Source organism: Hymenobacter sp. H14-R3, from assembly GCF_030063445.1.
GTDB lineage: Bacteria > Bacteroidota > Bacteroidia > Cytophagales > Hymenobacteraceae > Hymenobacter.
Genome location: NZ_JASITD010000023.1, coordinates 1 through 56,488 on the forward strand (window position 1 = coordinate 1; position 56,488 = coordinate 56,488).

General features: G+C 58.9%; 51 protein-coding genes and 1 pseudogene (1 of these 52 cut by a window edge). 31 read left to right on the plus strand and 21 right to left on the minus strand.

Features of this window, described 5'->3' with window-relative positions:
• Positions 1–110: 110 nt before the first annotated feature.
• From QMK33_RS17955 to QMK33_RS17965, 3 genes are all read right to left on the minus strand, one after another.
• Positions 111–1,151: a glycosyltransferase family protein gene (locus tag QMK33_RS17955; RefSeq protein WP_283565998.1), complete on the minus strand. Its 1,041-nt coding sequence runs from the start codon at positions 1,149–1,151 to the stop codon at positions 111–113.
• 111 nt (positions 1,152–1,262) lie between these two features.
• Complete coding sequence (locus QMK33_RS17960) at positions 1,263–2,177, minus strand: UDP-2,3-diacylglucosamine diphosphatase (RefSeq protein ID WP_283565999.1); 915 nt, start codon at positions 2,175–2,177, stop codon at positions 1,263–1,265.
• A complete protein-coding gene (locus QMK33_RS17965) occupies positions 2,174–2,419 on the minus strand; it encodes a hypothetical protein (protein WP_283566000.1) in 246 nt (81 codons plus the stop codon). The genes QMK33_RS17960 and QMK33_RS17965 overlap by 4 nt, the downstream gene beginning before the upstream one ends.
• A gap of 174 nt (positions 2,420–2,593) precedes the next feature.
• Here QMK33_RS17965 and QMK33_RS17970 point away from each other — a divergent pair, with 174 nt between their 5' ends.
• Positions 2,594–3,169 (plus strand): hypothetical protein, encoded by a 576-nt coding sequence (locus QMK33_RS17970; protein WP_283566001.1) that lies wholly within the window; start codon positions 2,594–2,596, stop codon positions 3,167–3,169.
• Between the two features lie 302 nt (positions 3,170–3,471).
• Here the strand turns inward: QMK33_RS17970 and QMK33_RS17975 are convergent, their stop codons facing one another.
• On the minus strand, positions 3,472–4,068 hold the full coding sequence (locus QMK33_RS17975; RefSeq protein WP_283566002.1) for a hypothetical protein: 597 nt from the start codon (positions 4,066–4,068) through the stop codon (positions 3,472–3,474).
• Positions 4,069–4,092: 24 nt separating this feature from the next.
• Positions 4,093–4,611, minus strand: coding sequence for an NUDIX domain-containing protein (locus QMK33_RS17980; RefSeq protein WP_283566003.1), 519 nt, complete (start codon positions 4,609–4,611; stop codon positions 4,093–4,095).
• A gap of 211 nt (positions 4,612–4,822) precedes the next feature.
• On the opposite strand from QMK33_RS17980, the gene QMK33_RS17985 reads away from it, so the two are divergent.
• Together QMK33_RS17985 and QMK33_RS17990 are read left to right on the plus strand one after the other, a co-directional pair.
• The gene (locus tag QMK33_RS17985) at positions 4,823–6,274 is read left to right on the plus strand and encodes a DEAD/DEAH box helicase (protein ID WP_283566004.1); all 1,452 of its coding nucleotides are present in this window, start codon (positions 4,823–4,825) and stop codon (positions 6,272–6,274) included.
• A 169-nt stretch (positions 6,275–6,443) separates the two neighbouring features.
• Entirely contained in the window at positions 6,444–6,923 is a 480-nt protein-coding gene (locus QMK33_RS17990; RefSeq protein ID WP_283566005.1) for a hypothetical protein, read from the plus strand.
• Positions 6,924–7,029: 106 nt separating this feature from the next.
• Here the strand turns inward: QMK33_RS17990 and QMK33_RS17995 are convergent, their stop codons facing one another.
• The 4 genes and pseudogenes from QMK33_RS17995 to QMK33_RS18005 form a co-directional block, all read right to left on the minus strand.
• A complete protein-coding gene (locus tag QMK33_RS17995; protein ID WP_283566006.1) occupies positions 7,030–7,206 on the minus strand; it encodes a hypothetical protein in 177 nt (58 codons plus the stop codon).
• 970 nt (positions 7,207–8,176) lie between these two features.
• On the minus strand, positions 8,177–8,425 hold the full coding sequence (locus tag QMK33_RS18000) for a hypothetical protein (RefSeq protein WP_283566007.1): 249 nt from the start codon (positions 8,423–8,425) through the stop codon (positions 8,177–8,179).
• A 462-nt stretch (positions 8,426–8,887) separates the two neighbouring features.
• Positions 8,888–9,055: pseudogene (locus QMK33_RS23655) on the minus strand (helix-turn-helix domain-containing protein); the annotation flags it as partial.
• Between the two features lie 335 nt (positions 9,056–9,390).
• Positions 9,391–11,103: a L,D-transpeptidase family protein gene (locus QMK33_RS18005; protein ID WP_283566008.1), complete on the minus strand. Its 1,713-nt coding sequence runs from the start codon at positions 11,101–11,103 to the stop codon at positions 9,391–9,393.
• Positions 11,104–11,533: 430 nt separating this feature from the next.
• Between QMK33_RS18005 and QMK33_RS18010 the strand changes: the two genes are divergently transcribed.
• Both QMK33_RS18010 and QMK33_RS18015 read left to right on the plus strand, forming a co-directional pair.
• On the plus strand, positions 11,534–13,351 hold the full coding sequence (locus QMK33_RS18010) for a M1 family metallopeptidase (RefSeq protein WP_283566009.1): 1,818 nt from the start codon (positions 11,534–11,536) through the stop codon (positions 13,349–13,351).
• Positions 13,352–13,475: 124 nt separating this feature from the next.
• On the plus strand, positions 13,476–14,384 hold the full coding sequence (locus QMK33_RS18015) for a cyanophycinase (protein ID WP_283566010.1): 909 nt from the start codon (positions 13,476–13,478) through the stop codon (positions 14,382–14,384).
• A 69-nt stretch (positions 14,385–14,453) separates the two neighbouring features.
• Here the strand turns inward: QMK33_RS18015 and QMK33_RS18020 are convergent, their stop codons facing one another.
• Together QMK33_RS18020 and QMK33_RS18025 are read right to left on the minus strand one after the other, a co-directional pair.
• Entirely contained in the window at positions 14,454–15,389 is a 936-nt protein-coding gene (locus QMK33_RS18020) for an alpha/beta hydrolase family protein (protein WP_283566011.1), read from the minus strand.
• Positions 15,390–15,503: 114 nt separating this feature from the next.
• A complete protein-coding gene (locus tag QMK33_RS18025; RefSeq protein ID WP_283566012.1) occupies positions 15,504–16,439 on the minus strand; it encodes an isoaspartyl peptidase/L-asparaginase family protein in 936 nt (311 codons plus the stop codon).
• Between the two features lie 270 nt (positions 16,440–16,709).
• On the opposite strand from QMK33_RS18025, the gene QMK33_RS18030 reads away from it, so the two are divergent.
• Both QMK33_RS18030 and QMK33_RS18035 read left to right on the plus strand, forming a co-directional pair.
• Entirely contained in the window at positions 16,710–17,138 is a 429-nt protein-coding gene (locus QMK33_RS18030) for a DUF3127 domain-containing protein (RefSeq protein ID WP_283566013.1), read from the plus strand.
• Between the two features lie 208 nt (positions 17,139–17,346).
• Positions 17,347–18,027, plus strand: a complete 681-nt coding sequence (locus QMK33_RS18035) for an RNA-binding domain-containing protein (RefSeq protein ID WP_283566014.1) — start codon at positions 17,347–17,349, stop codon at positions 18,025–18,027.
• A gap of 490 nt (positions 18,028–18,517) precedes the next feature.
• Here the strand turns inward: QMK33_RS18035 and QMK33_RS18040 are convergent, their stop codons facing one another.
• A complete protein-coding gene (locus tag QMK33_RS18040; RefSeq protein WP_283566015.1) occupies positions 18,518–20,041 on the minus strand; it encodes an alpha/beta hydrolase-fold protein in 1,524 nt (507 codons plus the stop codon).
• A gap of 164 nt (positions 20,042–20,205) precedes the next feature.
• Here QMK33_RS18040 and QMK33_RS18045 point away from each other — a divergent pair, with 164 nt between their 5' ends.
• The 8 genes from QMK33_RS18045 to QMK33_RS18080 all read left to right on the plus strand — a co-directional run bounded on the left by QMK33_RS18045 (position 20,206) and on the right by QMK33_RS18080 (position 27,353).
• Positions 20,206–20,862: an alpha/beta fold hydrolase gene (locus tag QMK33_RS18045; protein WP_502867078.1), complete on the plus strand. Its 657-nt coding sequence runs from the start codon at positions 20,206–20,208 to the stop codon at positions 20,860–20,862.
• Between the two features lie 84 nt (positions 20,863–20,946).
• Positions 20,947–22,107: an ATP-grasp domain-containing protein gene (locus QMK33_RS18050; protein ID WP_283566017.1), complete on the plus strand. Its 1,161-nt coding sequence runs from the start codon at positions 20,947–20,949 to the stop codon at positions 22,105–22,107.
• Between the two features lie 121 nt (positions 22,108–22,228).
• A complete protein-coding gene (locus QMK33_RS18055; RefSeq protein WP_283566018.1) occupies positions 22,229–23,332 on the plus strand; it encodes a carboxylate-amine ligase in 1,104 nt (367 codons plus the stop codon).
• Positions 23,333–23,420: 88 nt separating this feature from the next.
• Positions 23,421–24,245 carry a type 1 glutamine amidotransferase gene (locus tag QMK33_RS18060; RefSeq protein WP_283566019.1) on the plus strand — a complete coding sequence of 275 codons (825 nt, stop codon included), beginning with the start codon at positions 23,421–23,423 and terminating at the stop codon, positions 24,243–24,245.
• A 78-nt stretch (positions 24,246–24,323) separates the two neighbouring features.
• Positions 24,324–25,514, plus strand: coding sequence for a hypothetical protein (locus QMK33_RS18065; protein ID WP_283566020.1), 1,191 nt, complete (start codon positions 24,324–24,326; stop codon positions 25,512–25,514).
• Between the two features lie 83 nt (positions 25,515–25,597).
• A complete protein-coding gene (locus tag QMK33_RS23660) occupies positions 25,598–26,089 on the plus strand; it encodes a YkvA family protein (RefSeq protein WP_502867077.1) in 492 nt (163 codons plus the stop codon).
• A 69-nt stretch (positions 26,090–26,158) separates the two neighbouring features.
• Positions 26,159–26,458: a YciI family protein gene (locus tag QMK33_RS18075; RefSeq protein ID WP_283566021.1), complete on the plus strand. Its 300-nt coding sequence runs from the start codon at positions 26,159–26,161 to the stop codon at positions 26,456–26,458.
• A 124-nt stretch (positions 26,459–26,582) separates the two neighbouring features.
• Positions 26,583–27,353: a LysM peptidoglycan-binding domain-containing protein gene (locus QMK33_RS18080; protein WP_283566022.1), complete on the plus strand. Its 771-nt coding sequence runs from the start codon at positions 26,583–26,585 to the stop codon at positions 27,351–27,353.
• Between the two features lie 116 nt (positions 27,354–27,469).
• Here the strand turns inward: QMK33_RS18080 and QMK33_RS18085 are convergent, their stop codons facing one another.
• A complete protein-coding gene (locus QMK33_RS18085; protein ID WP_283566023.1) occupies positions 27,470–28,318 on the minus strand; it encodes an SDR family oxidoreductase in 849 nt (282 codons plus the stop codon).
• Positions 28,319–28,481: 163 nt separating this feature from the next.
• Between QMK33_RS18085 and QMK33_RS18090 the strand changes: the two genes are divergently transcribed.
• The 3 genes from QMK33_RS18090 (at position 28,482) to QMK33_RS18100 (ending at position 31,263) form a co-directional block, all read left to right on the plus strand.
• Positions 28,482–29,342, plus strand: a complete 861-nt coding sequence (locus QMK33_RS18090; protein WP_283566024.1) for an NAD(P)-binding domain-containing protein — start codon at positions 28,482–28,484, stop codon at positions 29,340–29,342.
• A 30-nt stretch (positions 29,343–29,372) separates the two neighbouring features.
• The gene (locus QMK33_RS18095) at positions 29,373–30,668 is read left to right on the plus strand and encodes a BaiN/RdsA family NAD(P)/FAD-dependent oxidoreductase (protein ID WP_283566025.1); all 1,296 of its coding nucleotides are present in this window, start codon (positions 29,373–29,375) and stop codon (positions 30,666–30,668) included.
• Positions 30,669–30,810: 142 nt separating this feature from the next.
• Positions 30,811–31,263, plus strand: coding sequence for a PA2169 family four-helix-bundle protein (locus tag QMK33_RS18100; RefSeq protein WP_283566026.1), 453 nt, complete (start codon positions 30,811–30,813; stop codon positions 31,261–31,263).
• 234 nt (positions 31,264–31,497) lie between these two features.
• Here the strand turns inward: QMK33_RS18100 and QMK33_RS18105 are convergent, their stop codons facing one another.
• Both QMK33_RS18105 and QMK33_RS18110 read right to left on the minus strand, forming a co-directional pair.
• The gene (locus QMK33_RS18105) at positions 31,498–33,489 is read right to left on the minus strand and encodes a DEAD/DEAH box helicase (protein WP_283566027.1); all 1,992 of its coding nucleotides are present in this window, start codon (positions 33,487–33,489) and stop codon (positions 31,498–31,500) included.
• A gap of 460 nt (positions 33,490–33,949) precedes the next feature.
• Positions 33,950–34,147 carry a cold-shock protein gene (locus QMK33_RS18110; RefSeq protein ID WP_283566028.1) on the minus strand — a complete coding sequence of 66 codons (198 nt, stop codon included), beginning with the start codon at positions 34,145–34,147 and terminating at the stop codon, positions 33,950–33,952.
• Between the two features lie 155 nt (positions 34,148–34,302).
• Here QMK33_RS18110 and QMK33_RS18115 point away from each other — a divergent pair, with 155 nt between their 5' ends.
• Positions 34,303–34,728, plus strand: coding sequence for an acyl-CoA thioesterase (locus tag QMK33_RS18115; RefSeq protein WP_283566029.1), 426 nt, complete (start codon positions 34,303–34,305; stop codon positions 34,726–34,728).
• Here the strand turns inward: QMK33_RS18115 and QMK33_RS18120 are convergent.
• Together QMK33_RS18120 and QMK33_RS18125 are read right to left on the minus strand one after the other, a co-directional pair.
• Positions 34,725–35,123, minus strand: coding sequence for a hypothetical protein (locus QMK33_RS18120; protein ID WP_283566030.1), 399 nt, complete (start codon positions 35,121–35,123; stop codon positions 34,725–34,727). The two genes, QMK33_RS18115 and QMK33_RS18120, sit on opposite strands and share 4 nt — an antisense overlap.
• A 28-nt stretch (positions 35,124–35,151) precedes the next feature.
• Positions 35,152–35,556: an IS1 family transposase gene (locus tag QMK33_RS18125; RefSeq protein ID WP_283566031.1), complete on the minus strand. Its 405-nt coding sequence runs from the start codon at positions 35,554–35,556 to the stop codon at positions 35,152–35,154.
• 5 nt (positions 35,557–35,561) lie between these two features.
• Between QMK33_RS18125 and QMK33_RS18130 the strand changes: the two genes are divergently transcribed.
• Entirely contained in the window at positions 35,562–35,954 is a 393-nt protein-coding gene (locus QMK33_RS18130) for a hypothetical protein (protein ID WP_283566032.1), read from the plus strand.
• A 195-nt stretch (positions 35,955–36,149) separates the two neighbouring features.
• Here the strand turns inward: QMK33_RS18130 and QMK33_RS18135 are convergent, their stop codons facing one another.
• Entirely contained in the window at positions 36,150–36,575 is a 426-nt protein-coding gene (locus tag QMK33_RS18135; RefSeq protein ID WP_283566033.1) for a hypothetical protein, read from the minus strand.
• Between the two features lie 20 nt (positions 36,576–36,595).
• Between QMK33_RS18135 and QMK33_RS18140 the strand changes: the two genes are divergently transcribed.
• From QMK33_RS18140 to QMK33_RS18160, 5 genes are all read left to right on the plus strand, one after another.
• Positions 36,596–40,159 (plus strand): UvrD-helicase domain-containing protein, encoded by a 3,564-nt coding sequence (locus QMK33_RS18140; protein ID WP_283566034.1) that lies wholly within the window; start codon positions 36,596–36,598, stop codon positions 40,157–40,159.
• 82 nt (positions 40,160–40,241) lie between these two features.
• Positions 40,242–42,008: a DUF885 domain-containing protein gene (locus QMK33_RS18145; protein WP_283566035.1), complete on the plus strand. Its 1,767-nt coding sequence runs from the start codon at positions 40,242–40,244 to the stop codon at positions 42,006–42,008.
• Positions 42,009–42,080: 72 nt separating this feature from the next.
• Positions 42,081–42,434: a thioredoxin family protein gene (locus QMK33_RS18150; RefSeq protein WP_283566036.1), complete on the plus strand. Its 354-nt coding sequence runs from the start codon at positions 42,081–42,083 to the stop codon at positions 42,432–42,434.
• A 160-nt stretch (positions 42,435–42,594) separates the two neighbouring features.
• Positions 42,595–43,578 carry a glycosyltransferase gene (locus QMK33_RS18155; RefSeq protein ID WP_283566037.1) on the plus strand — a complete coding sequence of 328 codons (984 nt, stop codon included), beginning with the start codon at positions 42,595–42,597 and terminating at the stop codon, positions 43,576–43,578.
• Positions 43,579–43,701: 123 nt separating this feature from the next.
• Positions 43,702–44,469 (plus strand): YdcF family protein, encoded by a 768-nt coding sequence (locus tag QMK33_RS18160; protein ID WP_283566038.1) that lies wholly within the window; start codon positions 43,702–43,704, stop codon positions 44,467–44,469.
• Between the two features lie 69 nt (positions 44,470–44,538).
• On the opposite strand, the gene QMK33_RS18165 is transcribed toward QMK33_RS18160, so the two are convergent.
• Positions 44,539–45,936 carry an NAD-dependent succinate-semialdehyde dehydrogenase gene (locus QMK33_RS18165; RefSeq protein ID WP_283566039.1) on the minus strand — a complete coding sequence of 466 codons (1,398 nt, stop codon included), beginning with the start codon at positions 45,934–45,936 and terminating at the stop codon, positions 44,539–44,541.
• A gap of 226 nt (positions 45,937–46,162) precedes the next feature.
• On the opposite strand from QMK33_RS18165, the gene QMK33_RS18170 reads away from it, so the two are divergent.
• From QMK33_RS18170 to QMK33_RS18180, 3 genes are all read left to right on the plus strand, one after another.
• Entirely contained in the window at positions 46,163–46,723 is a 561-nt protein-coding gene (locus QMK33_RS18170) for an RNA polymerase sigma factor (RefSeq protein ID WP_283566040.1), read from the plus strand.
• A 14-nt stretch (positions 46,724–46,737) separates the two neighbouring features.
• Positions 46,738–47,628 (plus strand): anti-sigma factor domain-containing protein, encoded by an 891-nt coding sequence (locus QMK33_RS18175; RefSeq protein WP_283566041.1) that lies wholly within the window; start codon positions 46,738–46,740, stop codon positions 47,626–47,628.
• A gap of 140 nt (positions 47,629–47,768) precedes the next feature.
• Positions 47,769–48,314, plus strand: a complete 546-nt coding sequence (locus QMK33_RS18180) for a heme NO-binding domain-containing protein (protein ID WP_283566042.1) — start codon at positions 47,769–47,771, stop codon at positions 48,312–48,314.
• Between the two features lie 67 nt (positions 48,315–48,381).
• Here QMK33_RS18180 and xseB read toward each other — a convergent pair whose 3' ends face one another.
• Positions 48,382–48,678, minus strand: coding sequence for an exodeoxyribonuclease VII small subunit (gene xseB, locus QMK33_RS18185; RefSeq protein WP_283566043.1), 297 nt, complete (start codon positions 48,676–48,678; stop codon positions 48,382–48,384).
• A 31-nt stretch (positions 48,679–48,709) separates the two neighbouring features.
• Entirely contained in the window at positions 48,710–50,101 is a 1,392-nt protein-coding gene (xseA, locus tag QMK33_RS18190) for an exodeoxyribonuclease VII large subunit (protein WP_283566044.1), read from the minus strand.
• 190 nt (positions 50,102–50,291) lie between these two features.
• On the opposite strand from xseA, the gene QMK33_RS18195 reads away from it, so the two are divergent.
• From QMK33_RS18195 to QMK33_RS18205, 3 genes are all read left to right on the plus strand, one after another.
• Entirely contained in the window at positions 50,292–52,349 is a 2,058-nt protein-coding gene (locus QMK33_RS18195) for a M13 family metallopeptidase (protein WP_283566045.1), read from the plus strand.
• A gap of 245 nt (positions 52,350–52,594) precedes the next feature.
• On the plus strand, positions 52,595–54,655 hold the full coding sequence (locus QMK33_RS18200) for a M13 family metallopeptidase (RefSeq protein ID WP_283566046.1): 2,061 nt from the start codon (positions 52,595–52,597) through the stop codon (positions 54,653–54,655).
• Between the two features lie 876 nt (positions 54,656–55,531).
• Positions 55,532–56,488 carry the 5' portion of a zinc dependent phospholipase C family protein gene (locus QMK33_RS18205; RefSeq protein WP_283566047.1) on the plus strand. Its footprint extends 246 nt past the window's final position, so 957 of the gene's 1,203 nt are visible here — the first part of the coding sequence; it begins with the start codon at positions 55,532–55,534; the stop codon falls past the right edge of the window.

The following is a 56,488-nucleotide window of genomic DNA, read 5'->3' on the forward strand; positions in this document are numbered from 1 at the left end:
GTGGAGCGCGGCAATCTTTCCTTCACGCTGGGGTTAGTAATTTCAATGATGCGAACGACCAGGAAAGATTGCCGCGCTCCACTGCGTTGCGCTCGCAAGGACAACCGGCTTTAATACGAAGCCTGCGCCAAGGCGGGCGGCGTCACGCCCAACTGCTCGGCCAGCAGCTGGTCGAGCACCGCGCCGGTGCGGTCGGGGTAGTCTACGGGCACGGGCTGGCCGCGGTGCAGCCAGTCGTCGAGGTGGGCGAGGTGCTTGTCTTTGAGGCCGCGCACCACGGGCACGCCCATTTTGGCGAGCGCGGCGGCGTTGCACTGCTGCTCATACTGCTGCTTCATGGGCACCACCAGCAGCTTTTTGCCCAGAAACAACGCCTCGGCGGGCGTTTCGAAACCGGCCCCGCACAGCACACCGTGGGCCCGGGCCAGGCTCTGCAAAAAGTCGCCGCCGCTCACTGGCCACACCCGCACGTTGCCGTGGTCGGCGGGCTGCTGGCTGTGCTTAGAAAACACCTCCCACTGCACCTTGCGGCTGAGGTAGCGCAGGCGCTCGACCAGCGTGGCCTCGTCGTAGGCGGGCAGATACACCGTATAATGGCCTTCATCAGAGGGCGTTAGCTCGCGCACCTGCCGCCGGATAACGGGCGTGCTGATACCCGGCGCATACGCCTGAAAATGAAAGCCATACTGCGCCGTACTCGGCGCGTAGTGCCGCAGCACGGCGCGGCCGGTGGGGTCCTCCTGCTTGGGGCGGGGCGCGGCGGGGTGCAGCACGGCGCTCTGGTGGCTCAGGGCCACGCAGGGCCGGTGGCGCAGCCGGCAGGCCCAGGCCGATATCGGCTCAAAATCATTGATTACCAGGTCATAATCATCTACCGGTAAATGGCGGATATCGTGCACAAACCCGGCCGAGTTAAACTGCCGGAAGGTCTTCACGAAGTTGATACCGCCCTTCTTACCGAATAAAAAGCCCATGCCGCCCACCCGGTAGCGCACGTCAAAGGGCAGCGGCAGGTCGGCGGGCGGCCCGCTCACCAAAATATCGAGCTGCCCGCCCAGGGCCGCTACGCGCCGCTGCAACAGCGGCACCACGTCGAGGGCCCGCATCAGGTGGCCATTGCCAGTGCCCTGGATGGCGTATAAGATATTCATTTTATTGATAACCAACTGATTAATAATAAGCTCGCTAGAACGTCATGCTTCACTGCGTTCAGCATGACGTTCTAGCGAGCTCTACGGGTAGTTCTTATACGCCTTAAGAAATCACTTCAATTTAAACTCCAGCAGCAACCCTGCCAGCAGCGCGGCCGGGCCAGCGTCGGCGGCTAGCTCCTCCGCGTCGGGCGCGTCGGGGGTTTCAGCAGGCTCCGCCATGCGGGGGTCAGCGGCGTAGCGGTAAAGGGCCCAGCCGGCGTCAGCGGTATATTCGAGGGCGGTGAGGTTTTCGACCCAATCGCCCGAATTTAAGTACGTTACCTCGCCCTGGGGCGTGGCCAGCGTTTTGATTTCGGGCTGGTGAATGTGGCCGCATGCCACGTAGCGGTAGTCGTTGTCGGCGGCAATGTTGGCGGCCGTCTGCTCGAAGTCACTCACTAAGCTCACGGCGCTTTTGACCCGGTTTTTTATGGCTTTGGACAACGCCACTTTGGGCCGGCCTATTTTCTGTAACCCAAAATTAACCAGCCGGTTAAGCAAAATCAGCAAGTCGTAGCCCTGGCCGCCGAGCTTAGCCAGCCAGCGCGCGTGGCGCATGGTCACGTCAAACACGTCGCCGTGAAACAGCCAGGTGCGGCCGTGCGGCAGGTCGAGCACCAGCTTGTTATCGAGCTGAAAATGACCAAGCTTCAGGCCCGCAAACTTGCGCAGCAGTTCGTCGTGGTTGCCGGTGAGGTAGTAAATTTTGGTGCCCTTGGCGGCCAGGCCGGCCAGGTAGCGCACCACCCGCATGTGCGAGGCCGGCCAGTAGTTCTTCGAAAACTGCCAGATGTCCACAATGTCTCCGTTGAGCACCAGCACGTTGGGCCGGATGCTCTTGAGGTAGCGCAGCAGCTCGGGGGCGTGGCAGCCATAGGTGCCCAGGTGCACATCGCTGATAACGGCCACGGCCAGGCGGCGCTTTTTGCGCGGACGCGGGGTGGTAGCCGGCTGGGCGGGCGGCGCAGGCAGCAGCTGCCTCATGCGGCCGAAGAATAGGGCTGCTGCGGCTGGCAGCGGCGCGGGCCAGCTTTGGGGCGACGGGGCTTGGTGGGCGGCCCATCGCTGGGCCAGCCGGCGGCCGCACTACCCAAGGCGGCCCGTAGGTTGCGCCGCAGCGGCCAGCCCAGGGCCAGCCACCAGCCCAGGGCCAGCAGCCACACCAGCCCCGCGCCGGAAGGCTGCCAGTCCAATAAAAAGCGCTTAGTATCCTGGAGTTTTAGCATACCCAAAGCTCGCCGCCGACTATTACCCAAGGGTTATGCCAACCTTACATTTTTATCAATTTACGGGGCCAGCAGGCCATTTTAGCGAATAAACCGGTGGATATCGGGCCGGCAGGCTTTCTTTGTACTAAGCCTTTTTTCTTTCTTTTCACGATTATTTATCTTCTCTTCATAATGCAATTTTCTACTGTACGCCGGCTTGGTCTGGTACTGGCCTTGCTGAGCGGGGCTGCCGCCGCCCACGCCCAAAGCCCCAACGGCCCGGCCCGCAAGCGCTATATGTTTGCCCAAAAAAACCCGGAGTGCCCGGTGGTGGCCAACCTCACCAAAAACACCGATGAGGACGCCGACGTCACGGGCTCCTACACCCACGTGTGCTACCGCTCGCCCGAAGAAATGCTGCTCGAAATTAACGAGCTGCGCAAAATCCACGACTGGGCCGACTCTACTTACCAGCGCCGCCTGGCCGCGCTGCCGCCCGGCGGGGCGCTCGTGCTCAACATTCGCCGCCAGGGCCCCAAAAACGCCGACCCGTCGCTGCTCACCCTCTCGGCCCGCACCAAAGACGGCAAGGAGGTTTTTGCCGCCACGCCTAAGCCCGGCTTCGGCCGCTTTTTCGGCCGCGATTTATATCAGAATCAGCAGCTTATCCCCTTCATCAAGCTCGACCCGGCCGCCGGCCCGCTCACGCTCGTTATTATAGATACCCGGTTACGCCAGCAATTCGAGTACCAATTAACGCCGCAGTAGTTTACATAAAGTATTATTAATCAATATTTTATCCAAATTACTATGCAAAAAATCTTAGGTAGAGCCTATCCGAGTTGGCGCCGTTAGGCGGGCTGCCTTTTAGCCCCAGTGGGGCGGCATATCAATAACACCAACCAAAGACCCAGTTCCAAGGGGGGCGACACCATACGTTTACGGAGGATTAATGTCGCCCCCCCCTTGGAGCTGGGTCTTTGGTTGGTGTTGGTTTTATCAACATGTCGCCCCGCCTAACACAAAAGCCACTCCTGATTGCGCATGCGCAACGAGGAGTGGCCTTTGTGTTAGGCGGCTTCTCTATTTTCGAGGTGCTTAGTGGCGGCGGCCAGAAACTCCGCCGGGGTTATAAAATCGTTGAAAAATGCTTCCAGCGTTCCCTCCTTGGTGATTTCGCTAAAGAACACCTCATGGTCGGTACCATACACGGCGGGGTTTTCCTGGTCGGTATCGGTCAGGCATACGAAGTAGTGGTCGGGAAAGCCGTAGGAATAGCAGATACACATAAAATCCAGGTCGGCGGCCGCTACCACCTCCCTGATTTCGTCCGGCGTAACCAAACCGTCCAGCTCGCCCTCGTCGGGCGAGCCCGCTTTAAAGGGCGTAAACAGGAAGTTTCTGAAAAATGCCTGTCCATACGGCACTTCGTGGTCAGCAAAGAAGTGCTCCAGCAGCAGCTGGCAGAACGCCGACCGGTCGGCGTGGTAAAGCGGCTGGTGCTGCTCCCAAAACCCGGTTACCCCCGTCAGCTCATTGAGGTAGCTAGCCGGGTATAAGGGGTTTTTGAAGACGATGGCCGCCAGGTCTGCCTGCAACGACGCGCCCGTTACCCCATCTGTAGTACCCCCCAGGCGCTGAAGCTGCGTTATGATTGCCGGTTTCATGGTGAGCTGAAAAGGGTGGCCCGGCTAAAATTTGTGCAGCTGCGCCCACTGCACGGCCAGCATGGTTTTGGCATCTTGCAGCGTCTCCTGCAGCAGCTCGTCGCGCGTGAGGCGCACCATCTCTATCCGCTCGTTTTCCTCAACCAGGCCGCCGCCCGCGCCGGTTTGGCGGCTCACCTCGGCGTAATACACGGCGATAGTTTCGGCGCTGGTGCCGGGCGAGGGCCACATGGTTATAATCGCGGTCAACTCGTCGATTTCGTAGCCCAACTCCTCGTGAATCTCGCGGCGCACGGCGGTTTCGGGGCTTTCGTTTTTGTCAATCATGCCGGCTGCAACTTCGAGCAGTTCGCGCTCGGCGCCCACCCGAAACTGCCGGGTAAGCACGTAGTGCTGTTGCACCGTATCGAAGACCAGCGCCGCCACGGCGTGGCCAGGGGCAAACTGCTCGCGAGGCAGTTCCTGGCCTTCGGGCGTCTTAATGGTAAGCTTGTTGAGCTTGAAATGGCCGTCGTAGACGCGCTCACGGTGAACTATCTGCATGGGTTGGGGATTTAAGCGCTACCTTTGCCGCCGAAGGCAGCCTGGCAATCGGAGCCAGCTGCTGGCCGTAAGTATACGGCCGCCGGCCCGTCGCGTCGTCATTTCTGGCACCAGGCGCGGGCTTTTTTCCCTCCCATTTTCTTGTACTTGCGCAGGCAGCCGATGGCCTCCGCCCCGGCCACCACCCACCGGGCGGGTGGCTCCCCCCTTCATGACCTTTAACGACCTCAACTTGATTGAGCCCATCCTGCGCGCCCTGAGCGAGGAAGGCTATACTACCCCCACCCCCATTCAGCAGCAGGCCATCCCGCAGGTGCTCGAAGGGCACGACCTGCTCGGCGTGGCCCAGACCGGCACCGGCAAAACGGCCGCCTTCTCGGTGCCGATTCTCCAGATTCTGCACCAAACCGCCCAAACCCAGAAAGCTGCCCAGGGCCCCCGTGGCCGCGTGCGCTGCCTCATCCTCACGCCCACCCGCGAGCTGGCCATCCAGATTGGCGAGAGCTTCAAGGCCTACGGCCGCCACTTGCCGCAGCTGCGCTCGACCGTTATTTTCGGGGGCGTAGGCCAAAACCCGCAGGTGCAGGCCTTGCAGCGCGGCGTCGAAATACTGGTGGCCACGCCCGGCCGCCTGCTCGATTTGATGAACCAGGGCTACGTCAACTTGCAGCACGTGGAGGTTTTCGTGCTCGACGAAGCCGACCGCATGCTCGACATGGGCTTCATCCACGACATCAAGCGCATCCTGCCCAAGCTGCCCGCCGGCCGCCAGAGTCTGTTTTTCTCGGCTACCATGCCGAACGTTATCAAGGAGCTGTCGGCTACCATCCTGCGCCCCAACCCGGTGCAGGTGGCCGTAACGCCCGTGTCGAGCACCGCCGACACGGTGACCCAATCGGTGTTCCTGGTTGACAAAAACGACAAGCCCGCCCTGCTGCGCCACGTCCTCAAGGACCCCGCCATCAAGCGCGTGCTCGTGTTTACCCGCACCAAGCACGGCGCCAACAAGGTAACCGAAACCCTGGAGAAAGCTCAGATTACCGCCGAAGCCATTCACGGCAACAAGAGCCAGAACCACCGCCAGCGTGCCCTCAGCAACTTCAAGGCCGGCACCACCCGCGTGCTGGTGGCCACCGACATTGCCGCCCGCGGCATCGACGTCGATGAACTGACCCACGTTATCAACTACGAGGTACCCAACGAGCCCGAAACCTACGTGCACCGCATCGGCCGCACCGGTCGCGCCGGGGCTTTCGGTACTGCGTTTACATTTGTAGAGGAAGAAGAGCGCGCGTATCTGCAAGATATTCAGAAGCTTATCCGCAAGCAGCTCGACGTAGACAAAGAGCACCCGTACTCCACCAACAGCGTGGCCCCGGTGTCGCTGATGGGCAATGAGCGCATCATCCGGCCCAAGGGCCCGGCTGGCCGGCCCGCCCGCGATGGGCGCGGCGGTAGTGGCAGCGGCCAGGGCCGCAGCGGGGCTCCGCGCTCCAGTGGCTCTACCTCGGGTGGCGGCCGCAGCGAGCACCGCGGCGGCGGGCGGCCGCAGTCATCGGGCGGCGGCGAGCGCTCGGCTTCGGGCGGTGGCGCACCGCGCAGCAGCCGGCCCTTCTCGGGCGGGCGCGGCGGCAGTGAGGGCAGCAACCGCCGCTCCAGCTAAGCCAGCTTTTCTGTAGCCTTTGGTTGAATTAATTTCCGGTTGCTTAGCTTCTTACCTGAAGCTGAGCAACCGGTTTTTTTTTGCCTTCGCAGAAACAAAAACCCGGCAGACCGGCTTTTTCAGGTAGCTTTCTCGTCTTACTCTAACGCCGTTTTTCTGGCTCATTAGCATGACTTCCCGCGTTTCCCTCCCCCTCATTCAAGCCCTGCGCGATACCGCCCGTCGCCTCGCCACCGAGGCCCCCTACCAGTGGGGCCACATGGGCAGCTGTAACTGCGGCCACCTGGCCCAAACCGTGACCCGCCTCACCAAGGCCGAGATTCATACCCAAGCCCTGCAGCGCTACGGCGACTGGGAGCGCCAGCTCGTGGACTACTGCCCCACCAGCGGCCTGCCCTTCGACCAGACCATTGACGAAATGCTGGAGCTGGGCTTCTCCCGCGCCGACCTTACCAACCTCGAAAAGCTTGGCGACCCGGCCGTGCGCATCGGCATTCCGTTTGAACGGCGCAACGCAATGCGCCACAACCAGCGCGACGATGTAGTGCTCTACCTCCGCACCTGGGCCGACCTACTTGAGCAGCAGTTGGTGGACGCCCTACCCTTGCCCGCCTTTGCCGAGCCTGCCCTAGTGGCCGCGCACGCCTAGCGCCGACCCTACCAGCCAAAAAGCCCCGGCTACGCAACTTGCGTAGCCGGGGCTTTTTGGCTGGTAGGCCAGGCCCGCCACCAAGGCAGGCCCAACGCTGGCTTAATTAATAGTTGACGTTGCTGCGCTGCGCCTCACGGTAGCCTTCGGCACGGTGTTCCCGCTTATAGGCGGCATCGGCGCTAGGGTCTTTCTCCGCGTCGGGAGCCGTGGAGCAGGCAGCGGTCAGAAACAGGGCCGCGCTGGCGGCCAGCAGCAGAGAGTAGGTGCGCAAGCTTTTCATACCGCGAAGGTAAGGCCGGCAAGCCTAATGCTGAAAGCCGGCGGCGGCATATTTTACCAAGATGGCCCTCCTTTTCCTCGGTTAGCTCGACCGGTAGCAAGCCCCGCGTTTGCCAGCCGCCTCTTCTTTAAGGGTTACCAATTTAAGGCCCCGTCCTTCCTATTTACAATTGGTTAAAGCGCTTTTTCAGCGTTAAGCAACTGAGAGAAACTGACCTGCTTTACTTGTATTATTAGCGGCCACTACCTGGCCACACTAGTATGGTTGGCTGAGAATAATACGGGTAATTTCTACGCTCAATACCACCAGGCTGGCCAGCTGGCACCCGCTGCCAGCCTGGTGAGTGCTTATTGCATTAGCGCCAACATGTTGCATTTTAACGGGTAAGCTCACTGGCAATTCCGTTAGTAAGCAGCCAGGTGCCCATTGCCCACCAACGCCGCTTTGCCTAATTGCATTAAAAAAATATAACACTAGCTTGTAACCAGGCAGAGTAAATTTCTACCAAAGCTTTGATTAATAAATCATAACTTGTTGAGCATTAATTATTTATGAAATAATAAAACTCAGTCTGCCAGCACCCTAGTAACGAGTTATTTTTGTTGAATTTAACCCATTTTAACGAGGTGTATGAGGAGATGCATTCCCCAGGTAAAGCACCGCCCCTTAAGCAGTGACTCGGGCTTGCGCTACACCTGCATTTGTTGAACTCTCCCCGTAGCAAGCCTGGCAAACGGCATTAGTTTGCGGCCTCTACTCCCTAAGATAAGCTGCTGGCTACTTAGTACTGGCAACACCACCTTTATTAGCAGAGTATTTAGTACCCCAGGTGCTGGCTGGTCGGCGCTCATTAGCTTGACGAAGCTGGCAGCAACCCAGTTGAAAAGTCGGTCGGCAATGCTCGCCCAAACCGGGCGCGCCACCCACTTGGCCTGTTGCTTCAGGCCGTAAAACGGCCTTCAAAAATCAGCTAGGATTCGGGCTTATAATCGGCAAACGACCCATTGCGGTAAAAGATAACGATGCGCCGAATCTCCTTACCCGGCTCCCCTAAAAAAGGTAACAGCCCAGCCTGGGCCGACTGCTTGTCTGCGGTTGGCACAGTGCCCAGGCTGGCCGCCAACTGGTCGGCGGTGGCAAGCGGTGGCAGGGCCGGAGCCGCGGTAGAGGTCGGAGCAGAAGCTTCGGCAGCGGGCTTCTGCGGGGCGGCAACGGGCATCCCAGCCACCGTCGGCACAAACCGAGCCGCCCGAAAGGACTGCGTAGCCGCCGAAGCCACTGGTAAAACCGGGGTTGGAGCGGCTACGGCGGCCGGAACCGCAGCAACAGCCTGCTTACCCGGCGAAAATGCCCGTGGGACTACGGCAGGCACCTGGGTAGGCGCAGGGGCCGCCTGCACAAGAATAGGGGGGAGTGCCTGCACAAAAGCTACAGCAGCAGGAAGCGTAACCGGAACCGCTAGCACAGCCTCCACTGGCGTTTCCGGGCTAGCGGCTTGGGGCTGGAGCTGCGCAGCTTCTGGCTCGGTTGGGCTGCTGGTAGCTGGCACAGGCTCTTCTGGTAGTGGGACTACTGTATTCAGGGCCGGGGAAGCCACTGGGATGTCCTCTTCGGCCGCTGGTGGAGTGGCGGGGGCAGCTTCGTCTAGCATTTCGCCCAGGCCACTTAGCAGCCAGGACAGTGATATTTCAGGAAAAGCGCTGATAATGCGCTGCACTACGTCCAGGCTGGGCTTATTACGCTCGCTTAAAATATGACTTACCACCGGCCGGCCAACCCCAATAAGGTCAGCAAATTGGGTAGGAGTCAGTTGTTTAGTATCCAGCAGCTGCCGAATGCGAGTTACCATAGCCGTACTATTACCCTACAAATGTACTACGTGCAAGGCATTGCTGCTGAGTAAATACTATAAAAACTTAATTTACAAAAGTACACCATGGTAGATGCCCTACTACTTACACTTGTGCAGACCAGCATTAATACTTATGTAACAAAGCAATAATACTGGCGCTGCTCATCTAGTCGATACAATTGTATTCACAATTATGCCCCCGCACAATTGTATCATAACTAGGGCAGACACAAGTGACCCGTCATAAAAAAGGCTCTGCCCTCAATGGGACAGAGCCTTAAAAACAGTGCTATTTGCCAGCTAACGCAAGGCAAGCGGCATTCAGCGGGAAGCTAGTTGAAGTACTCTTTGGCGAGCGATTTATCGTGGCCGTAGATGTCATCGCGGAAGTGCGCGTGGCCATCGGCATCGGCCCAGGCCGTGAGGTACACCAGGTACACGGGCAGCTTTTCCTTGAGGGTGATGTACTTCTCGCGGTGCTGCGCAATGGTGTCTTCAATGACAGGCTGGCTCCAGGCGGGGTTGTTGCGCAGCAGGTAGGCAGCCAGCTTCACGGGCTCTTCCACCCGCACACAGCCGTGGCTGAAGCTGCGCTTGGTTTGCGAAAACAGCTCGTCGTGGGGCGTATCGTGGAGGTAGATATCGTTGGAGTTAGGGAAGATGAACTTCACGTTGCCAAGGTCGTTTTTGGGGCCTGGGCGGCGGCGCACGGTGTACTTGAAGTTGGCCTGCGTCACGTTGGCCCAGTTAATGGTGGCTGGGTTTATCACGGTTGCTTTGCGGCCGTAACCCTTTACTACTTCCATGTCGAGGCGGTCGAGGTAGTGGGGGTTGGCAACGAGCCTTCCGCGCAGCTCCTTGTCGATAATGCTGTAGGGCACGTTCCAATAAGGGGCCAACACCACGTACTCCATCTTGTCGGAAAAGACGGGCGTAGCGGTAAGCGTTTTACCCACGATAACGCGCATGGTGAGCGCCTCCTTACCCTGCTCGTACACACGCAGCCGGTACTCGGGGATGTTCACGAGGAGGTAGTCGGGCTCAAACTTTTTGGGGAGCCAGCGCCAGCGCTCCATGTTCAGGATAACCTGGTTGACACGGTCCTGAATGGGCACGTTGAGCTGGCGCAGGGTTTCACCACTTACCAGGCCAGTGGGTGGCAGGCCGAGGTCACGCTGAAAAATTTTCACGGCCGCCACCAGTTTAGAGTCGTAGCTGGCAGTGGCCGGAGCCGTAACATTGTTGACGGGCGTGGCGGTGGCGGCCACCGTAGCCGGGGCTTGGCCGGTAGCTTCGTCGCCCAGCAGGCGCTGCCGCAGCAGGCTCACTGCGGGCAGCGCGTCGCCGGGCTTGAGGCGGGTAGTAGCCGGCAGAGTAGGCCAGCCACCAGACGCCTGCCGGGCGCGCAGCAGGGCCAGGGCCTTCTTGAGGTAGTCGTACTCGGGGTGCAGCGGCGCGAAGTCGTAGTACGGGTACGTGCTCTCCCGCTCGCGCAGAATGGTCATGAGCGCGTGGTCGAGCTTGATTTTATTACGCTTGACCTTCCAGGCGTCGTTCTTGGTATCGCGGGGGTTGGCCACGCCCCGGTAGTAGTCCGAAGCCCAGGCAAAATAGGTACCTGATAGCGCCACATCGAGCTTGCGCTCCAGCTGGTTACGGCGTGCAGTGTCCTGGCCCACGCTTTTGAGCGTGGATAGCATATCATCTAACTGCTTGACATTGTAACGCTTAGGATCAAGGCCATCATCCTTCGCTTTAGCTACTACCGTTAAGAACGTAGCAGCCTGGGGCACGAGTTGATGCTGCTTAAACCACCCCAGTCGAAACTGCCGCTCGCGGTAAAACTTGCGGGCCCAGCGCTCCTGCGCCTTGAAGTTTGCATCAGCCTGCATGGCCCGAATAACAAATACACTATCGAGGCGCGGCTCGGGGCCGCTGGTGTCGGCGGCGGTAACTAAACCTGTTTTAGAGCTGGCCTGGTCGACCTGGCTGGCTTGGTCGCCGCCACACGCTACCAGCAGAAACGGCAGGCTGAGCAAACCCAAAAAGAGGGCCGCTGATAAGAAATGAAGTTGAAGCTGTTTTAGCATTACAGAGGAAAGATGGGCGGCGGCTAAGCTGGCTGATGCTAGCAAGCCCCCGCACCCGCGCTAGGGTAACGTTGAAACTGCTCGTTTTACTGAGCAGCTACCGAGCAGGTTGCCCTGGTATAGCCAAGCCTTACGCAAATAACGCGCCTAAGCGCCCAGATACGGTCGACCGAATTGGCCCGAATACCGTATTTTTTATGGCAGCTGGGTGAGCGATAGCGCCCGTCCGGCGAACACGCCCTGCCCGCTACCCCAAGCCAGTGGCCAGAAGCGCGCGAGCCCTTCAGCTGGCAGCTGGCCCGCCATGTGGACCGTAACCAGCCTCCCCACTCACTCAGTATTTTTCGGTTTCCCTCTCTTCCTACTCCTCTTCCCTTCACTCCTGATGACCTCTTCTTCCCTGCCGTTGCCCACCGACCCGCACAGCTATGCCGCCACCGGGCTGCTCCGTGCCCAGCACCTACGGCTGGCCCTGACCGTCGATTTTGCGCAGCGCACGCTTGCCGGCACGGCTACCTGGCTCCTGGCCGGCGGCCCGGCCGGCGGGCCCGCCGAGCTGGTGCTCGACACCCATGGCCTGCTGCTGGAAGCCGTGCAGCTGGGCGAGGCCGCCAACGGCCCGGCCGCTAACTACCACCTCGCGCCCGCCAATACGGTGCTGGGGCAGGCCCTCCACATCTGGGTGCCGGCGGGCACGGCAGCGGTGCGCCTCACCTACCGCACGGTGCCCGAGGCCGCCGCGCTGCAATGGCTGACTCCGGCCCAAACGGCGAGTGCGCACCCGTTTTTGTTCACGCAGTCGCAGGCCATTCTAGCGCGTACCTGGCTGCCTTGCCCCGACTCGCCAGGCCTGCGCTTCAGCTATGAGGCTACCGTGGAAGTACTGGGCCCAGAGCGCGGCCAACTGCTGGCCCTGATGAGCGCTGAAAACCCACAGGCCACCGCGCCCGATGGCCGCTACTACTTTCGGCAGCCCCAGCCGGTGCCAGCCTACCTGCTGGCGCTGGCCGTGGGCCGGCTCGACTTCGCCCCACTGAGCGGACGCACCGGCCTGTATGCCGAGCCGGCCGCGCTACCCCGCGCCGCCCACGAGTTTGCGGAGCTAGAGGCAATGGTAGCGGCGGCCGAACAATTGTATGAGTCTTATCGCTGGGGTCGCTACGATTTATTGATGCTGCCAGCCAGCTTTCCATTTGGTGGTATGGAAAACCCTTGCTTAACATTTGTAACACCTACAATTATAACTGGCGACCGTAGCCTGACCAGCTTAGTAGCCCACGAGCTGGCCCACTCGTGGAGCGGCAACCTGGTTACGAATGAAACCTGGAACGATTTCTGGCTTAACGAAGGCTTCACCGTTTATTTTGAGCGCCGCATTATGGAGCACCTCTACGGCCGGCCCTTCGCCGAGATGCTGCAAGTGCTGGGCGAAGCCGACTTGCAACACACCCTCGCGGAGCTGGGCCCGGCCAGCCCGGCCACTCACCTGCGCCTGCACCTGGCGGGCCGCGACCCCGACGAGGGACTCAACGACATTGCCTACGAAAAAGGCTGCCTGCTACTGCTGACCCTGGAGCAGCTGGTGGGCCGCCCACGCCTCGACGCCTTCATTACGGAGTACTTCGCTCACTTCGCTTTTCAAAGCATGAGCACCGACCGCTTTGCCAGCTACCTCACCCAAACACTGCTGACGGCCGGGGAAGCCACGCGCCTCCAGCTACCCACTTGGCTCGATGGCCCCGGCCTGCCCGCCGGGGCGCCCGTGGCGCAGTCGGCGCGCTTCGCGGCCGTGGGGGTGGCGCTGGCCCAGCTGGCCGCCGGCACCCCACCCGCCGGGCTGCACCCTATAACTAAGGAGTGGAGCAGCCAGGAGTGGGAGTACTTTTTGCGTGGGCTGCCCCCTACCCTGCCGGCCACCGACCTGGCCCGGCTCGATGCGGCCTTCCACTTTACGGCCTCTGGCAATGCGGAGCTGCTGGCCGCCTGGTTTCCGCTGGCACTGCGGGCCGGTTACGCGCCGGCCGATGCTGCGCTCGAAGCTTTTCTGCTCCGCGTGGGGCGGCGCAAGTTTCTGGTGCCGCTCTACCGGGCGCTGCTAGCCGCGCCGGGTGGCCGGGCCCGGGCGCAGCAGCTCTATCAGCGGGCCCGGCCCAATTACCACTCGGTAGCCACGAGCACGCTCGACGCGCTGGTGCTGGGGTAAGCGTGGTGGGCCACGGCCTACCTCCGGAGCCCATTCCCGGGTTCCCCTAATTTCACGGCCAGCTGGCAATCCCTAAAACGGCGGCCGTACTTTTACCTTCTTCCAATCAGACTAGCTACTACCGTTGAAACATCTTATTCCACGCGGCAAGCTCATCGCCATCGGGGGCAACGAGGATAAAGGCACCTACCCTACCGTTCGAAGCAAGCGCCAGTATTACCTGAATTTTTTTGAGTTGGGTATCCTCAAGCGTGTCGTGTCCGAGTCGGGCAAGGCCGACCCGCGCATTGAGGTCGTTACCACTGCCTCCATGATTCCGCAGGAGGTGGGCCCGATTTACATCGGCTCCTTCGCCATGCTCAACTGCCACAACATTGGCATCATGGATATCCGCACGGCCGCCGATGCCCGGCAGCCCGAGTACCTGGCCCGCCTGCTGGCCGCCGATGTGGTGATGTTTTCGGGCGGCAACCAATCGCGCCTGCGCGAGATGTTTGGCGAAACCGATTTTCTCGACACCCTCACCCGCCGCTACCATACCGAGCCCGACTTCGTGATTGCCGGCACCAGCGCCGGGGCCATGGCCATGTCGCAGCACATGATACGCGGTGGCTCGGTACCCGACGCCCTGCTCAAGGGGGCCGTGAAAATGGGCACTGGCTTCGGCCTGCTGCCCACCGCCCTCATCGACTCGCACTTTGTGAAGCGCGGGCGCTTTGGCCGCCTCATCGAGGCGGTGGCGCTCTACCCCAAGCTCATCGGCATCGGGCTGGGTGAAGACACGGGCGTACTCATCACCGATGGCCACCTGGTCGAAACCATTGGCTCGAACCTGGTCATCATTCTGGATGGCCACGACATTGCGCACAATAACACGGCGGCCGCCAAGAAGGGCACGACCCTCTCCATCGAAAATTTCAAGATGCACGTGCTGGCCAAGGGTAACGTGTACTGCATTACGGAGCGCAAGTTTTACGTGAGCAAGGAAGCCGCCACGCCCACTGCGCTGCCCAACGCCACACCGGTCGCCTGAGTCACGCATCCTTAACCAGTAACAAGGCCTCGTGCTACATTGGCAAGGCCAATGTAGCACGAGGCCTTGTTACTGGTTAAAGTTTTGATTTACAGTTTTTTCTGATAAATCCAGATTAGATAATGGCCCATTGTCCGCTAGGATTTTTTGGGCGATGAGCTGGTTGGTGGGGCTCAAAATGCTGAAATGGCTCGCGCCCCGCACGGGGATAAACCGAACCTGGGGGTTGGTCGACGTTTTGGCCATTGCCCGCAACGATTCAATATTACCCTGCTCCGTACCTTCGAAAACCCAGACCGGGGTTTGAATGGAATGTAGCCAGAGCCCTGGCGTGCGCAGCTCAACTTCGCGCTGGTTGGTTGGGTCGAAGGGCAAAAACCCCGAATCGGTGCCATAGTCGGCGGCACTCTCCACCGGCCCAAACGCGAATGTGGCGCGGTAGCGATTTGTGCTTTCGGCTACCAGCAGCGCCAACGTGCCGCCGGTGCTGTGGCCACCAAGATAAATACGCTTGGCATCAACGTAGTGCTGAGCCTGTAAAAAGTTGGTGGCAGCCAGCACATCATCCACTTCTCCCAAAAAACCTTCTTTACGGCCCGGGTTATCATTGCCGCCGCGCAGGGAAGGGAACAGCATCACGATGCCAGCCTGGCGGTAAGCGCTGGCAGTCTGGTCGTTATCGGCGGGCGCGGGCGTCCACACGTCGCCAATAGAAGCGCAGTCGCCCCCCGCTATCCAGATAATAGCCGGGTGCTTCTTGCCATCGTGCGGGTCTGGGGTAAGGTAGGCCGCCAGCTTCCCAACGGGCGATTCATATTTAACTAATTGAAAGTCATTGGCTTGCGGCTCTTCAGCCGGCTCCTCATCGGTAGCCTGCGCGGTAAGCTGCGTTTTGAAGCCGCGGCGGGCTTCGGCCAGCGAAAGCCTGGTTTCCGTTTTTGCCGGCTGAGGCTCGCAGCCGGTAGCAGTCAGCAACAATATGAGCGTAATTGGAAGCAGTTTCATAGGCTGAGCGGGTGCCTGCTAGTGGCGGCCAAAGCTACTACCCGGCCGCCTTCACTGCCAAGCTATTTTACTAGCACGCAGACCAGCTCTGCTTTTATATAGTCGCGCTTTCGGCTAATAAATAGCCACCTGCTCCTCCCCCGCCGCGTTGCGGCTGGCGCGGTACATACCTTCCGAGTTGAAGGGCAGGGCCAGGTTACCGGCCGCGTCCACGGCAATGAGGCCGCCCTCCCCGCCCACCGGGGCCAGCTTATCGTGCACCACCACGCGGCAGGCTTCGGCCAAAGACAGTCCTTTGTACTCCATGAGGCAGGCCACATCATAGCCCACCACGGCCCTAATAAAAAACTCGCCGTGTCCGGTGCAACTGATGGCGCAGCGCGCATCGGCCCAGGTGCCGGCCCCAATGAGCGGCGTATCACCGATGCGCGAGTAGCGCTTGTTGGTCATGCCGCCGGTGCTGGTGGCGGCGGCCAGGTGGCCATGCTGGTCGCGGGCCACGGCCCCAACGGTACCTTTTTTCCAGTTGGGATCGGCGGCCGGGGCCGGGCTGGCCGCGTGGTCGAGCTGCATGCGGCCGGCCGCAATAGCCTCTTGCAGCTGGTCGAAGCGCTGCTGCGTGAAAAAATACTCGGCCGGCTGCATGGGTAGGCCGTGTTCGCGGGCCAGGTCGTCGGCCCCAGGGTAGGCCAGCAGCACGTGCTCGGTAGCCTCCATCACGAGGCGGGCGGCCCGAATGGGGTTTTGCACCTGGCGCACGCCCGCCACAGCCCCGGCCCGGCGGGTGGCCCCGTCCATGAGGGCGGCGTCCATCTCGTGGTGGCCGTCGTGGGTAAACACGGCCCCGCGCCCGGCATTGAAGAGCGGGCAGTCTTCGAGGCTGCGCACGGTGGCTTCTACAACGTCGAGGGCGGGCGCGCCCTGGGCCAGCAGGGCCGTGCCCGTATCCAGCGCAGCCCGCAACGCGGCCCGGTAATTGGCTTCTAGCGTGGGCGTAAGCGAGGTGCGGGCAATGGTGCCAGCCCCCCCATGTAGAGCAAGAGCAAACATATTCTGATTGAACAATTAACTAAGTTTCTTGCGCAAGAACGGCACTTTCTGCAGCTTCTGCTGGTTGAAACAGTACGTATAGACAATAATTTACTGCCTGTCAAGTAGTTAGTTTATCAATTCTACACTATTTTTTTTAGCCAAACCAGTTGTAAGTGCCTGAAAAAAGTGGGGTAGCCACTAAGCTATTCTGCCAAAAGCATGGCCTTCTTCGGTTTTTTTTCGTAGGTTTGGCCTTTAGTTTTCTCCATTTCAAATTTCCCCTTTCCGATGGCATACGACGTAACCGGCCGCCTGCACGAAATCTTTGACGAACAGCAGGTAAGCGAAAAATTCCGCAAGCGCGAGTTCGTCCTCGAAGTGCAGGATGGCCAATATCCCGAGCAAATTAAGTTTCAGTTGGTGCAGGACAAGACGGCCCTTATCGACCCCTACAAAATGGGCGACGAGGTAAAAGTGACATTCAACCTGCGCGGCCGCGGCTTCAACAAAAACGGCCAGATGCTGTACTTCACCAACCTCGAAGCCTGGCGCATTGAGGCTGCTACGGCTGGCGCGCCCGCTGGCGGCGGTGGCTCGGCCTACCAGCCCCAGGCCCGCCCGGCCGCTCCTCAGAACCAGAACCCCAGCCTCCAGGCGCAGCCCCGCCCCGCGGCGCAGCCCATCGCTGGCGACGACGACAATGACCTGCCCTTCTAGACCGCAGATTTAACGGATTGCGCAGATACGCCCGCCTGCGGCGGGCTGACTGTTCTTTTTTGGTGCGAGGTTGGTCTTTAGGCTTGCTTTGCGAATGTAGATTGTGCCGCTCCCTTTATGGGGGCGGCACATTTGCTTTCCAGCCTACGTTCTATTACTTATAATGAAAGCTAATGGCTGACAGCTATTAGCTAACAGCTTGACGGAAATGGATTTACGCGTACTTATTGACCGGGGCGAGGGCGAGCGGCTTGAATTCAAAAAGAAGACTACCCACCCTACCCGCATTGCGCGCACGCTGGCTTCGCTGGCCAACACGCACGGCGGCCGGGTGCTGGTGGGCGTGGAAGACGATGGCCGCATCGTGGGCGTGCGCGATGCTGAGGAAGAAATGTTTGTGCTGCGCGATGCTGCCGCCCATTATGTTGACCCACCCCTCACGCTGGCCTTCCACGAAGTGGAAACGGAGGCTGGGCTTATCGTACTGGTAGTCAGCGTATCCGAAAGCCATACCAAGCCTCACCGCGCCCAGATGGCCCCCGGCGAATGGCGCAGCTACGTGCGCGTGCACAACGAAAGCGTGCAGGCCAGTAGCCTCACCGAAAAGGTGTTAGCGCACGAGCAACCCGAAGCCAGCTTCGAAAACCTCCCCCTTAACAAAGACGAGCTGCGCGTGCTCGACTACCTCCAACACACGCAACCCCGTATCACGGTAGCGCAGTACACCAAGCTCATCAACGTGAGCCGCCGCCGCGCCTACCGCACCCTCATCAAGCTGGTGCTCCACGGCTACCTCCGCTACCACGACAAAGAAAAGGAACCTTACTACACCGCAGATTCAAACGGATTAAACGAATTTCGCAGATACGCCGCTAAAGCGGCTGACTAAGCAATACGCTGACTTTTAATTCCTTCCGCAGAGTAATAAAGGCGCACAGCACGTCCATAAGCGGACTGGCTAAAAGATGGATAAAATAGAAAAGGCTGCCCATAAGAGCAGCCTTTTCTGTTATGCCCTAACGGCTAAGTCAAAAAACGAATCAAGCAACAAACAGAACCAGCTCTGATAATTCCAATAGCTTAGCCAGCCGCGTAGTGGCGTCATCTACGAGATTCGTTTAATCCGTTTGAATCTGCGGTCTAGTCTTGCTTGCGGGCGCGGGCTACTTTTTTCTCGTCCTTATCGGCTTTCTTTTCTTTCGTCGTTTTGGCGGGCTCTTTCTTTTTCTCTTTTCGGGCGTCTTGGGCTTTGGCCATGAGTGAAAATGGTTGGGGTGGAGGGAATAAAAACCAGGTCAGTGCTGCAAATTAACGCATTCTGGCGGGTTGATGTTGTGTAACGATATGTGGCTGGGCACTACTTACTGATTACTCACTAGTTAAGCAGTAAGCAGGGCCGGCCAGTAGCGCTCACGCAAAATGCGCAGGTGGTGCTGCTCATGGCCCGCCGTGATGTAGAGCAGCGACCGAACCGTAACGGGCCCGCCGTTGGCGCGGCCAGCGCGGTCTAGCTGCCCGCCGTTCAGCCCCGCGAAGAAGGCCAGCGTGGCGGCGCGCACGGCGTGATATTCCGTTAGCAAGTCGCTCATTATCCTGTCATTAGCTTCGCTATTGGCCACGTAGTCATCCTGCTCGAAGCCGGGTAGCTCCTGCGCATCGGCGCGGGCAAAGCGCAGGGCGCGGTAGGTGAAGATGCGCTCAGAATCGGTGATGTGGAGCAGCATTTCCTTGGGCGTCCACTTGCCGGGGGCGTAGCGCATAAGCGCCTGCGCCTCGGTGAGGCCCGAAAACTCGCGGTGCAGTTCGGCGGCTTGCTGGCGTAGCTGGGCCAGCGGTTCGGCGTCGGCGGGCACCAGGTCGATATACGCTTGGGTGTAAGGTAAATACGTGCCGGGCGCGGGGCGCTCCTGGCTGGCAATAGGGGTAACGGACATGGGAGCAAAGGTAGCCGGCCGCCGCAGATACTGAAATTTCAGCTGCACCGCGCCGTGCGGGCGGCGCATGAGCGGCCGGCCGCCCAGCCGCCCGCGCGCCGGGCGCGGCTCCCGGGCCGCCACCTCGGGCGCGGCCAGCTCGCTGGTACCGAAGGCCCAACGTAAAAAATCGGGCATGATGGTGCCCCAGGTATCGGGGTGGTGGTGGCCGCCGGGCACCTCTATGTAGCGCGCGGCGGTGGGGGGCAAGCCCTGCGCCGCTAGCACCGCCAGCATATCCAGGGTATCGTCGATGGCGTCGATGATGCCGTTGTGGTTGCGGTCGGTGGTTTCGTCGTCGGTGCCGGTTTGCAGCCAGAACTGCTGGCCGGGCCGGGCCGGGCGGGCGGCTACCAGACTGTGCATCAGGCGGTCGGCGTCGGTATAACCGTCGTTCAGCCCCCGGCCCCGCCACCAGAAGGAACCGCTGAATATGCCGCTCCGCAAGAACGCCTCGGGGTGGTGCCAGGCCAGGTCAAAAGCCATGAGCCCCCCCAGCGACATGCCCGCCACGGCCGCCTCGGCGGGGCTGGCGCTGGCGTGGTAGTGGGCCTGCACATAGGGTAGCAATTCCTTGAGCATGAAGTCGGTGTAGCGGCCGGCGCGGCTGCCCCGGCCCAGGTAGTCGGGCCGGGCGGCCACGCCGTATTCCTGCAAGCGGTCGGCCGCATGAATGGCTACCAGCACAAACGGCCGCACCTCGCCCCGCCGAAACAAACGGTTGAGCGTGGCCGGCAGGTGCAGGCGCGCCAGGTCTTGCCCATCCTGGAGGTAGAGCACCGGGTAGGGCTGCGCGGCCCGCGCCGAAAAGCCGGGCGGCAGTACCACGTCCAGGCGCACCACGCGGCCCAGCGCCACCGAAAACAAAGACTCGTCGCGCCGCACTACCACGGTAGCCCCGCGCGGCGACTGAAATCTGAAAACTGCCATTGACCCGCAAATAAACACGACTTGGGCCCATTTTAAAGAAAAGTTGGTCGTTCGGTTTTCCTGCTTAGTTTGCGGCCGGTTCCGGTGCGCGCGTCATCCCCGCCGGCCCCTTCCTCTTGCACGAAGAACATCGCCGCTTTCACTCCCAGCACCTGGGCACTGACATGGAAATGCTGGTCGTGGGCGACTATGGCTACCCCATCCTCATTTTCCCTACTTCCAACGGCCGCTACTACGAGGCCCGCGATTTTCACCTCACCGATTCGGTGCGCTGGTTTGTTGAAAACCGGCTTATCAAGCTTTTCTGCATCGACAGCGGCGATAAGTGGAGCTGGTACGCCAAGCACCTGCACCCCGGCACCCGCGTGCACAACCACGGCCTCTACGACTGCATGATTAGCGAGGAACTGGTGCCCAGCATTCAGCACGAGTGCCAGGTCGATAAAATTGGCGTAGCCGGCTGCTCACTCGGTGGTTACCAAGCGCTTAACTATGCCTTCCGGCACCCCAACCAGGTAGCGCACATGTTCTCGATGGGCGCTGCCTTCGACATTCGCATGTTTCTGGATGGGCACTACGACGAGCAGGCGTACTTTCATAACCCGCTCGACTACATGCCTAATGCTCAAGATGATAACTTCTACCAGATGAATATCGTGCTGGGCACCGCCGAAGATGACTTCTGCAAGGGCTCCAACTACCTGATGTCGGAGATTCTCGCGCGCAAGGGCATTCCGCACCGCCTCGATGTGCGGCCGGGTACCCACGACTGGCCCGTGTGGCGCGACATGTTTCCCACCTACGTCTCCTCTATCCTTTAAGTAGTTACTTCCGTAAACGCTTCAGCGCTCGCGCCTACTCCTATCCTTTCCAACTCCTTAGAACGCTCCGTTCTTCCCCTACCCATGAAAAAAATCGGCATCTTGTTTGGCCAGGAAAACACCTTTCCCCAGGCCTTTGTGGACCGCGTTAACCAAAAAGCCGTTGAGGGCATCACGGCCGAATTCGTTAACATTCAGGAAGTAGAGCAGGCCGTGGCCACCGACTACGCCGTCATTATTGACCGTATTTCGCAGGACGTGCCCTTCTACCGCGCCTACCTCAAAAACGCCGCCCTCACCGGGACGGCCGTGATTAACAACCCGTTCTGGTGGAGCGCCGACGAGAAGTTCTTCAACAACGCCCTCGCCGTGCAGCTTGGCGTGCCGGTACCCAAAACCCTGCTGCTCCCCAGCAAGGCCCGCCCCGACGACACCAGCGAGAACTCGTTTCGCAACCTCGGCATGTTCGACTGGGAAAAGGCCTTCGAGAAAATCGGCTTCCCGGCCTTCATGAAGCCCCACTCGGGCGGCGGCTGGAAAAGCGTGTACAAGGTTGACAACCCCTACGAAGCCTACCGCGCCTACGACGAAACCGGCCAGCTGGTAATGCTATACCAAGAGGCCGTTGACTTCACCGACTATTTCCGGTGCTACTGCCTCGGCGGTAAAGACGTGCTCATTATGCCCTACGAGCCGCGCAACGCCCCCCACCAGCGCTACCAAACCGAGATGAAAACCACGGGCGAGGCCGGCGAAAAGCTGCTCGCCACCGTCAAAGACTACGTGCTGCGCCTGTGCCAGGGCCTGGGCTATGACTTTAATACGGTGGAGTTTGCGGTGCGCGACGGCATCCCAATCGCCATTGACTTTGGCAACCCTGCTCCCGATGCCGACATTGACTCGGTAGGCCCCGAAAACTTTGAGTGGGTAGTGGAGCACGCTGCCAACCTGGCCATTGCCCGCGCCCAGGCCCAAAAGCCCGGCGCCGACAACCTCACCTGGGGCACTTTCGTGCAGAAGTCGGCCCACGCCGTGGCCGTTGGCAAAGGCACTATGGAAGTAGGTGCTGCTGTGCACGAAACCAACGACCTGGGTGCCAACCCACCCAAGCCCGCCAAAAAGGCGGCTGCGCCCAAGAAATCGGATGCTCCCAAGCCCGAGCCCATCACGGGTGCCGAGCTAAAAGCTAAGCCGGCCCCCGCCGCCAAGGCACCTCCCAAGCCTAAGAAACAGTCAGTCAAATAGTCAGGTAGGCTTTCTTACTGTAAAAGGGCTGCTACCACCGCTTGGTGGCAGCCCTTTTACAGCTTCGCCTCGTGAGCAGGCAACCCAAGTTTCCATCCACTTCCTAGTTAGCTCACTACGTATGCCCCGCCCCGTTTTCACCCTCGGCATCGAGGAAGAGTTTCAAACCATCGACCCCGTTACGCGGGACCTGCGCTCGCACATGTCGAAAATTGTGGAGGACGGCAAAATCACGCTGCACGAGCAGGTGAAGGCCGAAATGCACGAGTCGGTAGTGGAAGTGGGCACCAATATTTGCAAGAATATTCAGGAAGCGCGTACCGAGGTGGTGCACCTGCGCCGCCAGGTAATCGAGTTGGCCGACCGCGTAGGCTTGAAAATCGCCGCCGCCGGCACGCACCCCTTCTCACGGTGGCAGGACCAGCCCATCACGCCCGATGCCCGCTACGATAAAATAGTGGAAGAATTGCAGGAAGCCGCCCGGTCTAACCTGGTTTTTGGGATGCACGTGCACATCGGCATCGAGAACCGCGACTTGGGCGTGTATATGATGAACGCGCTGCGGTATTTTCTGCCGCACCTGTTTGCACTCAGCACCAACTCGCCCTTCTGGGAAGGCCGCGAAACCGGTTACAAATCCTTCAGAACCAAGGTATTCGAACGCTTTCCGCGCACCGGTATTCCTGACTATTTCACCAGCGCCTCAGAGTACGACGAGTTTATCGCGCTGCTGATAAAAACCGGCTGCATCGACAACGGCAAGAAAATCTGGTGGGATTTACGTCTGCATCCTTTCTTCGACACCATCGAATACCGCATCTGCGATATGATGATGCGCTCAGACGAAACCATTGCCGTGGCAGCCGTAATGCAGGCCCTGGTAGCGAAAATTTATAAGCTCAAGTGCCAGAACTTAAATTTTCGACTTTATCGCAGCTCACTCATCAAGGAAAATAAGTGGCGGGCGGCCCGATATGGTATTGATGGTCAATTGATTGACTTTGGCACGGAGGAGGAAAAGCCCGCCCGTCAATTAATTCTGGAATTACTGGATTTTGTGGATGATGTACTCGACGACTTAGGCAGCCGCCACGAAGTAGAGTATATTCTTAAAATGATGGAAATGGGCACCGGAGCCGACCGCCAACTAGCTGTTTTTCAGCAGACTGGTGACTTGACTAAAGTGGTTGATTATATTCTGACCGAGACGGCCTACGGACTTTAGTTAAGCTGCTGTGAACAAATGGGCCGTATTTTTGCAGCTTAACTACTTCACGGCTAGCTATTAATTAGCTAAAATAAGTTTTATTTTTATGAGTAAGTTTAGAATTGCTATTCTGGATATGTACAACAATTTTCCTAACGAGGGAATGCGTTGTATTCGACAACTATTGCACCGTACGGAAGCAGCGCAGCAAGTGGAATTTATAGTTGACACTTTTAATGTGCGGGCGGCCAACGAAATACCCGATTTCACTTATGACATCTATATTTCGAGCGGCGGCCCGGGCAGCCCCTTGCAGTCAGATGAGCCGTGGGAACCGTTGTATTTCGATTTTATCGACAATTTATTTGCATTTAACAGCACGGCCGAGCATAAAAAGCACCTACTACTTATCTGCCACTCGTTCCAGCTGATAAGCCGTCATTTCGGGTTGGGAGAAATAAGCAAGCGTAAATCGACTTCGTTTGGCGTGCTGCCCGTGCACTTGACCGAAGCCGGCCACACCGACCCGGTTTTTGCGCAACTACCCGAGCCCTTCTACGCCGTTGATTCGCGCGATTATCAACTTACTGATTTGCACCCCCAACGCCTAGCCGAATTAGGCGTTGAAATACTGTGCCTGGAAAAAGAGCGTCCCCACATTCCCCTGGCCCGCGCGGTAATGGCGTTGCGCTTTTCACCCGAAATAGTGGGTACGCAGTTTCACCCCGAGGCTGATGGCGAAGGTATGCTACGCTACATGCTCACCGATGAGCGCAAGAAGCAAGTAATTGCGTCGTATGGAGAGGATAAATACCACGAAATGGTGCATCTACTTGCCGACCCCGAAACAATTGAGGTAACGGAAGCAATCATTATTCCCACGTTTTTGCAGCGTGCGTTGAATGCCTTGCGCGAGCCGGCTCTAATCTAAATTATTGGTTCAGTACGCAGTAACTATTGGCGCGAATCACTTGATTCGCGCTACTTTTTTGTCTTAAATTATCTCCCGATGATTCCTGCTCCCCGCCAATTATTCAACGAGGCTTTCACCCCTGAGCGCTATCAGGGAATGCTAGCCGATATGGACCATCAACTACCCGGGCAGCTTGACTTTAGGATAGCGGAAACCCCAGTCTTCGTTCCGGCTGCGCTCCGCGACAAGCTCATTCGGGCGGGTCAGGATATTATTGACGTGCTGCAACAGCCTACCTTCAAAGAGCTTACCGAAGGCGCTATTCCACCCAGCCAGCGCGTACCGAACGAAGACGCCCACGCTGAATTTTTGACGTTTGATTTTGCCGTGTGCCGAAATTCTGATGGGGAGCTGGAGCCGCAATTAATTGAGATGCAGGGCTTTCCATCGCTGTACGCGTTTCAAGCTTACCTACCCGGCGTATTTGCTGCGCATTACCCCATTGCTGAGTCTGTTTCGCCCTTCATTGAAGTAGCCGATGCCGCCGCTTACCAGGCTAATTTTAAGAGACTGCTATTGGCTGATGAAAACCCGGAAAATGTAATTCTGCTGGAGTTATTTCCTGAGCGTCAAAAAACCCGGATTGATTTTGCCTTATCCAAAAAATACTGGGGGATTGAGGTAGTTTCGCTACCCGACATCAAGAAGCATGGCCGTCAATTATTTTACGAAAAAGACGGTCAAGAAATACTAATTAAGCGCATCTACAATCGCATCATTTTTGACGAGTTGGAGCGCCACCCTGACTTGCACCCCGCCTTCAACCTGACCGACGATGTTGATGTGACGTGGGTGGGGCACCCCAACTGGTTTTTTCGCATCAGCAAATACACCCTGCCGCTCATTACCAGCGCTTTCGCACCCCCAAGCTATTACCTAAATAAGCTAACCGCGTATCCCAGCGACTTGGAGAACTACGTACTAAAGCCGCTTTTTTCGTTCGCGGGGGCCGGCGTCCGGCTGCACATCACGGCCGCTGATTTGGATGCGCTGCCCGACAAACAGAATTATTTATTGCAACGCAAGGTTACTTACGAGCCCGTAGTTCAGTCACCCGATGGCTTAGTGAAGTGTGAGATTCGCCTGCTCTACACCTGGCCCCACGCAGATGCGCAGCCGAAATTGGTAGCCGGGCTGGCCCGCCTGAGCCGTGGCGAGATGATTGGTGTTGATTTCAACAAGAATAAAGATTGGGTGGGTGGCACAACTCCCCTGTTTGAGCGGTAAGCCAGCACGCTTTTGCAACGTACTCAACTCCAGCAGCGCTGCTACGTATTAGGCAGCTATTATCCGCAACAAATCCCGGTTTCATGTCAACTTTTACCGAACAAGGCCTTAGAATTTCTAAAAACGCTATTTTTAACGTCTTTATCAACCGAGCGACTAAGTTGCTGGGTAAACCATTCAAGATAATTACCATCTTGAATGAAACAGCTAACAAACTTGCTGACAAAGAGAGCAAAGACAATAAATTTAAGCAGCTTTTTGATGTTGCCCTAACGTTGGTTCGCTTGGTGCGTAGCTACGTAACAGGGGATTATCGCCAGATTCAAACGAGCACTATTATTTCGGGGTTGGCAGTACTTCTTTACGTGCTGAGCCCTATTGACCTAGTACCTGATTTTATTCCAGTAGTAGGGTTCTTGGATGATTTGAGCTTGATAAGCTGGTTTCTCGGAAAATTTCAGGTGGAAATTGAGCGCTTTCGTGATTGGGAGAACCAGTCGTCGCAGTCAGTTGCCTCAGCGCCTGCAAATGGGGACCAATCATTGCCAGCCGTGGCCGAGTTAGGTCACTCGTAATTTTCTCGCGGTATTTTTTTTGTAAAGTCAAGATGTTGAACAACTTGGTTTTACAGCTATTTATTGACTATGCCTGTATTTGCTATTTCCTTGCGTCTACCAGACTCATTTTCCGAAGATTTTTTAAATCTCATTCCGCAGCATCGGTCATTTATTAATAATTTACTCTCTGAGCGCATTATTGAGTCTTACGCAATTGGTGCCGACCGTAGCCGTGGGTGGGTATTTATGAATGCTGAGGATGAAGAAGCGGTTCGTAGCATAGTAGCACAATTTCCGCTCTACCCCTACTTGCAGGTAGCTAGCATTGACAGGTTGTTTATTTTTGACAGGGCAACTTCTCAGTTTCCGCAAATCAGCTTAAACTAGGCAAGTGCCTGACAGGTAATTTTTTATAATATATCAAGTGCGCGTGGCTTTTCGTATTCCTCTCCTAGTCTCTATTGTCACCGCAACATGTGGCGGGATACTACCTGCACCAGCCGCCAGCTCCATGACGACGCAGCTGCTTACAACGCGGCTGGTTACGGCTATAAAAACGCTCAAATCTATTCGCTGCAATGCAGAAGCAATAGAGCGCATTGGCAATAAAACGGCCCCGGATTATACGACGATGAAAATTACGTTTAATCCGTACCGGGTTTATCTAAAAAACCAGAAAGGCGTGGAGGTATTATACGTTACTGGCCAGAACGACAACGAGGCTTGGGTATACCCGGCCGCCTTTCCTTACATCACGCTTAGCCTCAATCCGCAGGGTACGCTAATGCGTAAGGGTCAGCACCACACAGCTTTACAAGCTGGCTTCGAAACAATTGCCGACTTACTAAGTGGCCCCGATGGCCGGGGTGAAAATGTATTCAGCCGTTCTTTTCGCTATGCGGGAGATAGCATATCTCACGGCAAGCCCTGCTACATTTTGCGCTCTGATTATCCTCAATTTCGCTACATTGACTACCGCGTGGGTAAAAACGAAACGATTTCATCCGTTTCGGAGCGCTTTAGCTGCGGTGAATACCGCATTGTAGAGCGTAATAAGTTGAGCGTAGATAGCAAATTGACCGAAGGCCAAGTATTGCAGGTACCTAATTCCTATGGCCGGCGGGTTATTGTGGTAGTAGACGCGGCAACTTATCTACCTGCCTCCGTTACGGCTTTTGATGACAAGGGATTGTATGAAAAGTACTCCTTCTTGAACTCCGTCGTAAACCAGCCTATTCCTCTGGCTGAATTCAGCAAGGAGTATAAAGGATACAAACTCTAATAACGAATAATACGGGTTATCATAGTTGATAATCAATTATTTGCCCTAAAAAGGGCTGCCTATCTAGGCAGCCCTTTTGCATTTATAAATTCCTGAAATACGTGCCAATCAGCAGATTAGCGGCGCATGGTTTTCTCAATGGTATCCCACATTTCCGGCGTCAGGGCTTCCAACTTATTGAATTCGCCGGCTCCGTTGAGCCACTCGCCACCGTCGATGGTAACAACTTCGCCGTTGACGTAGGCCGAGAAATCGGAGACGAGGTAGGCGGCTAGGTTGGCTAGCTCCTGGTACTGGCCCACGCGCTTGAGGGGCACGCTGGCGGCGGGGTCGAGCTGGCTGGCGAGAGGCTCGGGAAACAGGCGGCTCCAGGCACCTTCGGTCGGAAAGGGGCCGGGCGCAATGGCGTTGGAGCGGATGCCGTACTTGGCCCATTCCACGGCCAAGGAGCGCGTAATGGCCAGCACGCCCGCCTTAGCCGCGGCCGAGGGCACTACGTAGGCCGACCCAACGGAGGCGTAGGTGGTCACAATATTCAGGATGGTGCCGGGCTGCTTATCGGCTATCCAGCGCTTGCCCACGGCCAGCGTGCAATTATAGGAGCCGCGCAGCACGATGTCCACTATCACGTCGAATGCTTTATGGCTTAGGCGCTCGGTGGGGCTGATAAAATTACCCGCCGCGTTGTTGAGCAGCACATCGACGCGGCCAAACTCGGCGTAGGTGCGCGCTAGCATATCCTCTACCTCATTGTATTTACGCACGTCGCAGGCCACGGCCAGCACGCGGCCACCCGTTTGCTGCCGCAGTTCAACTGCCGTTTGTTCAAGTACGGCGAGTTTGCGGCTTGTGATAGTCACATTGGCCCCTAATTGCAGAAAGTAAGTGGTCATGGCGCGTCCCAGGCCAGTGCCGCCGCCCGTTACGATGATTGTTTTACCCGCCAAAGCGTTATCGCGAAGCATGGGTTGTGCAAAAGAATTTGTCATGGTTTCTAGTGAGGTACAAGCTAGCCAACTGCTGGGCGGCCCGAAGGTAAGTATCACTTCTCCACTGCATGGCTTTGCTGCATTCATGCGCAACTTGCATCCTTTTAGCATAGCAAACTAGTATTCAAGCTTAATTTTTATGTCTGTTACCCCCGTTGTAAGTGCAGTTGCCTCCCCTTCCGCCGTGGCCGTGCTTGGATGCGGCTGGTTGGGCCTCCCCCTGGCAAAGCACTTGCTAGCGCAAGGCCACCGCGTGCTGGGTACCACCACTTCCCCCGAGCAGCTCCCCTTACTAGCCGCCCAGGGCATTGAGGCTCAACTTCTTCAACTAGGTAGCGACTTCACCGCTACCGACGAAGCCCGGCTGACCAGCCTTCTCAGCCAAGTGACTACACTGGTACTCAACGTACCGCCGCGCGCCGCCGTGGCCGGCGGCTACCCGCAGCTGCTGCGGCCCGTGCACCGGGCCGTGGCGGCGGCGCGGGTGCAGGCCGTGCTGTTTGTATCTACCACGGGCGTTTACCCCGATGAGCCGCGCCTGATGCACGAAACGGATGCCGTAAGCACCCGCGACGCCGCCTCTGATGTGCTGCGTACGGAGGGCCACTTTGTGCCGCGCTACGGGCAGTGGAAAAGTACGGTAGTGCGCCTGGGCGGCCTTATGGGCCCCAACCGGGCACCGGGCCGCTTTTTAGCTGGCCGCCAAAACCTGCCTCAGGGCGATGCCCCTACCAACCTGCTGCACCTCACCGATGCGGTGGGCGTGCTGAGCACCATTATTAGCCAAGACATCTGGGGGCATACCCTCAATGTGTGCGCACAGTCGCACCCATTGCGGCGCGAATTTTATCCGGCTGCCGCCACTTACATCGGATTGGAACCACCCACCTTTCAGGCCGGAGGCAGCAGCAGTAAGTTGATAGATTCCAGCCGGTTGCGCAGCCTGGTACCTTATACTTTTCAGCACGATGACGTGCTGGCGGCGCTGCCCTACTGCTAGGGAGCCGAGCGGGGGTTTTACCTTTGTTGCATGTCGTTGCCTGGTTCCCCCGTTTCTCCTGCGCCCTCCCTGCCAGCCATTGCGGTGCTGGGCGGGGGGGCAGCGGGCTTTTTTGGTGCTATTGCCTGCGCCGAGGCCAACCCTCAGCAAGTAGTTTACCTGCTTGAGAAAAGCCCCAAGCTGCTGAGCAAGGTACGCGTGTCGGGGGGGGGGCGCTGCAACGTAACGCACGCCTGCGAGTCGGCCGCGCAGCTGGTGCAGCACTACCCCCGCGGCGGCCGGCAGCTCAAGGATGCCTTCAAGCAGTTTGGCGTGGCCGATACTATTGCATGGTTTGGTCAGCGCGGGGTAACCCTCAAAACGGAAGCCGACGGCCGCATGTTTCCGACCACCGACAGCAGCGAGACCATTGCCCGCGCCCTCGAAGACGCCGCCCGCCGCGCCGGCGTGCTCGTGCTCACGCGCACCGCCGCCGAGCAGATTACCACGCTCCCCGACGGCCATTTCAGCCTGACCCTCAGCGGCGAAGGCAGCACTAGGCTGGGGCCCGAGCTGCGCGTGAGCCGCTTGCTGGTGGCCACGGGCGGCAACCCTAAGTCAGTGGCCTACGACTGGCTGCGCGCCCTAGGCCACACCATTGCCGAGCCGGTACCTTCGCTCTTTACGTTTAATGTGCCGGCTTCGCCCCTGCGCGAACTGCCCGGCGTGAGCGTGCCCCACGCCCGCGTGGTGCTGGCCGGCGAAAAACTGCAATACGAAGGGCCTCTGCTAGTTACGCACTGGGGCGTGAGCGGCCCGGCTGTGCTCAAGCTCTCGGCCTGGGGAGCGCGCCGCCTGCATGAGCTGGGCTACCACGGCACCGCGCTCATCAGCTGGGTGCCCACCCACACCGATGAAACGCTGCGCCCCTGGGCCCAGGCTTTTCGCCTCGAGAATGGCAAAAAGCAAGTGGCGGCCCACCCGCAGTTTGGCCTGCCCACGCGCCTGTGGCGCACGCTGGCAACGGAGGCGGGCATCGGCTCCGAAACCCGCTGGAACGAAGTACCCGCCAAGGCTCAGAACCGCTTGCTAGAGCTGCTGTTGCGCACGCCCTTGCAGGTGCAGGGCAAAACCACCCACAAGGATGAGTTTGTGACGTGCGGCGGCATTCCGCTGGGCGAAGTTAACCTCACTACCTTCGAAAGCCGCTGCGTACCTGGCCTCTTCTTTGCCGGCGAAGTACTTGATATTGATGGCATTACGGGTGGCTTTAACTTTCAGGCTGCCTGGACGACTGGTTTCCTGGCCGGCCAGGCCATGGCCAGGGTAGCGCAGCCCGTAAGCTGAGCCTTTTGGGTAGAGATACACATAGGAAGGGAATGGCGCACAAGCGGCATAAAATTGGGGTATATGAGGCCAAATTGTAACCCTGCGGGCAGTTGCCTAGTAAACTGCTTCACCTTTCCAACTTACATTTCCTTTTCCAATCATGGAAGCCAAAGCAACCCAAACCGCCCTTAACTCCCTCATCACCGTTCTCAAAGATGGCCAGAAAGGCTACGCTGATGCGATGACCGATGTAAAGGACCAGAATCTGAAAGACCTGTTTAAGAAGTACTCTGCTCAGCGTGCCAACTACGTGACGGAAATTGAGGACCAGATGTTCAAACTCGACCTGCACCCTGATACCAACGAAAGCTCGTCGGTGCTCGGCTCTATCCACCACGTTTGGATTGATTTGAAAGCTGCTGTAACTGGCCACGACAACCAGGCCATTCTTGCTGAGTGCGAGCGCGGTGAGGACGTAGCCAAGAAGGCCTACGAAGAAGCTTCCAAAATTCAAGACCTGCCCGGCGACCTGAAATCGGTTATCGAAAAGCAGTCGCAAGGCGTACTGGCAGCCCACGACGAAATCCGCAGCCTGCGCAACTCCTCGAAGTAATACCGCAGATTCAAACGGATTTAGCAGATATGCCCCTGCGGGGCTGGCTAAGCGAATGACAATAGAAAAGGCTGCCCATATGGGCAGCCTTTTCTATTGCAGATGTATTGGTTGGTGCCCAAAACCACCTGAAATCACAATAAAAAAGGCTGCCCATACAGGCAGCCTTTTTTATTGTGATTCGCTTAGTCAGCCCCGCAGGGGCGTATCTGCTAAATCCGTTAAATCCGCGGTCTATTCGCCGCTGTCGCGCTTGCCTTTGTAGCCGCCGCCGTAGCTGCTACCACCGCCTTGGCCACCTTTGTAGCCACCACGCTGATAACCACCACCTTGGCTGCTGCCACCGCGGTCGCCGCCGTAGCTGCTACCACCTTCGCGGCTACCACCTTTGTAACCACCACCGTAGGAGCTGCCGCCTTCACGACGCTCGCCACCACCGTAGCTGCTGCCACCACGGTTGCCACCACCAAAAGGTGGGCGGCCACCTTCGCGACGGTCGCCGCCGCCGAAGCCACCGCGACGCTCACCCCCGCCGAAGCCACCTTCGCGGCGCTCGGGGCGGTTAGTGCCTTCTTCCTTAGCGGCTGCGTCTTGCACCGGGGTAGCGATGCTGAACGTAACCGGCTGGCCCTGGATGCTGCTGCGGCCAAGCTGGCCCACAATCTCCTCGGCAAACTCGTTGGGCACTTCTACAAAGCTGAACTTGTCGTAGAGGGCGATGTCGCCTACCTTGTTGCCGGGCAGGTTGGTGCTCTCGCCAATCAAGTCAACTACATCGCGGGGGTGCAGGCGGTCCTTCTTGCCCATGCTGATGAACAGGCGGGTGTAGCCGGGGCGGCTGGCGCCGCGCTCGCGGCTGGCATCGAGGCTTTGCTCGTTGCGCTTATCCTCCTTCATGTTCATCTTGAGCAGTGCAGCGGCGATGTCGAGCGAGGTGATTTCCTCACTCTGGTCGAGCAGGCGCTGCACGCGGCCGATGTACTTATCGAGGTTGCCTTTCTCCACCACATCCTTAATCTGGCTTAGGAACAGCGTGGTTTTCACTTCCGACACATCAGCAAACGACGGCACTTGCGCCAGTTTAATGTCAGCCTTGGTGAAGCGCATGATATCGCGCAGCTTGTAGATGTCGCGGCCACTCACGAAGGTGAAGGCGCGGCCGTTCTTACCAGCGCGGCCGGTGCGGCCAATGCGGTGTACATAATACTCCTCGTCGGCAGGCAGGTCGTAGTTGAATACGGCCTCCACGTTGTCTACGTCGATACCACGGGCGGCTACGTCGGTGGCAACCAGGATTTCGAGCGTGTTTTTGCGGAATTTATCGAGCGTGTTCTGGCGCTGAGCCTGGCTCATGTCGCCGTGCAGACCGTCGGCGAAGTAGCCTTTGGCTTGCAGGTCGGCCACAATCTCATCCACCATGCGCTTCGTATTGGCGAAGATGATGGTCGATTTCAGGTTGTACATGTCCATCACGCGGGTCAGCACATCCTTCTTCTGCGGGCCCCGCACTTCGAAGTAGCTCTGCTCGATGTTGGACACCGTCATTTGCTGGTGGTTGACCTTCACTACCTGCGGGTCGCGCTGGTACTTCTTGGTCATGTCCATAATCGGCTTGCTCATCGTAGCCGAGAAGAACACCGTCTGGCGGTTCTCGGGCATCTTGCTGAGTACAAATTCGATATCCTCCCGGAAGCCCATGTCGAGCATTTCGTCGGCTTCGTCGAGGATGATTTTGGTTGCCTTATCGAGCTTCAGCGTACCGCGCTCGATGTGGTCCATTACGCGGCCGGGGGTGCCGATTACGATTTGCACACCGCGCTCCAAGGCGCGGAACTGCCGGTCGTACGACGAGCCGCCGTAAATGGGCACTACGGCTAGGCCTTTCTTATACTTACCCAGCTTCTGAATTTCGCCCGAAACCTGCACGGCAAGCTCACGGGTGGGGCAAAGCACAATCACTTGCACGTCACGGCTTTCGCCGTCCACGCCCTCAATGGCGGGAATAGCAAAGGCAGCCGTTTTGCCGGTACCCGTCTGGGCCTGGCCGATAACGTCTTTGCCAGCGAGCAGTACGGGGATAGCCGATGCCTGAATGGGCGAGGCTTCCTCGTAACCCATTTCGGTGATAGCGCGCTGTACTTCGGGCGAGAGGTTTAACTCGTCGAAACGAACTTTAGGCTTCTCGGTGGTTTTTGCGGGGGTATTTTCTACTTGTTCGGTATCCATGATGGAACGTAATAGGTTGATGGGCCACCTGGTTTTCCAAAACCTGGGTGACTTTGTGGGGAATGAGACTACGCTCTGAAAACAGCCGGCTCAACAGCGGCGGCGCTTCTTCCCCCTCAACCTTCCTACTAACGACAAGGCGGAAAAAATACGACCGATAAAACGGGAAACTACTCGGCAGCCAATTACTTACTCTGGGCCACCCCGGCCACTCAATGGGGCCGTTCTCAAATGCGGGTGCAAAGGTACGGATTTTTTTTGGAAATGGCTAATTTATTTCTACTTAATCTTATCAGCGGCAGTACCGCCTAGCCCTGACTAGGTATTAGCACGAGTCTGGCGTAGCATAACCCGTGCTAATACCTAGTCAGTTCTGCTAGCCCGAAGCATAAAAAAAGCGCCCTCCCGCGTGGGAAGGCGCTTTTCGGTAGCACGAAAGGCGCGGATGCTTAGATTGATACTAGAGCAACGACACTTTCACGGCGTTTGGGCCTTTACGGCCTTCCGCTTCTTCGTACTGAACTTTGTCTTTCTCTTGTAGCGACTTGGCGTCTACTAGGTCGGTGACGTGGACGAAGATGTCTTGGCCAGTCTCGTCGTTTTTGATGAAACCAAAGCCTTTGGTCTCATTGAAGAATTTTACCGTTCCGGTCGGCATAATAAAAAAAATTTGGGGGTGTCGCCAAAGCCCAGTGGCAAGCTGGGGACCTTGGATGCTAACACACCGGAGCGGACCGGAACAGCACCACAGAGCCTTGGGTTGCGCCAAAGATAAACAAAATCCCCGAACTTCGTCACGCTCAAAAAAAACTTATGGACACGCCCGCCGCCCCTACCCACGCTTACAGTCACGTCTTTACCGTTGAAGCGTCGGACATCGACCAGCTCGGCCACGCCAACAACGTGGCCTACGTGCGCTGGGTGCAGGAGGTGGCCGCCGCCCACTGGCACCACCTCTACCCGCCCACCGCCGAATTGCCACCCCAGGTGTGGGTGGTGCAGGAGCACCACATACGCTACTTACGCTCGGCCTACGCTGGCGATGAGCTCCAGGTTAGGACCTGGGTAGCCGATGTGAAGGGCGCTAGCTCCAAGCGCCTTACTCGCATCGAGCGCGTGACCGATGGGCAGCTGCTATGCGCCGCCGAAACGCAGTGGGTACTGCTGGATGCGGGCAGTGGCCGGCCGGTGCGCGTACCGGCAGATATAACGGTGCGGCTCATCCCTAGTGCTAGTTAAGCAGAGCCGTGAATACTAAAATCAGCTGCTCGCCCGGTGGTTAAATTGAGGATAGTTTCAAAATATCCATTTCCACCATCCTCCGCATCTACTACAGTAGCCTCAAAGTAAGCGCTGCCCTCCTCGCTATGGAAAGAACTAGCTTTTGCGAAACCATTAATCCAAATTACCTTTTCTTGCTTTTCATTAAAATAGGCCACGTATTGAATTCCATAACCTGGATGACTGTAGCCCCGGCTAGAAGCTACGCCGCCTAGAATAACCTGCTTATACTCACTGTAATTAACACGCTCGTTGTGTACTTCCACGGCTTTGATAACCATCTCTTTCATGAGGGCTATTTCTGGCGGAGACAAGGGCGCTTTAGCTACTATCTTATGAGCAGGGAACCGCATAAATTCTACATGACTCTTAGGTGGTGGTCTAAGTGAGGATGATATTACGGTTATGGCAATCAATGCTAATTTTAATACGTGCGGTGTGCATTTTCAGGCATTTGCTGAAGGAGCAACTTTTGCGCACCAGCACCCCGCACCGATGGCGCAAGGAGCAGTTAATGGCCTCCACGACATTGGTGCCACCATCTCCTTTGGGGCAGCGCCGATGTCGGCTAGCAGGTAGCACCTGGGGGTAGGCTTTCCACTCGTCCGTGAAATACCAGCAGTGGCGGCGGTAGCGCGCGGGCAGCTGGTGCCAGAGCCGATGAGCGGCCTCCGCGCCCCGCGTGCCCAGCGTCCAGGCCACGATCCGACGACTCGCCCGCTCCACGGCCAGCCAGAGCCAGACTTTCTGCTTCTTACGACCCACGAAGGTCCACATCTCATCCATTTCTAGTGCTTCCCACCGCTTTTTCTGCGCCTTTTTTGACCGCAGACGGGGCAAAGCCGGGGCTACAAGGGCGGCTTTTTTTTTATCCGGCCCGCAATGGTCATGCGCGAAACCCCGGTTGCCCGCACGATGCTGCGTTGCGAATTGCGCTCTTCCAGCAGCTTATCCACCTGCGCATACTGGGCGGCTTTGGCCACGGCCGCGGGCTCGAAGCGAGCCTGGTGGCGGCACGCTTTGCATTGGTAGCGGGCGTGCCCCTGGCTATGGCCATTGCGCCGAATTTGGTCGCTGCCACATTTGGCGCAAAAATGTTGTGTGTAAACCATAATAGCTCCTACGGATTTCATCCCTACTTAGACCACCGCCGACTCTTAAAGCTATTGAAATTTAATTCGTAATAAACCGGGTAGTCCATATTTAGCAGTCCTTTAGTTAATACTATCCTCCTTCTGCACGTACTTCGCCTCGACCCGCTCCGGCAAGACGCACTAATTAACGGAAGAATATCCGAAGTTGACAATAGGTTACTTACCCAGCAGCCAGCCGGTAAGCGTATCGGCAGATTTAGCGGGGCGATTGATGCCTGCTACCGGCTAGGCGGAACCATGAATCTGGATACCATCTGTCGTCCCGGTGGTTAAATTAATAGTGGTTTCAAAATACCTGTTTCCGCCATCCAGTACGAGCACTGCATGCGCTTCAAAGCTGGATGCGTCTTCTAAGTTATGCGAGTTATTCTCCAAAGTGAATCCGTTAATCCAACTTATTTTTTCTCCCTTTTTATTTGAGTAGGCTACGTATTGTATCCCGAACCCATCCAAGTCAACCCGCTCATATTCGTTGTGGTCAACGTACTCATTATATGCCATTAGGGCACTAATGAGCAGCTTCTTCATAAGTTTAGTTTCTTGTGCCGACAGATGCGCTTCACTAATTTCCTCCTGCGTGAGCTCCCATTCGAATTTCAAGGAATTTTTGAAGCCGTCGAAATTTAATTCGTAATAAATCGGGTATTCCATATTTAGCAGTTCTTTAATTAATGCCAGCCCCTTTTCGCATCTATTCCGCCTCAGCCGGCTCCGGCAAGACGTACCAATTAACAAAGGAATACTTGAAGCTGGCGCTGGGCTACCCGCAGCCAGCCGACCCCACGGGCGAGCGCGTGTATAAGCCCGATTATTTCAAGAGTATTCTGGCGATAACCTTTACCAACGACGCAGCGGGCGAGATGAAGGAGCGCATTGTGGGCGCGCTGCGCCGCTTCACGCAAGCACCTGGCGATAAGTCCGATGCGTTACTGGCAGAGGTCGCGGCCGAGCTGGCCCACGAAGGCCAGCTGCCCAGCTACCTGCGCACGCCGGCCGAGTGGCAGCGCGAGGTGCGGCAGCGCGCCACAGCCACGTTTCGACTGGTGCTCTACCACTACGCCGACTTTGCGGTGAGCACTATCGACTCGTTTGTACAGCGCATCGTCACGGCGTTTACGCGGGAGTTGAATTTGCCCGCCACGTTTGAGGTGGAATTGGATACCGACAGTGTGCTGCGCTCGGCGGTGGCCGCATTGCTGGACAAGGTGAACCGCGACCCGCAAAGCAAGCTGCTGAGCCAGACGCTAGCCGACTACGCGCTGGGCCAGGCCGAGCAGGGCCGCAACTGGAACAAGTTGCCCGACGAACTGCTAGACTTTGGCCGGGCGCTGTTTAGCGAGAGCGTGCACGAGGCCGTGGCGCAGTTGAGCCAGAAAACAATGGCCGATTTCCGGGCGCTCGACCAGGATATTCGGGCCCGGCAGCGGGCGGCCGAAGACGCCGTGCAAACGCAGGCCGACCGGGCGCTGGCCGTGCTGGCGGCGGCGGGCATCGAGGCCGAGCACCTGGCCAGTGGCAGCAGCGGCATCTACGGGCATTTTACCAAGTGGGAACGCTGGCTGAGTCCGCCCGACAAGGACGGAATTTTCCCGACCGCCACGGCACGCAAAACCCTCGATAGTGGCAAGTGGTGGAGTGAGAAAGGCAAAAAAGCCGGCTTGGTGCCCGCCATTGAAGCGGCCCAGCCCGAACTGGAAGCGGCGTTTAACGAGCTGCTTGAATTGCGCTTGCAACACTTGCCCGGCTACGTGCTACTGGGGGCAGTGCAGCCGTTTTTATTTCATGCCTCGCTGCTAAGCGAATTAAATAAGCTGGTCGAGGAAATCAGCCGCGAGCGCAACGTAGTCCTGATTTCGGAATTTAACCGGCGCATTGCGGCCATTGTGCTGAATGAGCCAGTACCGTTTATTTACGAGCGGCTGGGAGAGAAATACCGCCACTTATTAATTGACGAGTTTCAGGATACGTCGGTATTGCAGTGGAATAATTTGTTACCGCTGGTAGAAAACGCGGTCGCCAACGGCGGCCTTTCGCTGGCGGTGGGCGATGCCAAGCAGGCCATTTACCGCTGGCGTGGCGGCGAGCTGGAGCAGATTCTACGCCTCTACCAGGGCGATACTACGGCCCTGGCGGCGCGGGCGCGCGACGCCAACATGCGCCGGCTGCTGGACGAGCGGTATTACACGCTGCAGCAGAATTTAGAGCCGCATTCGCTGGCCATTAATTATCGGAGTGAGCCGGCGATAATTGGGTTTAATAACGAATTCTTTTCCTACGTGCGGGAGCGCAGTGGGGAGCATGCACTGGTGCAGGGAATTTTCGAGTCAGGATTTCAACAGGAGGCGCCCGGCGGGGACAGTTTAGCGTTTGGAACAAAGAGTGAGGAATTACCAACTACTAATTCTTTACCCTTTGTTCCAACTACTAACTCTTCCACCGCTGGCCACGTTGAATTATTATTTACCCAGGATGACGCGCCCGCCCAGCGCTACGACCCGGCCACCGGCCACTACCTACCCGATATGCTGCCCGGCTACCCAGCCGGGGCCGTGCTCGACTACGCCGAAAGCACCTGCTACGTGGCCTTGCAACTCATAGAGCAGGCCCTGGCCGACGGCTTCCACCTGCGCGATGTGGCCGTGCTGTGCCGCACCCGCCGCCAAAGCCGGTTACTAGCTAAGTTTTTGAAAGAGCGGGGTTTTCCCATCATTTCGGCCGATTCGCTGGCCTTGCAGTTTGCCGAGGTGGTGAACCTGCTGGTGGCCGTGATGCGGGTGCTGCACCAGGGCAACGATACCCTGGCGCGGGCCGAGGCGCTGCTGCTGCTCGATAAGGTGGTGCGCCGCCTATCCCCTACCCCGGCGCGGGCCCGGCACATTGCCGAAGTGGCCAATAAGAAGGACAGCAGCAAGCCTTTTTTCGACGAGCTGCGCAGCCTTGGCTTTGACGTGGACGAGCAGACGACCGGCAATCTGGGACTCTATGAGTTGACCGAAAAATTAATTGGTATTTTTGGCTTGCTAGGGGCCAATGCGGAGAGCGATTACTTGTTTCGCTTTTTGGATTTGACGCTGGAATTCAGTCTGAAATTCGGGAATAATCTGGGTAATTTTCTGACGCATTGGGACGAGCGCAAGGGCACGCTCAGCATTAATGCGCCGGGCGGGGCCGATGCCATTACCATTACCACCGTGCACAAGGCCAAGGGGCTGGCGTATGGCATTGTCATTGTGCCCTTTGCCGACTGGTCGCTGGTGCCCCACGCGGGCGAATTGCTGTGGGGCCGCCTTACCGCAAGCGAAAAACCCCTGCCCGAGCTACCCGACGTGGCCGTGGTGCGCCTCAATAAAACTCTGACTTACACGCCCTTGGCGGAGCAAGACGAGGAAGAACGCGAAAAAACGTTGCTCGACGGCCTCAACACGCTTTACGTAGCGTTTACCCGGCCCCGGCACCGGCTCTATATTCTGAGCAAAACTCCCGCTGAGTCCAAAAAAACGACCGGCGAATTACCTCTATCAGTGGCCGAGGCTGTGCCGGCCGCAGCCCAGGGTGCCGCCCGCGACGTGGCCGACTTGCTGGCTGGCTACCTGCGCCAACTAGGTCAGTGGCAAACCGATAGCACCAGCTTTGTTCTCAACCAGGGCGCGACGGCTACTCAACGAATCAAGAATGATAAATTGGAAATTGGAAATTTTTCCCTTACCAACCTCACCTCCACACCCTGGCCCGAGCGCCTCAAGCTGCGCCGCCACGCCACTACAGTGTTTGATTTTGATGAGCAGGAAAAACTGGGCGAGCTGAATCGCAAGCTGCATTACGCGCTGCGCCGGCTGCTATCGGCCCAGGACCTGGGACGCACCCTGCGCCAGCTCGTGGCCGAAGGCGTTGTAAATCAGCAGGAAAAACCAGCGCTGGCGGCAGGCCTCACCCAGCTGCTGGCCGACCCGCGCCTAGCCCCTTATTTTGCCGAAAACCTGGCCGTAGAAACGGAGCGCGAAATATTAATTGGCGGCCGCACCCAGCGCGCATACAAGCCCGACCGCATTGTGTTTGGTACCGGCCCCAGCCGGGCCGAGCAAACGGTGACTATGCTGGATTTTAAGCTACCGCCGCCGCAGGATATTCATAAAATTTGGCTGCGTGATTATGGCAAATTATTCCGGGAATTGGGCTACGCCGACGTGCGCGGCATTGTTTATTACTTTGGGTCGGGTGAGATAGCCGAGGTATAATTGCCGGGCAGTAGCGTTGGCAGCACCGGGCCAGCCAGCGCTGCTGCCCGGCTGAGGCCGGCCCTGACCCTACTTTCGCTGCATGAAACTTCGCTACCTGCCTTTGCTGGCGCTGGCCTTGCCCGCCTGCACCAGTAACTCTACAAATACCACCGCCGGCCCGGCTACCACTACGCTGGCCGATGCGCGCTTCGACCGCTTCAAAAACCAGTTTATTCTGGATTTGTGGAAGCAAAACCCCGACTACGCCTCGTCGCAGGGCTTTCACAAGTACGACTCGCTGCTGGTGATTCCGGATGCGGCGCAACGGCAGCGTGAGGCGGCCTTCGTGGCTCAAAACCTGGGAGTACTCGGGCGCTTTTCGCTCGACAGCCTATCGGCTAACAACCAGATTGACTACCACTTACTCACTAATGAGCTGCGCTCGCAGCGCTGGTATGCTGACACGCTCAAAAGCTGGCAGTGGAACCCCGCCAGCTACAACCTGGGGGCCAGCGTGGGCGACCTGCTCAATGGCCGCCACTACCCGCTGGGCCGGCGCTTACGCAACATTTCCGACAAAATAGCTGGGGCGCAGGCGTTTTACCAAGCGGCGCAGGCTACTATCAGCCAGCCCACCCGTGAGCACCTGGCGCTGGCCGTGCAGCAAAACCAGGGTGGCCTGGCCGTATTTGGCCCCGCGCTGGCCGACTCAGTGCGGAAATCGACCCTGAGTGCGACCGAAAAGCAGCTGCTGACGCAGCGCATTGCCGGGGCCCAGGCGGCGGTGCAGGGCTACATAGGGTTCCTGAATCAGCAGCTGGCCAGTGCCAAAGCGTTTCGCTCGTTTCGCATTGGCAAGGCGCTGTTCGACCGCAAGTTTGCGCTCGATATTCAGTCGCGCTACTCGGCCGATGAGGTGCTGGCATTGGCCCAAAAACACAAGGCCGACCTGCTGCACGACATGGGCAAGCGGGCGGCCCGGCTCTTTCCTAAGTACTGCGCCGGGCGGCCCATGCCCAAGGACACGCTAGCACTTATTCGGCAAGTAATTGACCAGCTGGCACTTAAGCACGCGCCGCGGGACGGCTTTGTGGATGCCGTGAAGCGCCAGATTCCGACCCTTACCAAGTTTGTGAACGACCACGACTTGCTGGCCCAGGACCCCAGCAAGCCGCTGGTGGTGCGCGAAACGCCCGGCTACATGCGCGGCAGCGGCGCGGGGGCCAGCGTGAGCGCCCCCGGCCCCTACGATACCAAGGCCAACACCTACTACAACGTGGAGCCGCTGCCCGCCACCTGGACGGCCGCCCAGGCCGAGAGCTACCTGCGTGAGTACAACGACTATACCTTGCAGATTCTTAACATCCACGAGGCCATTCCGGGGCACTACACCCAGCTCGTGTACGCCAACCGCTCGCCCTCACTGGTGAAAAGCATTTTCGGCAACGGAGCCATGATTGAGGGCTGGGCCGTGTACTCGGAGCGCCTGATGCTGGAGGCCGGCTACGGCAACAACTCGGACGAAATCTGGCTGCTGTGGGATAAATGGAATATGCGCTCGACCCTCAACGCGGTGGTTGACAACCTTATTCAAACCCAAAACGCCACCGAGGCCAGCGTGGTGGCGCTGCTCACCGGCGTGGGCTTTCAGGAAGAAGCCGAGGCCCGCAACAAGTGGCACCGCGCTACCCTCAGCCAAGTGCAGCTTAGCTCGTACTTCACTGGCTACACCGAAATAGTGGCGCTGCGCGATGAAATCAAGCAGCGCGAGGGTAGCAAATTCAACCTCAAAAAATTCAATGAGCAGTTTTTAAGCTACGGCAGCGCCCCGGTGCGCTACATTCGGGAATTGATGCTACGCCGCTAGACCGCCGGATTAACCCGAACCTTTGCTACAGGCGGCGGGTTGTGCCGCCATCCATATCCTGCCCCTTTTAGCATGACCGAAGAAGCCCGTCAACACGTAGTTGATACCGACGATGAACACCTGCGCCGCCTTACGCACGAGCACCTCAAAGTATTCGCCAAGTTCACGTCCGAAAACTGCGCGGCTTGCGAAGCACTGGCCCCGCCCTTTGCCAAGTTTGTGGATAATCCCGAAAACACAGGCATTCTATTCGTACGCCTCGACACGGACCAGAACCCGGTGGCTAAGAAGCTGATGGAGCAGAAGATAGCTCCTTTTTTCGTGAGTTACTGCCAGGGGCGCCTTATTGAGTGCGACGCCCTCACTGAGGAAGCCGAGGTAATAGCCCAGCTTGAGCGCCTGCGCGCCTTTTTGCCCGCCAAGTAAGCAAACCTAATAGCCTGCCAGATGCGTGAAAGTACCTGGCAGGCCACTGGGAAGCAGTTTGCGCCGTGATAATCCGCCTCCTTTGACCACAATTTAGGGGAGATGCTTTCCAGTAGCCTGCCCAGTGGCTGTCTGACAGCATATTTTATAACTACCAGGTATGCAGGCGTTTCCATCGCTATCCGTTGTTATTCCCTCCTACAACCAAGGCCAGTTTATTGAGCGCACGCTGCTAAGTATTTTAAGGCAGGATTACCCCGGCAAGGTAGAGGTTATCGTGGCGGACGGGGGCTCGACGGACGAGACGGTAGCAATACTGAAAAAATACGATACCCAGCTCACCTGGTGGTCGGCCCCCGACGCGGGCTTTGTCGATGCCGTAACCAAGGGGGTGGCCCGCGCCACGGGCGAAATCCTGGCTATTCAGAGTTCCGACGACTACTACCTGGCGGGGGCATTTCGGAGCATGGCGGCCGCGTTTCGGCGCCACCCCACGGCCAGCTTTGTGTCGGGCGGCGACTATGCCATTACTCTGGAAGGCGTGGTGGTGGGCGCAAGCTGCCCGCACGGCGAGATTACGCCCCGGAGTATTTTGTTGCACAAACTACCCTCGCAGCACGCCACGTTTATCAAGCGGCACTATTTTGACCTCACCGGCGGCCTGCGTGCCGAAGTAGATATGTGCGCCGACGTGGACCAGTGGTACCGCGTGGCCAACCTAGAGCCAGGCCAATACATCTCCGAGATGCTGGCCGTGTACCAGCTTCAGCCCAACCAGCGCACCGCCACCAGCAACAAGTGGCCGGCCAGCCTCATTCGGATGATGGAGCTGTGCGAGCAGGAGCCGCGCTACAACCAAGCCTTTCGCCTCACCCCCGCCGAGCGCCGCGACCTGTACACCTACTGGGAGGTGTACTGGACGGCCAAGCGCGACAAGGCCGCCGCCCGCCCCATCGCCTTTGCCAAGCTGCCCGGCTGGCTCGGCTACAGCCCCCGCACGCGCCGCACCATTTTGGAGGCCAGCATCAATCCCCTGGTGCGCAAGCTGGCCAAAAAAGCACTCCCTACCCGCTTAGCACGGGTGTTGAAGCCCCTTGAAACCTACCCCATCAGCCAGGCGGAGCTGGGCTGGTGGCAAGCCTGAACCACCTGGTTTTAGCAGGTTAATCTTTTACGACCTACGCAAGACGTTTGCAATTACGAGCGAAGCGTGGTAAGGACAAACATTTTGCGTAAGCTCTATCTCGCTTAAAAATACCGACCTATTTTGTTCTTTCTACTTTCTAAGCTGCTCGATTTTATTTTGTTGCCCACTGTGTGGCTGGTGGGGCTGCTGCTGGCCGCGTGGCTGGCCCGGCCCGACGGCCGGGCGCGGCAGCGCTGGCTGGGTGCGGCGCTACTCGTCACGCTGCTCGGCACCAGCAATGCGCTCGTAAACGAGGCGCTGCTGGCCTGGGAGGTGCCGGCCGTGCCGCTGGCTGCGGTAGCTCCCGCCGATGCGGCAGTACTGCTCACGGGCGTCACCATCGGCGATAAGTCGCCCCACGACCGCGTGTACCTGAGCCGGGGGGCCGACCGCTTCACCAACGCGCTGTGGCTGTACCGGGCCGGCCGGGTGCGGCGCATCATTATCTCGGGCGGCTCGGGGGCGGTACTTACCACCCGGGGCACCGAGGCCGGCAGCCTGCGCACGCTGCTGCGCCTGGCCGGCGTGCCCGACGCGCACATTTTGCTGGATGAGCGCAGCCGCAATACCCACGAGAACGCCTTATTTACCAAAGAGTTATTGGCTAAAAACCTTGATATCAAGTCATTGGTATTAGTAACGTCGGCTTTTCACGAGCGGCGGGCGCTGGGCTGCTTTGCCAAAGTGGGCCTGCACCCGCAGCCGTTTCCCGCCGACTTCCGCAGCACCAACCGCAGTTGGACGCCCGACTACTGGCTACTGCCCAGCGCCAACGCCCTCAGCGACTGGAGTACGCTGCTGCACGAGCTAGCGGGCTGGGTAGTGTATAAGGTGGCTGGTTATTGTTGATAAAGAGATTAAAAAGAACATCATGCGGCACGCAGTGAAGCATGACCGCCTATTTGGATAGCCTCTCAGCTACTCCGTTTTACCAGCCGCCGGCTTTGCCTCCTTGGCAATCCAGACTGATTTCTGGTTAACGAATTCGTGCATACCCAGGCGCGAAAGCTCGCGGCCGTAGCCCGAGCGCTTGATGCCGCCGAAGGGCAGCTCGGGCATTGATTTTACCAGGCTGTTGATGAATACAGCCCCACTTTCCAGCTGGCGGGCCAGGGCTTCGGCCTTTACCAAATCGCTGGTCCACACGGCCGCGCCGAGGCCGAAGGGCGAGTCGTTGGCCAGGGCTACGGCGTGGTCGGCGTCGCGGGCGGTGAGCACCAGCGCCACTGGCCCAAAAAACTCCTCGTAATAAGCACGTTGGCCTTTGCGCACGTTGGTGAGGATAATAGGGTCAAACTGCGTAGTACCGGCCTGGGGCTGGCCGCCAGCCAGCGCCACCCGGGCGCCCTGCGCCACCGAGGCGGCCACTTGCTGGGCCAGCGCATCGGCGAGGTCGGGGCGGGCCAGGGGGCCGTAGTCGGTGGCTTCGTCGAGGGGGTCACCGTAGCGCAGGGCTTGCAAATGGCCCTTTAGGAGGCGCACAAACTCGGGCTGCACGCTCTTCTCCACAATGAAGCGCTTGGCAGCGATGCAGCTTTGGCCGGCGTTGAGCATGCGGGCCTGGGCGGCGGTTTGGGCGGCCAGCGCTAAGTCAGCATCGGCCAGTACGATAAACGGGTCGGAGCCGCCCAGCTCCAGCACGGTTTTCTTGATATGCTGCCCGGCGGCGGCGGCCACGGAAGCGCCCGCCCGCTCCGAGCCCGTGAGCGTGGCGGCCCGCACCCGGTCGTCGGCCAGCAGCTGGGGCACCAGGTCCGTTTCGATGAGCAGGGTGCGAAACGCGGCCGGCGGCAGGCCCGCATCGTGCAATAGTTTTTCCAGGGCCAGCGCGCACTGCGGCACGTTGGGCGCATGCTTGAGCAGGCCCACGTTGCCAGCCATAAGAGCGGGCGCGGCAAAGCGCACCACCTGCCACAGCGGGAAGTTCCAGGGCATAATGGCCAGCACCACCCCCAGCGGCGCGTGGCTGATGAAGCTGCGGCCAGCGTCGGTTTTCACCTCCTCGTCAGCCATAAAAGTGGCCCCGTGCTCGGCGTAGTACTCGCAGCAGGTGGCGCACTTCAGGGCCTCGGCGCGGCCGTCGCGCAGGGGCTTGCCCATTTCGATGGCCATGAGGTGGGCCAGCTCGTGCTGGCGCTCGCGCAGCAGGGCGGCGGCCTGGCGCAGCACCGCCGCGCGCTCAGCAAAGGAAGTGGTGCGCCACTGGGCCGCCGCCCGGTGCGCCTGGGCCAGGATGCGCTCGGTTTTCGCCCACGAAAAAGCCACGAAGCGGCGCAACCGGCGGCCGGTATAGGGGTTTATCGATTCAATAGCCATAAGCAGGGAAGAAAGCGCGCGAAATCTTTGGTCAAAAACCGCCACCTTATCCTCTTAAACCGTACAGTAGGCTACCAGGTTACGCACTTAGTACCAAGGGTTCAGGCAGCTGCTACTAGCCGCGCACCCACCTTACATCGCCCAAAACGCAAAATTATCCTACATTCGCTGCGGGTTGCCAAACGTTTCGGCTGGCCCTGTCGGTTTTGTTCTTTCGTTTTTACCCGTGTCCGACCTCCCCTCCATATCCACCCCAACTGCCGCTGAAGCGGTACTGGTCGGCCGCCTCCGCGACCGTGACCAGTCGGCCATGACCGAGTTCTACGACCGCTACTCGGCGGCGCTCTACGGCGTTATCAACCGCATCGTGAAAGATGAGGAAGAGGCCGCTGATGTGCTGCAAGAGGCCTTGGTAAAAATCTGGCATTCAATGGCTAGTTACGATACGTCTAAAGGGCGGTTGTTTACCTGGGTGGTGAACATCAGCCGGAATTTAGCGATTGATAAAATCCGCTCGCGGCAGCACCGCGTAGGTTCTCGCACTCAGGGCCTCGACGATAGTCTGGCTGCGCAACGCCAGGCGGCCCCCGAGACTTTCCGCCCCGAGCACGTGGGCTTGCAAGAGATTACTCGCAAGCTAGTGCCCGAGCAACGCCAAGTTATCGACCTGCTCTACTTCGGCGGCTTCACCCAAAGTGAGGCGGCCGAGGAACTCAACCTGCCTTTGGGAACGGTTAAAACCCGCGCCCGCACCGCTCTGAAAATACTGGCCAAACTTATCCGTTAATAATATCCAAGTCCGTGGAAGATTTTCAAACCTATATTGAATCAGGTCGCCTCGAGCAATACGCTTTGGGCGAGCTTGACCCGGCCGCCCAGGCCGAAGTAGAAGCCTGGGCGGCGCGCTCATCCCAGGTCCGCCAGGAGCTGGATGAGTTGCTGGATGGCATCGGCTTCTACGCCGAGGCCCACGCCCAAACGCCCCCCGCCGCCCTGCGCGACCGGGTACTACGTAATGTATTAGCTGAGATTGGGACTACCGCCGCCGTTGCGTCGGCTGCGGTAGTCTCCCCCGCTCCAGCCGCCCCGGCCCCCACCATGCGGGTATCGGCTTCCAACCCGCACCTTGCCAAAACCGCTGCCGTGAGCCCGCCCGTGGCTCAGCGCAGTAGCTGGGCCATTGCCGCCTCCGTAGCCCTGCTGCTGAGCCTAGCGGCCAACGCGCTGCTTTACAGCCGCTGGCAACAGGCTGACTCTGACTTGGTTGCTGCCCAGAACAGCCAGGCCCGCTTCGCCCAAACCTCGCAGGTAATGGAGCGCCGCCTTAGCTCTACCCAAGAGCAGCTGCACGTGCTGCGCTCGCCCCAGGAGTTCAAGATGGTAGCCCTGGCCGGCACCCCGGCCCACGCCGACGCCAAGGCCCGGGTGCTGTACAGCGCCACCACGCACCGCGTGTTTATCGACGTGCAAAACCTGCCCAAGCTGCCCGAGGGTAAGCAATACCAGCTCTGGGCTTTGGACAAGGGCAAGCCCGTTGATGCAGGGGTGCTGGCCTTTGCCACCGCCGCCGGCGACAGCCTCCAGCAGATGAAGGACATCGCCAGCGCCCAAACCTTCGCCATGACGGTGGAGCCCACCGGCGGCAGCGTAGGCCCCACGCTCACTACGATGACGGTGGTAGGTAATATTTAGCCCGTCACCAGTGCTTATTAATTAATTGAAGCGCCCGTTTTGCCTTACTGGCAAAGCGGGCGCTTTTTTATTTAAATGAGCCGTTAACATTTCCGGCGGGCCTGCGTTGTATTCGTCACATCGCTCGCCCTACTTAGCTCATGCACGGCACCATCTTTACGCTCCTAAAACGCTACGTTCAAACGCAATACGACCACAGTACCTGGCTGAAGCTGGTGGAGGCCGCCAACCTGGAATCGGGTGATTTCAGCCACAAGGAAGTGTACCCCGACGAGCATATTTATGCCCTGATAGGTCAGGCCGCCACCAAAATAGGTATTTCGGCCGGCGAGCTGCACGAAAAATTTGGCGAATACCTGGTGCCAGACCTGATGTATATGTACCAGAAATACATCAACCCCGACTGGCGGACGCTCGAAATGCTGGAAAATACCGAGCACAGCCTGCACAACCAAGTACGCCGCGAACACCCCGAAAACTCGCCGCCCGTACTGCAAGTCAAGCGCCTGAACGACAATGAGGTGATGATTAATTACGTGTCGCAGCGTCGCATGAGTGGCCTAGCCATCGGCATTGTGCGCGGCCTGGCCGCTTACTACGACGAGGCCGACCGCATCGACGTAATGCCCACTACCAGCGAGGACGGGGAGCGCGTGCAGATTCACGTGCGGCGCAGCAGTAAATAAGTAATTCGGTACTTAAAAAGGCGGCTCGCAATCTATGCGAGCCGCCTTTTTTAAGTACCGAATTACGTTAGAATAACCTCGGTGAGGCGGGGCGGCCGGGGCCACCTGACTGGTAATCGTCGGTATCATCATCCTCTTCGTTATCAGGCGCTTGCTCCGGCTTTTCCGGCTCGTCATCTTCCTCGTCCAACGAGTCGAATACGCGGTCGAGCGAGGCTTCGGCGTGGCGGAGCTTATGGCGGCACACGCGGATTAATTCGGCCGAGCGCTCGGCGCGGGCAGTGAGGTCGTCCACGTCTACCTGGTCGGTTTCGAGGCTGCGGAGAATCGTTTCCAGTTCCTGGATGGCTTCGTTGTAAGTCACTGCTGTTTAATTATGATTTATGGATTGGGAGCTACGAATTAGCGGGCTGAATTGGGACGGTGCGTTGGCGCAAAACGTGGTTTTCGCGCCGCAGGATGGCCGTTTCCAAGCTCATTGCTTTTAGCTCGTAGCTGGCGACTATTTTCTCCAGCTGGCGCTGAAGCAGAAAGCGTTGCGTGAGCAGGTGCTCGCGGCGGCGTTGGTGGTGGCGCGAAAAGCGGCGCAGAACCGTGCGAGCGCGGCGGCGGAGCTGCTGCTCTTCGCGGCCCAGAGCGCGGCGGGCAGCGGCGGGCAGCGTGTAGCGGTAGCCTTCGAGGTGCTGGCCCAGCTGGCGCAGGTGCTGGCGCGGGGCGTGGGTGGCCTGGCGGCCGCGCTGGGCCAGGGCCGTGTGCGCGTGGCGCAGCTGCTGGTGGGCTGCGGCGCGCGTGCCATCGGCCAGGCGCTGCACCTGGGCGCGGTAGCGGGCCAGGTGCTGGCGCGTGCGCTCGGCCACGCGGTCGGCGTATTCCAGAAAAATACCTTCGAGGCGAGCCAGGCGCTCGACCAGGAAAGCGGCCACGGCGGTGGGCGTTTTGAGGGCGCGGTGGGCCACCAAGTCCAACACGGCCTCGTCGCGCTCGTGGCCTATTCCAGTGAGCACGGGCAGCGGAAACGCGGCTACTGCGGCCGCCAGGCCATACTCGTCAAAGGCCAGCAAATCGGTTTTCGAGCCGCCGCCCCGAATGATAATCACTACCTCAAACTGCCCCCGGCGCGGCCGAATGGCATCGAGCGCCCCCCGGATGCTGGCCGGCGCATCCTCGCCCTGCATGAGCGCCGGGAACAGCGTCAGCGAAAAATCGAACGGTGCTTCTTCGAGCTGGCGCACAAAGTCTTGAAAGCCAGCGGCCGTGGGCGACGAGATAACGGCCAGCCGCTGCGGCCCCAGCGGCAGCGGCAGCGCCTGCTGGCGCGTGAGCAAGTCTTTTTCTTGCAGCTTGCGCAGGGTGGCCAGGCGCAGGCGGGCCAGCTCGCCCACGGTGTAGCTGGGGTCAAGGGCCAGCACATCGAGCGAAAAGCCGTACTGCTCGTGAAACGTCACTTTCACGCGCAGCAGCAGGCGCAGGCCGGGGCGCAGCTCCTGGCCGGTGGCCTCGGCAAAGGCGGGCGCAAGCTGGGCGTAGCGGCTGCCCCACATGGTGGCCCGCGCCTGCGCCGTGAAGCCCAGGGCCGCGGCATCGGCGGCGGGCTCGGTGAGGGTGAGGTAGCAGTGGCCGCCGGCCTGGCGCGGGCGCGTCATTTCGGCTACCTCGGCCACTACCCAGTAGCTATCGGGGAAGCGGTGCTGGAGCGCGGCGCGCACCTGCGCCATGAGTGCACCCAGGCTGAGCGGGGCGGGCGGCTCGGTGGGCGGGGGCCCAGCGCGGCGATTGTATAAAGGCATAAGTGGAGCAAGAAGCCGGGGCCGGCCGCGGAAAGTTCCGTTACCGGGGGCTGGCCCGGCCCGGGCAAGGGGCCGCAAAAGTACCAGCCAGCGGGTGGTAGCGCCCGCAAATACTTGCTGCGCAACCGGAACCGGCGCTTAACTTGCGGGCCTCAATCCCAACCCCCATCCCATCCACTTTTTTCTTTTTATGTCAACAACTTCCCGTTACCAGCGGGGCGCGGCCCTGGCCGTGGCGGCGCTGGGCCTGGCTGCCGCGAACCCCGCACTGGCCCAAACCACTGCCGCCGCTGGCGTAGGCATCAACCCCGCCAACATTGATAAGTCGGTGAGCCCCTGCGACGACTTCTTTCACTACGCCTCGGGCAACTGGCTGAAAAACAACCCCGTGCCGGCCGCCGAAAGCCGCTGGGGCAGCTTCAACGAGCTGGCCGACCGCAACAACGCCACCCAAAAGGCCATTCTGGAGGAGCTGGCCCGCAACTCAGGCAAGGCCGTGAAGGGCACCAATGCCCAGAAAGTGGGCGATTTCTACGCCGCTGCCATGGACACCATGGCCATTGAGCAGGCTGGCCTCACCTACCTCAAGCCCTACCTCGACCGCATTGCGGCCATTAAAACGCTGCCCGAAATGCAGAAGTTTTTGGCCGACCCCAAGGCCCAGGCCGGCAGCGTGTGGTTTAACTCGGGCGTGGGCCAGGACGAGAAAATCAGCACCCAGTACGCGGTGCAGTTTTACCAGGGCGGCCTTTCGCTGCCCAACCGCGACTACTACCTGAAGGACGATGCGCGCTCGAAAAACATCCGGGCCGCGGCAATAACCTACCTGACCAACACCTTTAAGCGCCTCGGCGACAGCGAAACGGCCGCCGCCGCCAACGCCGCCACCGTCATGCGCATTGAGACGCGCCTGGCCAAAGCCAGCAAAAGCCCGGTGGACCTGCGCGACCCGCAGGCCAACTACAACAAGATGACCGTGGCCGAGGCCAGCAAGGCGTTTCCGAACCTCAACCTACCGTTGATGCTGAAGGATAACCACCTCGGCACGGCCAAGGAAGTGATTGTGGGCCAGCCCGAATTTATGAAGGAGGTGAGCGCCATGCTCGCCGCCGAGCCCATTGCCGACCAGCGGCAGTACCTGCGCTTTCACCTGGTGAGCAGCGTGGCCAGCGCCTTGCCCAAGGCTTATGGCGACGAGGCGTTCCGCTTTTCGCAGGTGCTGAGCGGCGCCAAGCAGCAGCAGCCCCGCTGGAAGCGTATGCTGCGCTCGACGGACGGCGCACTGGGCGAGGCTTTTGGCCAACTCTATGTGGATAAGGCCTTTAGCCCCGCCGCCAAAACCCGCGCCAAGGAAATGATTGAGAACCTGCGCAAGGCCTACGGCGAGCGCATTATGGCCACCGACTGGATGAGCGCGGCCACCAAAAAGGAGGCCCTGGTGAAGCTCAACGCCTTCACCGTAAAAATCGGCTACCCCGACAAGTGGAAGGACTACTCCAAGCTTAACATCAACCGCCAGAGCTACTTGCAAGATGTGCTGGCCGCCCGTACCTGGGCTACTGATGACAACCTCAGTAAGTTTGGCAAGCCCATCGACCGCACCGAGTGGGGCATGACGCCGCCCACGGTGAACGCCTACTACAACCCGCCGATGAACGAGATTGTGTTTCCGGCCGGCATCTTGCAGTCGCCCTTTTACGACCCCAAGGCCGATGACGCGGTGAACTACGGCGGCATTGGCGCCGTAATCGGCCACGAAATGACCCACGGCTTCGATGACCAGGGCCGGCAGTACGACTCGAAGGGCAACCTGCGCGACTGGTGGACCAAGGAGGACGGCGACAAATTCAACGCCAAGGCCGAGATGGTGGGCAAGCAGTACGACGCCTTCATGCCCCTCGACTCGGTGCACGTGAATGGCAAGCTGACGATGGGCGAAAACCTGGCCGACCTCGGTGGCCTCACCATCGCCTACAACGCGTTTCAGAAAACGCCGCAGTACAAGGAAGGCAAGAGCATCGACGGCTTCACGCCCGACCAGCGCTTCTTCCTGGCCTGGGGCCAAATCTGGCGCACCAACATTCGGCCCGAAGCGGCTCGCCAGCAAGTACTTACCGACCCGCACTCGCCGGCGCAGTTCCGCACCAACGGTCCGCTCATGAACATGCCCGAGTTTTACAAAGCCTTCGGCTGCAAGCCCACCGATAAGATGGAGCGGCCCGCCGCCGAGCAGGCCCGGATTTGGTAAAAGGGTAGCGTGGACTCTGCGAGTCCGCACGTGGGAACGTTGAAGCATCGTTCGAACGTCGCTCCACGCGCGGACTCTCAAAGTCCACGCTACCAAAAACCCGCCCTTGACCAAGGGCGGGTTTTTTTGTGCAAGATTCTGGCTTTTACCCCCTGTTTATCTTGCTATGGTGCAACTGTGCGGCGGCGCATTCATCTATTGACCCTAAATTCACGCGCTGCCTTTTCTCCTAACCACTCTTTTCTATGTCCTCTCCTACTATTTCGCGGATGGCGCTGGCTACGCTGGGCCTCGGCACGCTGGCCGCTACTACCGCTTTTGGGCCACCCGCCAAGCGCCCCGCGCCCCCGCAGCAGGGCGTGGGCATCAACCTCGCCAACATCGACCAGTCGGTGTCGCCGTGCGAGGATTTTTACCACTACGCCAATGGTAACTGGCTGAAAAACAACCCCGTGCCAGCTGCCGAAACCCGCTGGGGAGCCTTCAATGAGCTGGCTGACCGCAACCAGGGCGTGGAGAAGCGCATTTTGATGAAAGCTGCCGCCGACCGCTCGGCTAAGCCGGGGTCGAGCATCCAGAAAGTGGGCGATTTTTACGCCGCCGCCATGGACTCGGCCGCCATTGAGGCCGCGGGCCTCAAGTACTTGCAGCCGCGCCTTGCGCAGGTTAACAACCTCAAGAACCTGGGCGACATTCAGAAGTATATGGCTGACCCCAAGTCGTTTGGCACGGGCTGGTACAGCTTTGGGGTGCGCCAGGACAGCAAGAACAGCACCCAGTACGCCGTGGCAATGGGTCAGGGTGGCCTGGGCCTCGGCGACCGCGATTACTACCTGAAGGACGACGGCCGCTCGAAAACCGTGCGCGCCGCCTACAAGGCTTACATGACCAGCGTGTTTCAGCTGCTAGGCGATGCGCCGAGCCTGGCCGCCACCAACGCCGATGCCGTGCTGGCCCTCGAAACCAAGATGGCCACCGCCAGCCGCAGCCGCGTTGACCTGCGCGACCGCCTCAAGAACTACAACAAGGTGACCGTGGCCCAGGCCACCAAGGACTACCCCAGCCTCGACATTCCGCTGGTGCTGAAAGGCAGCGGCCTCAGCAGCGCCCAGGACCTCATCATCGGCCAGCCCGAGTTCCTAGCTGCCGCTAACACGCTGATGGCCAACACGCCCATCGCCGACCAGCAGCAGTACCTGCGCTGGCACCTGGTGGAGGGTGTGACCTCGGCCCTGCCCAAGGCCTACAGCGACGCCAGCTTCCGCTTTCAGCAAACGCTCACCGGGGCCAAGCTGCAGCAGCCGCGCTGGAAGCGCTCGCTGCGCGCCACCGACGGCGCGCTGGGCGAGGCATTTGGTCAACTATATGTGGATGAGGCGTTTAGCCCCGCCGCCAAGGCCCGCGCCAAGGAGATGGTCGAAAACCTGCGCAAGGCCTACGGTGAGCGCATTATGGCCACCGACTGGATGAGCGCCGACACCAAGCAGGAGGCCATCCAGAAGCTGAACGCCTTCGCCGTGAAAATTGGCTATCCCGATAAGTGGAAGGATTATTCGGCGCTGAAAATCACCCGCCAGAGTGCGCTCGAAAACCTGTTTGCCACCGCCGAATGGCGCTCGAAGGACAATACCAGCAAGTTTGGCAAGCCCATCGACCGCGGCGAGTGGGGCATGACGCCGCCCACGGTGAACGCCTACTACAATTCGAGCATGAATGAAATCGTGTTCCCGGCCGGTATTTTGCAGCCCCCCTTCTACGACCCCAAGGCCGACGACGCGGTGAACTACGGCGGCATTGGCGCGGTAATCGGCCACGAAATGACCCACGGCTTCGACGATCAGGGCCGCCGCTCGGATGCCAAGGGCAACTTGCGCGACTGGTGGACCAAGGACGACAACGACAAGTTCAACGCCAAGGCCGACATGGTAGGCAAGCAGTACGACGCCTTCTCGCCCCTCGACTCGGTGCACGTGAACGGCAAGCTGACGATGGGCGAAAACCTGGCTGACATCGGCGGCCTCACCATCGCCTACCAAGCGTTCCAGAAGACGCCGCAGTACAAGGCCAGTCAGAAGATTGACGGCTTCACGCCCAACCAGCGCTTCTTCCTGGGCTTTGCCCAAATTTGGCGCGCCAACCAGCGCCCCGAGGCCATGCGCCAGCAAATTCAGACCGACCCGCACTCGCCCGGCCAGTACCGCACCAACGGCCCGCTCATGAACATGCCCGAGTTCTACGAAGCCTTCGGCTGCAAAGACGGCAACAAGATGGTGCGCGCCACCGCCGACCGCTCGCGCATTTGGTAGGGTATTTGTAAATGGTTTAAACGACGAAACGCCCGGCCAGTAGGTCGGGCGTTTTTTGTGCAGGTCTTAGCCTCGGCTGTGGTACCCTAGAGCGTAAAATTGCTGTGTGTTGAGGTTGTAGCAAACCTCCCAAACGGAAGGGCCAACGTCTAAAATCATCAAATGATGAGACAGCCAGTTATCATTATCACTCTCGAAAAATTGGATAAAGAGGCAAGCTTGGCGTTGCGTATTGTAGAACCCGAAATATTGACGCCTCTAATCTGGCAGGTGCGTTTGGATGTAGGCAAGGTTGGCTGAATCAGGAGCAGTAAGCGGGGAGCGAATATCGCTAATACCTCTCATATTCAATTGGTTCTCGGCAACTTCGGCTTGCTGGCAAGTAGGTGTAAAGTGGTGAGGCTTTACCAGCGTCTCGTGTAAACCTAGCGTATCAAGTAGCGCCGCCGCCGGGAATAGCGCACAATTGGCCCCCAGCACCTGCACTGGGGTAGCCATAAGGTCCCTGAGCGTTAGTTGAGCCTGCGCGTTGGCCTGTCCAAAGGAAAGAAAACAACTTAATAAACAGAAGAGTAGGCAGCGCATATTAAAAAACAGGTGTTAACGTAAAAATAGTTAGAGTGCTTTACGGTGAAAAATAAGGATGTGGAGCATTTGAAAGCAGCAAGGTATGCGGGATAATTACCCACGAAAAAGCCCGGCTTCCTTTCAGAAACCGGGCTTCGTAACCGCTACAGCCAAGAGCTTTGAGGCTCCGATTCGAAGATACGCAAAATTTGGCATTGCGATGCGGGGCAACGGAAATATGGCCGCCCGGCCCGAACTTAGGCCCCGTCAGGCGGGCCCCGTGGGGTAGTGGCCTGGCCTTTATTCCTTATGAAAAAAACTCTTCTGAGCCTGGGGCTGCTGGCCGGGCTACTGGGCCCGGCCGCGCCCGCCGCCCGCGCCTGGGGCGTGGTGGGGCATCGCGTTATTACCCAAGTAGCTGTGTATGAGCTGCCCACGGCCATGCAGGCGTTCTACTTCCGGCACCTGCCCGAGCTAGCGCGCCTAAGCACCGCCCCCGACGAGCGCCGGGGCCAGGACCCGCAGGAGGGCAGCCGCCACTTCATCCGCCTCGACCACTATTCGGAGGATAATCCGTTTGCCAAAATACCCCGCACCTACGACGAGGCAGTGGAGAAATTCTCGGCCGACACGCTCCAGAAATACGGCACCCTGCCCTGGGCCGTGCTCGATGCCAAGCAGCAGCTGGTGGCGGCGTTCCGGGCCCGCGACACGGTGGCCATCATTCTGCGGTCGGCTGAGCTGAGCCACTACGCCGCCGATGCCTTCGTGCCGTTGCACACCACCGTCAACTACGACGGCCAGCTCACCGGGCAAACCGGGCTGCTGGCGCTCTGGGAAAACCAGCTACCCGAGCGCTTTTTGAAAGACTACAAGCTGGATGGCGAAGAAAGCAAGGTGCTGAAAGACCCGCTGGCGGCCATCTGGCTGGTGTTGCAGAATAGCTACGGCTTCCTCACCTCCACCTACGACCTCGAAGCCAAAACCAGCAAGGGCTTGAAGGCGCAGACCAAATACACGTTTTCGCACCGGTTTGGCCGCACCCAGCGCCGCTATTCCGACGCCTTTGCCGATGCCTACGAGAAGGAAGTGGGTGGCATGGTAGCCTTCCGCCTAAAAGGGGCTTCCCCGCTGGTGGCCTCGCTCTGGCTCACGGCCTGGCAGGAAGCGGGCCGCCCCGACCTGGCCCAGCTGCTGGTCCCACCCAAGCTCAGCAAGGAGGAAAAAGACCACTTAACCACCCAGCTCAAGGCCTGGAAAGCCAAC

What these genes read in the sequence shown, in the direction of transcription:
- QMK33_RS17975 (WP_283566002.1), bottom strand. Translation starts at nt 4,068, where the DNA reads ATGAAACCGGCAATCATAACGCAGCTTCAGCGCCTGGGGGGTACTACA.
- QMK33_RS18045 (WP_502867078.1), top strand. Translation starts at nt 20,206, where the DNA reads ATGGAAATGCTGGTCGTGGGCGACTATGGCTACCCCATCCTCATTTTC.
- QMK33_RS17965 (WP_283566000.1), bottom strand. Translation starts at nt 2,419, where the DNA reads ATGCTAAAACTCCAGGATACTAAGCGCTTTTTATTGGACTGGCAGCCT.
- QMK33_RS18115 (WP_283566029.1), top strand. Translation starts at nt 34,303, where the DNA reads ATGGACACGCCCGCCGCCCCTACCCACGCTTACAGTCACGTCTTTACC.
- QMK33_RS18085 (WP_283566023.1), bottom strand. Translation starts at nt 28,318, where the DNA reads ATGCTTCGCGATAACGCTTTGGCGGGTAAAACAATCATCGTAACGGGC.
- QMK33_RS18065 (WP_283566020.1), top strand. Translation starts at nt 24,324, where the DNA reads ATGATTCCTGCTCCCCGCCAATTATTCAACGAGGCTTTCACCCCTGAG.
- QMK33_RS17985 (WP_283566004.1), top strand. Translation starts at nt 4,823, where the DNA reads ATGACCTTTAACGACCTCAACTTGATTGAGCCCATCCTGCGCGCCCTG.
- QMK33_RS18105 (WP_283566027.1), bottom strand. Translation starts at nt 33,489, where the DNA reads ATGGATACCGAACAAGTAGAAAATACCCCCGCAAAAACCACCGAGAAG.
- QMK33_RS18135 (WP_283566033.1), bottom strand. Translation starts at nt 36,575, where the DNA reads ATGGAATACCCGATTTATTACGAATTAAATTTCGACGGCTTCAAAAAT.
- QMK33_RS18000 (WP_283566007.1), bottom strand. Translation starts at nt 8,425, where the DNA reads ATGCCCGTTGCCGCCCCGCAGAAGCCCGCTGCCGAAGCTTCTGCTCCG.
- QMK33_RS17960 (WP_283565999.1), bottom strand. Translation starts at nt 2,177, where the DNA reads ATGAGGCAGCTGCTGCCTGCGCCGCCCGCCCAGCCGGCTACCACCCCG.
- QMK33_RS18035 (WP_283566014.1), top strand. Translation starts at nt 17,347, where the DNA reads ATGGATTTACGCGTACTTATTGACCGGGGCGAGGGCGAGCGGCTTGAA.
- QMK33_RS18195 (WP_283566045.1), top strand. Translation starts at nt 50,292, where the DNA reads ATGTCAACAACTTCCCGTTACCAGCGGGGCGCGGCCCTGGCCGTGGCG.
- QMK33_RS18040 (WP_283566015.1), bottom strand. Translation starts at nt 20,041, where the DNA reads ATGGCAGTTTTCAGATTTCAGTCGCCGCGCGGGGCTACCGTGGTAGTG.
- QMK33_RS18050 (WP_283566017.1), top strand. Translation starts at nt 20,947, where the DNA reads ATGAAAAAAATCGGCATCTTGTTTGGCCAGGAAAACACCTTTCCCCAG.
- QMK33_RS18080 (WP_283566022.1), top strand. Translation starts at nt 26,583, where the DNA reads ATGACGACGCAGCTGCTTACAACGCGGCTGGTTACGGCTATAAAAACG.
- xseA (WP_283566044.1), bottom strand. Translation starts at nt 50,101, where the DNA reads ATGCCTTTATACAATCGCCGCGCTGGGCCCCCGCCCACCGAGCCGCCC.
- QMK33_RS18200 (WP_283566046.1), top strand. Translation starts at nt 52,595, where the DNA reads ATGTCCTCTCCTACTATTTCGCGGATGGCGCTGGCTACGCTGGGCCTC.
- QMK33_RS18165 (WP_283566039.1), bottom strand. Translation starts at nt 45,936, where the DNA reads ATGGCTATTGAATCGATAAACCCCTATACCGGCCGCCGGTTGCGCCGC.
- QMK33_RS23660 (WP_502867077.1), top strand. Translation starts at nt 25,598, where the DNA reads ATGTCAACTTTTACCGAACAAGGCCTTAGAATTTCTAAAAACGCTATT.
- QMK33_RS18020 (WP_283566011.1), bottom strand. Translation starts at nt 15,389, where the DNA reads ATGAAACTGCTTCCAATTACGCTCATATTGTTGCTGACTGCTACCGGC.
- QMK33_RS18075 (WP_283566021.1), top strand. Translation starts at nt 26,159, where the DNA reads ATGCCTGTATTTGCTATTTCCTTGCGTCTACCAGACTCATTTTCCGAA.
- QMK33_RS18030 (WP_283566013.1), top strand. Translation starts at nt 16,710, where the DNA reads ATGGCATACGACGTAACCGGCCGCCTGCACGAAATCTTTGACGAACAG.
- QMK33_RS18150 (WP_283566036.1), top strand. Translation starts at nt 42,081, where the DNA reads ATGACCGAAGAAGCCCGTCAACACGTAGTTGATACCGACGATGAACAC.
- QMK33_RS18060 (WP_283566019.1), top strand. Translation starts at nt 23,421, where the DNA reads ATGAGTAAGTTTAGAATTGCTATTCTGGATATGTACAACAATTTTCCT.
- QMK33_RS18100 (WP_283566026.1), top strand. Translation starts at nt 30,811, where the DNA reads ATGGAAGCCAAAGCAACCCAAACCGCCCTTAACTCCCTCATCACCGTT.
- QMK33_RS17970 (WP_283566001.1), top strand. Translation starts at nt 2,594, where the DNA reads ATGCAATTTTCTACTGTACGCCGGCTTGGTCTGGTACTGGCCTTGCTG.
- QMK33_RS18120 (WP_283566030.1), bottom strand. Translation starts at nt 35,123, where the DNA reads ATGCGGTTCCCTGCTCATAAGATAGTAGCTAAAGCGCCCTTGTCTCCG.
- QMK33_RS18055 (WP_283566018.1), top strand. Translation starts at nt 22,229, where the DNA reads ATGCCCCGCCCCGTTTTCACCCTCGGCATCGAGGAAGAGTTTCAAACC.
- QMK33_RS18140 (WP_283566034.1), top strand. Translation starts at nt 36,596, where the DNA reads ATGCCAGCCCCTTTTCGCATCTATTCCGCCTCAGCCGGCTCCGGCAAG.
- QMK33_RS18180 (WP_283566042.1), top strand. Translation starts at nt 47,769, where the DNA reads ATGCACGGCACCATCTTTACGCTCCTAAAACGCTACGTTCAAACGCAA.
- QMK33_RS18010 (WP_283566009.1), top strand. Translation starts at nt 11,534, where the DNA reads ATGACCTCTTCTTCCCTGCCGTTGCCCACCGACCCGCACAGCTATGCC.
- QMK33_RS18155 (WP_283566037.1), top strand. Translation starts at nt 42,595, where the DNA reads ATGCAGGCGTTTCCATCGCTATCCGTTGTTATTCCCTCCTACAACCAA.
- QMK33_RS18090 (WP_283566024.1), top strand. Translation starts at nt 28,482, where the DNA reads ATGTCTGTTACCCCCGTTGTAAGTGCAGTTGCCTCCCCTTCCGCCGTG.
- QMK33_RS18025 (WP_283566012.1), bottom strand. Translation starts at nt 16,439, where the DNA reads ATGTTTGCTCTTGCTCTACATGGGGGGGCTGGCACCATTGCCCGCACC.
- QMK33_RS18125 (WP_283566031.1), bottom strand. Translation starts at nt 35,556, where the DNA reads ATGGATGAGATGTGGACCTTCGTGGGTCGTAAGAAGCAGAAAGTCTGG.
- QMK33_RS17980 (WP_283566003.1), bottom strand. Translation starts at nt 4,611, where the DNA reads ATGCAGATAGTTCACCGTGAGCGCGTCTACGACGGCCATTTCAAGCTC.
- QMK33_RS17955 (WP_283565998.1), bottom strand. Translation starts at nt 1,151, where the DNA reads ATGAATATCTTATACGCCATCCAGGGCACTGGCAATGGCCACCTGATG.
- QMK33_RS18145 (WP_283566035.1), top strand. Translation starts at nt 40,242, where the DNA reads ATGAAACTTCGCTACCTGCCTTTGCTGGCGCTGGCCTTGCCCGCCTGC.
- QMK33_RS17995 (WP_283566006.1), bottom strand. Translation starts at nt 7,206, where the DNA reads ATGAAAAGCTTGCGCACCTACTCTCTGCTGCTGGCCGCCAGCGCGGCC.
- QMK33_RS18110 (WP_283566028.1), bottom strand. Translation starts at nt 34,147, where the DNA reads ATGCCGACCGGAACGGTAAAATTCTTCAATGAGACCAAAGGCTTTGGT.
- QMK33_RS18095 (WP_283566025.1), top strand. Translation starts at nt 29,373, where the DNA reads ATGTCGTTGCCTGGTTCCCCCGTTTCTCCTGCGCCCTCCCTGCCAGCC.
- QMK33_RS17990 (WP_283566005.1), top strand. Translation starts at nt 6,444, where the DNA reads ATGACTTCCCGCGTTTCCCTCCCCCTCATTCAAGCCCTGCGCGATACC.